Source organism: Pseudomonas putida, assembly GCF_028682635.1.
Taxonomy (GTDB): domain Bacteria; phylum Pseudomonadota; class Gammaproteobacteria; order Pseudomonadales; family Pseudomonadaceae; genus Aquipseudomonas; species Aquipseudomonas putida_AE.
The window spans coordinates 55,894-113,564 of sequence record NZ_JANHLK010000007.1 but is presented as its reverse complement, the minus strand read 5'-3'; the positions used below and the strand labels follow the sequence as shown (position 1 = coordinate 113,564).

The 57,671-nt window shown below is 63.6% G+C and carries 50 protein-coding genes and 1 pseudogene (1 of these 51 running past the window's edge); 15 read left to right on the top strand and 36 right to left on the bottom strand.

The annotated features are described in order from the left end of the window. The 17 genes and pseudogenes from NPS56_RS11380 to NPS56_RS11295 form a co-directional block, all read right to left on the bottom strand. On the bottom strand, positions 1-217 hold the start of the coding sequence (locus tag NPS56_RS11380; protein ID WP_274074698.1) for an acetyl-CoA C-acyltransferase. It extends 992 nt beyond the left edge of the window; the window shows 217 of its 1,209 coding nt (coding positions 1-217); the start codon lies at positions 215-217; the stop codon falls past the left edge of the window. A gap of 7 nt (positions 218-224) precedes the next feature. Continuing rightward, on the bottom strand, positions 225-695 hold the full coding sequence (locus tag NPS56_RS11375; RefSeq protein ID WP_274074697.1) for a MaoC family dehydratase: 471 nt from the start codon (positions 693-695) through the stop codon (positions 225-227). Between the two features lie 10 nt (positions 696-705). Beyond that, complete coding sequence (locus tag NPS56_RS11370) at positions 706-1,491, bottom strand: SDR family oxidoreductase (protein ID WP_274074799.1); 786 nt, start codon at positions 1,489-1,491, stop codon at positions 706-708. Between the two features lie 258 nt (positions 1,492-1,749). Continuing rightward, positions 1,750-1,827: pseudogene (locus NPS56_RS11360) on the bottom strand (outer membrane lipoprotein carrier protein LolA); the annotation flags it as partial. A gap of 117 nt (positions 1,828-1,944) precedes the next feature. Then, positions 1,945-2,823, bottom strand: a complete 879-nt coding sequence (locus tag NPS56_RS11355; RefSeq protein WP_274074696.1) for an SDR family oxidoreductase — start codon at positions 2,821-2,823, stop codon at positions 1,945-1,947. Positions 2,824-2,884: 61 nt separating this feature from the next. Then, the gene (locus NPS56_RS11350) at positions 2,885-4,036 is read right to left on the bottom strand and encodes an acetyl-CoA C-acetyltransferase (RefSeq protein WP_274074695.1); all 1,152 of its coding nucleotides are present in this window, start codon (positions 4,034-4,036) and stop codon (positions 2,885-2,887) included. Positions 4,037-4,039: 3 nt separating this feature from the next. Then, entirely contained in the window at positions 4,040-5,098 is a 1,059-nt protein-coding gene (locus tag NPS56_RS11345) for an acyl-CoA dehydrogenase family protein (RefSeq protein ID WP_274074694.1), read from the bottom strand. A 9-nt stretch (positions 5,099-5,107) separates the two neighbouring features. Further along, complete coding sequence (locus NPS56_RS11340; RefSeq protein WP_274074693.1) at positions 5,108-6,271, bottom strand: acyl-CoA dehydrogenase family protein; 1,164 nt, start codon at positions 6,269-6,271, stop codon at positions 5,108-5,110. Positions 6,272-6,280: 9 nt separating this feature from the next. Continuing rightward, positions 6,281-7,033 carry an enoyl-CoA hydratase family protein gene (locus NPS56_RS11335; RefSeq protein WP_274074692.1) on the bottom strand — a complete coding sequence of 251 codons (753 nt, stop codon included), beginning with the start codon at positions 7,031-7,033 and terminating at the stop codon, positions 6,281-6,283. Beyond that, a complete protein-coding gene (locus NPS56_RS11330) occupies positions 7,030-8,142 on the bottom strand; it encodes an NAD(P)H-dependent flavin oxidoreductase (protein WP_274074691.1) in 1,113 nt (370 codons plus the stop codon). The genes NPS56_RS11335 and NPS56_RS11330 overlap by 4 nt, the downstream gene beginning before the upstream one ends. After that, positions 8,139-9,047, bottom strand: coding sequence for an enoyl-CoA hydratase (locus NPS56_RS11325; protein ID WP_274074690.1), 909 nt, complete (start codon positions 9,045-9,047; stop codon positions 8,139-8,141). Before NPS56_RS11325 ends, NPS56_RS11330 begins: the two co-directional genes overlap by 4 nt. A gap of 16 nt (positions 9,048-9,063) precedes the next feature. Then, positions 9,064-9,861: a CoA-transferase subunit beta gene (locus NPS56_RS11320; protein ID WP_274074689.1), complete on the bottom strand. Its 798-nt coding sequence runs from the start codon at positions 9,859-9,861 to the stop codon at positions 9,064-9,066. Positions 9,862-9,873: 12 nt separating this feature from the next. Further along, positions 9,874-10,749, bottom strand: coding sequence for a CoA transferase subunit A (locus tag NPS56_RS11315; protein ID WP_274074798.1), 876 nt, complete (start codon positions 10,747-10,749; stop codon positions 9,874-9,876). Positions 10,750-10,761: 12 nt separating this feature from the next. Next, positions 10,762-11,652, bottom strand: coding sequence for a VOC family protein (locus tag NPS56_RS11310; protein WP_274074688.1), 891 nt, complete (start codon positions 11,650-11,652; stop codon positions 10,762-10,764). Positions 11,653-11,880: 228 nt separating this feature from the next. Continuing rightward, positions 11,881-12,516, bottom strand: a complete 636-nt coding sequence (locus NPS56_RS11305) for a nuclear transport factor 2 family protein (RefSeq protein WP_274074687.1) — start codon at positions 12,514-12,516, stop codon at positions 11,881-11,883. After that, the gene (locus tag NPS56_RS11300) at positions 12,516-13,289 is read right to left on the bottom strand and encodes an SDR family NAD(P)-dependent oxidoreductase (RefSeq protein ID WP_274074686.1); all 774 of its coding nucleotides are present in this window, start codon (positions 13,287-13,289) and stop codon (positions 12,516-12,518) included. The genes NPS56_RS11305 and NPS56_RS11300 overlap by 1 nt, the downstream gene beginning before the upstream one ends. A gap of 14 nt (positions 13,290-13,303) precedes the next feature. Then, positions 13,304-14,038: an SDR family NAD(P)-dependent oxidoreductase gene (locus tag NPS56_RS11295; protein ID WP_274074685.1), complete on the bottom strand. Its 735-nt coding sequence runs from the start codon at positions 14,036-14,038 to the stop codon at positions 13,304-13,306. 266 nt (positions 14,039-14,304) lie between these two features. Between NPS56_RS11295 and NPS56_RS11290 the strand changes: the two genes are divergently transcribed. Then, positions 14,305-15,138: an alpha/beta fold hydrolase gene (locus NPS56_RS11290; RefSeq protein WP_274074684.1), complete on the top strand. Its 834-nt coding sequence runs from the start codon at positions 14,305-14,307 to the stop codon at positions 15,136-15,138. Between the two features lie 668 nt (positions 15,139-15,806). On the opposite strand, the gene NPS56_RS11285 is transcribed toward NPS56_RS11290, so the two are convergent. The 5 genes from NPS56_RS11285 to NPS56_RS11265 all read right to left on the bottom strand — a co-directional run bounded on the left by NPS56_RS11285 (position 15,807) and on the right by NPS56_RS11265 (position 22,745). Beyond that, entirely contained in the window at positions 15,807-17,036 is a 1,230-nt protein-coding gene (locus NPS56_RS11285) for an NADH:flavin oxidoreductase (protein ID WP_274074683.1), read from the bottom strand. 74 nt (positions 17,037-17,110) lie between these two features. Then, positions 17,111-18,757 carry a DUF1302 domain-containing protein gene (locus NPS56_RS11280; RefSeq protein WP_274074682.1) on the bottom strand — a complete coding sequence of 549 codons (1,647 nt, stop codon included), beginning with the start codon at positions 18,755-18,757 and terminating at the stop codon, positions 17,111-17,113. A 51-nt stretch (positions 18,758-18,808) separates the two neighbouring features. After that, complete coding sequence (locus NPS56_RS11275; protein ID WP_274074681.1) at positions 18,809-20,425, bottom strand: FadD3 family acyl-CoA ligase; 1,617 nt, start codon at positions 20,423-20,425, stop codon at positions 18,809-18,811. 31 nt (positions 20,426-20,456) lie between these two features. Further along, positions 20,457-21,479 carry a ferredoxin--NADP reductase gene (locus NPS56_RS11270; protein WP_274074680.1) on the bottom strand — a complete coding sequence of 341 codons (1,023 nt, stop codon included), beginning with the start codon at positions 21,477-21,479 and terminating at the stop codon, positions 20,457-20,459. 78 nt (positions 21,480-21,557) lie between these two features. Then, complete coding sequence (locus tag NPS56_RS11265; RefSeq protein ID WP_274074679.1) at positions 21,558-22,745, bottom strand: acyl-CoA dehydrogenase family protein; 1,188 nt, start codon at positions 22,743-22,745, stop codon at positions 21,558-21,560. Between the two features lie 416 nt (positions 22,746-23,161). Between NPS56_RS11265 and NPS56_RS11260 the strand changes: the two genes are divergently transcribed. The 4 genes from NPS56_RS11260 to dmpG all read left to right on the top strand — a co-directional run bounded on the left by NPS56_RS11260 (position 23,162) and on the right by dmpG (position 26,799). After that, positions 23,162-23,935 (top strand): glucose 1-dehydrogenase, encoded by a 774-nt coding sequence (locus NPS56_RS11260; protein ID WP_274074678.1) that lies wholly within the window; start codon positions 23,162-23,164, stop codon positions 23,933-23,935. Between the two features lie 75 nt (positions 23,936-24,010). Next, on the top strand, positions 24,011-24,802 hold the full coding sequence (locus tag NPS56_RS11255) for a fumarylacetoacetate hydrolase family protein (RefSeq protein WP_274074677.1): 792 nt from the start codon (positions 24,011-24,013) through the stop codon (positions 24,800-24,802). 31 nt (positions 24,803-24,833) lie between these two features. Continuing rightward, positions 24,834-25,760 carry an acetaldehyde dehydrogenase (acetylating) gene (locus NPS56_RS11250; RefSeq protein ID WP_274074676.1) on the top strand — a complete coding sequence of 309 codons (927 nt, stop codon included), beginning with the start codon at positions 24,834-24,836 and terminating at the stop codon, positions 25,758-25,760. 10 nt (positions 25,761-25,770) lie between these two features. Next, positions 25,771-26,799 (top strand): 4-hydroxy-2-oxovalerate aldolase, encoded by a 1,029-nt coding sequence (gene dmpG, locus NPS56_RS11245; protein ID WP_274074675.1) that lies wholly within the window; start codon positions 25,771-25,773, stop codon positions 26,797-26,799. 148 nt (positions 26,800-26,947) lie between these two features. Here the strand turns inward: dmpG and NPS56_RS11240 are convergent, their stop codons facing one another. The 11 genes from NPS56_RS11240 to NPS56_RS11190 form a co-directional block, all read right to left on the bottom strand. Beyond that, complete coding sequence (locus NPS56_RS11240) at positions 26,948-27,781, bottom strand: SDR family NAD(P)-dependent oxidoreductase (protein WP_274074674.1); 834 nt, start codon at positions 27,779-27,781, stop codon at positions 26,948-26,950. Between the two features lie 12 nt (positions 27,782-27,793). Further along, positions 27,794-28,561, bottom strand: a complete 768-nt coding sequence (locus tag NPS56_RS11235) for an SDR family oxidoreductase (RefSeq protein ID WP_274074673.1) — start codon at positions 28,559-28,561, stop codon at positions 27,794-27,796. Between the two features lie 133 nt (positions 28,562-28,694). Further along, positions 28,695-29,930 (bottom strand): helix-turn-helix transcriptional regulator, encoded by a 1,236-nt coding sequence (locus NPS56_RS11230; RefSeq protein ID WP_274074672.1) that lies wholly within the window; start codon positions 29,928-29,930, stop codon positions 28,695-28,697. 148 nt (positions 29,931-30,078) lie between these two features. Further along, on the bottom strand, positions 30,079-32,511 hold the full coding sequence (locus tag NPS56_RS11225; RefSeq protein ID WP_274074671.1) for an efflux RND transporter permease subunit: 2,433 nt from the start codon (positions 32,509-32,511) through the stop codon (positions 30,079-30,081). Positions 32,512-32,526: 15 nt separating this feature from the next. Next, a complete protein-coding gene (locus NPS56_RS11220) occupies positions 32,527-33,513 on the bottom strand; it encodes a WD40/YVTN/BNR-like repeat-containing protein (protein WP_274074670.1) in 987 nt (328 codons plus the stop codon). A gap of 324 nt (positions 33,514-33,837) precedes the next feature. After that, positions 33,838-34,788: an OB-fold domain-containing protein gene (locus tag NPS56_RS11215; protein ID WP_274074669.1), complete on the bottom strand. Its 951-nt coding sequence runs from the start codon at positions 34,786-34,788 to the stop codon at positions 33,838-33,840. Positions 34,789-34,792: 4 nt separating this feature from the next. After that, on the bottom strand, positions 34,793-36,004 hold the full coding sequence (locus NPS56_RS11210; RefSeq protein ID WP_274074668.1) for a thiolase family protein: 1,212 nt from the start codon (positions 36,002-36,004) through the stop codon (positions 34,793-34,795). Between the two features lie 93 nt (positions 36,005-36,097). Continuing rightward, positions 36,098-37,765 carry a DUF1302 domain-containing protein gene (locus tag NPS56_RS11205; RefSeq protein ID WP_274074667.1) on the bottom strand — a complete coding sequence of 556 codons (1,668 nt, stop codon included), beginning with the start codon at positions 37,763-37,765 and terminating at the stop codon, positions 36,098-36,100. Between the two features lie 67 nt (positions 37,766-37,832). Beyond that, positions 37,833-38,918, bottom strand: coding sequence for an MBL fold metallo-hydrolase (locus tag NPS56_RS11200; RefSeq protein WP_274074666.1), 1,086 nt, complete (start codon positions 38,916-38,918; stop codon positions 37,833-37,835). Then, on the bottom strand, positions 38,911-40,764 hold the full coding sequence (locus tag NPS56_RS11195; RefSeq protein ID WP_274074665.1) for a long-chain-acyl-CoA synthetase: 1,854 nt from the start codon (positions 40,762-40,764) through the stop codon (positions 38,911-38,913). The genes NPS56_RS11200 and NPS56_RS11195 overlap by 8 nt, the downstream gene beginning before the upstream one ends. Next, entirely contained in the window at positions 40,761-41,846 is a 1,086-nt protein-coding gene (locus NPS56_RS11190; RefSeq protein ID WP_274074664.1) for an alkene reductase, read from the bottom strand. The genes NPS56_RS11195 and NPS56_RS11190 overlap by 4 nt, the downstream gene beginning before the upstream one ends. Before the next feature lie 254 nt (positions 41,847-42,100). Between NPS56_RS11190 and NPS56_RS11185 the strand changes: the two genes are divergently transcribed. Next, positions 42,101-43,429 carry a spinster family MFS transporter gene (locus NPS56_RS11185; RefSeq protein WP_274074663.1) on the top strand — a complete coding sequence of 443 codons (1,329 nt, stop codon included), beginning with the start codon at positions 42,101-42,103 and terminating at the stop codon, positions 43,427-43,429. Between the two features lie 489 nt (positions 43,430-43,918). Next, positions 43,919-44,353, top strand: coding sequence for a nuclear transport factor 2 family protein (locus NPS56_RS11175; RefSeq protein ID WP_274074662.1), 435 nt, complete (start codon positions 43,919-43,921; stop codon positions 44,351-44,353). Positions 44,354-44,424: 71 nt separating this feature from the next. Here NPS56_RS11175 and cysQ read toward each other — a convergent pair whose 3' ends face one another. Beyond that, complete coding sequence (gene cysQ, locus NPS56_RS11170) at positions 44,425-45,189, bottom strand: 3'(2'),5'-bisphosphate nucleotidase CysQ (RefSeq protein ID WP_274074661.1); 765 nt, start codon at positions 45,187-45,189, stop codon at positions 44,425-44,427. Between the two features lie 438 nt (positions 45,190-45,627). Here cysQ and cysD point away from each other — a divergent pair, with 438 nt between their 5' ends. The 8 genes from cysD (at position 45,628) to NPS56_RS11130 (ending at position 54,044) form a co-directional block, all read left to right on the top strand. Beyond that, on the top strand, positions 45,628-47,220 hold the full coding sequence (cysD, locus tag NPS56_RS31185) for a sulfate adenylyltransferase subunit CysD (protein WP_323627881.1): 1,593 nt from the start codon (positions 45,628-45,630) through the stop codon (positions 47,218-47,220). After that, entirely contained in the window at positions 47,220-49,133 is a 1,914-nt protein-coding gene (gene cysN, locus NPS56_RS11160; RefSeq protein WP_274074660.1) for a sulfate adenylyltransferase subunit CysN, read from the top strand. Before cysD ends, cysN begins: the two co-directional genes overlap by 1 nt. Before the next feature lie 69 nt (positions 49,134-49,202). Next, entirely contained in the window at positions 49,203-50,315 is a 1,113-nt protein-coding gene (locus NPS56_RS11155) for a DUF1214 domain-containing protein (RefSeq protein ID WP_274074659.1), read from the top strand. Then, positions 50,312-51,499 carry a sulfotransferase family protein gene (locus tag NPS56_RS11150; protein ID WP_274074658.1) on the top strand — a complete coding sequence of 396 codons (1,188 nt, stop codon included), beginning with the start codon at positions 50,312-50,314 and terminating at the stop codon, positions 51,497-51,499. The genes NPS56_RS11155 and NPS56_RS11150 overlap by 4 nt, the downstream gene beginning before the upstream one ends. Positions 51,500-51,530: 31 nt before the next feature. Next, complete coding sequence (locus tag NPS56_RS11145) at positions 51,531-52,247, top strand: hypothetical protein (RefSeq protein WP_274074657.1); 717 nt, start codon at positions 51,531-51,533, stop codon at positions 52,245-52,247. Positions 52,248-52,268: 21 nt separating this feature from the next. Beyond that, positions 52,269-52,724 carry a nuclear transport factor 2 family protein gene (locus NPS56_RS11140; protein WP_274074656.1) on the top strand — a complete coding sequence of 152 codons (456 nt, stop codon included), beginning with the start codon at positions 52,269-52,271 and terminating at the stop codon, positions 52,722-52,724. A 20-nt stretch (positions 52,725-52,744) separates the two neighbouring features. Then, positions 52,745-53,212 carry an SRPBCC domain-containing protein gene (locus tag NPS56_RS11135; RefSeq protein ID WP_274074655.1) on the top strand — a complete coding sequence of 156 codons (468 nt, stop codon included), beginning with the start codon at positions 52,745-52,747 and terminating at the stop codon, positions 53,210-53,212. A gap of 40 nt (positions 53,213-53,252) precedes the next feature. Beyond that, a complete protein-coding gene (locus NPS56_RS11130; protein ID WP_274074654.1) occupies positions 53,253-54,044 on the top strand; it encodes an SDR family oxidoreductase in 792 nt (263 codons plus the stop codon). A gap of 262 nt (positions 54,045-54,306) precedes the next feature. Here NPS56_RS11130 and NPS56_RS11125 read toward each other — a convergent pair whose 3' ends face one another. Beyond that, positions 54,307-55,665 carry a DUF1329 domain-containing protein gene (locus tag NPS56_RS11125; RefSeq protein ID WP_274074653.1) on the bottom strand — a complete coding sequence of 453 codons (1,359 nt, stop codon included), beginning with the start codon at positions 55,663-55,665 and terminating at the stop codon, positions 54,307-54,309. A gap of 116 nt (positions 55,666-55,781) precedes the next feature. Then, a complete protein-coding gene (locus tag NPS56_RS11120) occupies positions 55,782-57,464 on the bottom strand; it encodes a class I adenylate-forming enzyme family protein (protein ID WP_274074652.1) in 1,683 nt (560 codons plus the stop codon). Positions 57,465-57,671: the final 207 nt, after the last annotated feature.

Below are 57,671 nucleotides of genomic sequence, written 5' to 3'. Positions count from 1 at the left end.
AGAGCCGACCGATGTTGAAACCCTGGGTGCCCTGCTGCACCGACGCGCCCATGATCACATCCTCGACCTCGGCAGGCTCGATGCCGGCGCGCTCGACTACCGCGTGCACCACATGGCCGCCCAGCACCGGGGCCTCAGTATCGTTGAACGATCCGCGAAACGACTTGGCCAACGCGGTACGGGCGGTGGCGACGATGACGACTTCATTCTGGTCCATGGCTAACTCACTCGGAAATGGCATTGAAGGTGTAGCGGCTGATGGTGTCGATCACGCAGCCGGGGCGAGCCTGGCCTTCCACTTCCATGGTCATGCGCACCACCAGTTGCACGGCGTCGCCCAGTTGTTCGGCACGCAGGATCTGGCCGCTGCCGCGCACCCGCGAGTCGACCTTGACCGGCGCCGGGAAACGCACCCGGTCGCTGCCGTAATTCACGCCCATCGCCATGTTTTCAAGGATCAGCAACTGCGGCATGAACAGATTGGCCAGGGACTGGGTCAGGTAGCCGTGAGCGATACAGGAGCCGAACGGGCCGCTGGCGGCGCGCACCGGGTCGACATGAATCCACTGGTGATCGCTGGTGGCTTCGGCGAACAGGTCGATGCGTTGCTGGCTGATGGTCAGCCATTCGGTGTGGCCCAGGTCCAGGCCCTCGGCCGCAAGCAGCGCCTGGGCGCTGTTGAATACGTGACTCATGTGCCCATCCTCACGCTTGTTGTGAACTGACGGACAGCACTTCGCCGACCATGTAGGAGGCATAGTCGCTGGCCAGGAACATCATGACGTTGGCCACCTCCCAGACTTCGGCGGCGCGGCCAAACGCCTCGCGCCCGGCCAGGCTGGCGAGCAACTCTTCGCTGGAGGCTTTCTTGAGAAAATCGTGCAGGGCAATCGATGGCGACACCGCGTTGATGCGCACGCCGAACTCGGCGGCTTCCAGGGCGCTGCAGCGGGTCAGCGCCATCACCCCGGCCTTGGCGGCGGCGTAATGGGCCTGTTCCTTCTGCGCCCGCCAACCGAGCACCGAAGCGTTATTGACGATGGCCCCGACGCCACGGCGCTGCATGTGCGGCAACATCGCCCGGGTCATGCGGAAGGTGCCGGTCAGGGTCACATCGAGCACCCGCAACCACTCTTCGTCGCTCATTTCCATCACGCGTTTCTGGCCACCCAGGCCGGCGTTGTTGATCAGCACATCAACCCCGCCCAACGCCTCTTCGGCCGCGGCCACCAGGGCCTGGACTTCGTCTTCGACGGTGACATTGCACAGCTGGCCATAAATCGCCTGCAACCCGGTCTCGGCCTTGAGACGCTCCACAGCCTCCTCCAGCCGCCGTGCATGCACATCGGAAATCATCAGCGCCCGACATCCTTCCTCAGCACTGCGCCGTGCCGCCGAATAACCGATACCGGCACCTGCCGCCGCGGTAATCAACACCGACTTGCCGGCCAGCAATTGATGACCGGGAACATAAGGGGGGGCTTGTTTCACAGCGTCTACCTCCGAAGAAATCAATACGCTGCAGTTGTACGGAGGGAGCGATGCGGACGCATCGTCAAAATGGGGTATGAAGATCAAAAGATCGCAGCCTGCGGCAGCTCCAGGTGACCGGGTTCCCCCTGTAGGAGCGAGCTTACTGGCGAAAAACCTGAGAGCAGCGCGGGGTGTCAGGATCCTCGCGTCATCGTTGACCTCCATCGCCAGCAATCGAGCGTCGACCGGCTGCTCCTACAGGTGACCGGGTTCCCTTGTAGGAGCGAGCTTGCTCGCGAAAAACCTGAGAGCAGCGCGGGGTGTCAGGATCCTCGCGTCATCGTTGACCTCCATCGCGAGCAATCGAGCGTCGACCGGCTGCTCCTACAGTGGATCGGGTACGGCCGTGGGAGATGGGTCGGCTGTCAGGACGCCATCGCCGGCAGGCCGGCTCCCCCAGTGGTCGGGGTTTCAGCCTCCCCAGACTTTCTGTGGCTTCGGCGCTTCGGCAAGGATGGCGTCCACCGCCGCGCCGATCTCTTCGACTTTCCACAACGCGCCCTTGTCGCAGGTGACGCCCGTGCGCCAGCCCTCGCCCAGGGAGATACGTCCACCCTGGCTTTCGAAGACCTGCCCGCTGACGTGGGCCGAGGCCGAGCTGCCCAACCAGACCACCAACGGCGCGACGTTTTCCGCGGCCCAGGCGTCGAAGCTGCCGTCCTCGGGTTTTTTCACTACGTCGGGCATCGCACCCTCGGTCATCGAAGTGCGGGCGGCCGGTGCCAGCGCGTTGGCGGTGACGCCGTAGCGCGCCAGTTCCGCCGCTTGCACCAGGGTCAGCGAGGCAATGCCACCCTTGGCCGCCGAATAATTGGACTGCCCCACCGAGCCTTGCAACCCGGCGCCGGAGCTGGTGTTGATGATTCGCGCGTCCACCGGCGTGCCGGCCTTGGCCAGGTCGCGCCAGCGCCGACCAAGGATGTTGGCCAGGCAGTAATGACCCTTGAGGTGCACGCGCATGACCATGTCCCAGTCCTCTTCACTGAGGCTGATGAACATGCGGTCGCGCAACACGCCGGCGTTATTGATCAGCACATGCACTTCGCCGAACGCCGCCAGTGCCGCATCGACGATGCGCTGCGCCGTGGCCAGGGTGGTTATGTCGTCGTTGTTGGCGATGGCCTGGCCACCGTTGGCGCGAATCTCCCCCGCCACATCCTCCGCGGCCTCGGCGCGAATATCGTTGACCACGACATTGGCCCCTTGCGCGGCGAATGCCAGGGCGTAGGCGCGACCGAGTCCGCCGCCGGCCCCGGTGATGATCACGGTGCGGTCTGCACAGATAGCCATGTTTGACTCCTCAAAATAGTGGGTAGCTGCTCGCCCGAAGTGGCGGCCCCCGCATGGAAAATTACAAGCGTTCGATGATGGTCACGTTGGCCTGGCCGCCGCCCTCACACATGGTTTGCAAGCCGTAGCGACCACCACTGCATTCCAGTTCGTTGAGCAGCGTAGTCATCAATCGTGCGCCAGTGGCGCCCAACGGATGGCCCAGGGCAATCGCGCCGCCATTGACGTTGGTTTGCGCCGGGTCGTAGTCGAGCTCCTTGGCCCAGGCCATGACCACCGAGGCGAAAGCTTCGTTGATCTCGACCCGGTCGATGTCAGCCATGCTCAGGCCGCTCTTGGCCAGGGCCCGGCGGGTGGCGGCAATCGGTGCGGTGAGGTGCCAGATCGGATCGTCGCCGAGCACCGTCAGGTGATGAATCCGCGCCCGTGGCGTCAGGTCGTAGCGTGTGAGTGCCGCCTCGGACACCACCAGCAATGCTGCCGAAGCGTCGCAGGTCTGGCTGGACACGGCGGCGGTGATCGACGGGAACTGCGGGTCCACCGGTTGCAATTCGGCCATCTTCGCCAGGCTGCTGTGGCGCGGCGTTTCATCCACCGCCAACCCTTGGCAACTGACGATTTCCCGGGCGAACCGGCCGCTGGCGATGGCCGCCAAGGCACGTTCGTGGCTCTGCAGGGCAAAGGCTTCCATCTGCTCGCGGCTGATCTGCCAGTGATCGGCAATCCGCTGCGCGGCATAGAACTGGTTGACCGGCTGCAGGCCAAACCGCGCCCGCCAGCCGACGCTGCCCGAGAACGGGTCGGCAAAGCCCAGGGGCTGGCCGGCGAGCATCGCCGAGGAAATCGGGATCTGGGTCATGGTCTGCACCCCGCCCACCGCGACCACGTCCTGGGTGCCGCTCATCACCGCCTGCGCGGCGAAATGCAGCGCCTGTTGCGACGAACCGCACTGGCGATCCACGGTGGTTCCGGGCACCGTCAGCGGCAGGCCGGCGGCCAGCCAACTGGTACGGGCGATGTCGCCGGCCTGAGAACCGATGGTGTCGACGCAACCGAATATCACGTCGTCGTAGTCCTCCGCGGGGATCACGTTGCGCGCGACCAGGGCCTTGAGCACATGGGCGCCCAGGTCTATCGCGTGGATCTCGCTCAAAGAGCCCTTGCGCCTGCCGGTGGGGCTGCGCAGTGCATCAACAATGTAGGCCTGGGCCATGACTCATTCCTCGAAAGTATGCCCTGGCTCCAGGCCAGTGGCGTCGGCGAACAGGTAGTCGCTGACACGGGTTTTGTGAAAGCCGCGGTCGCCCCAGGACGCATCGAGGGCCCAGGCGCGCTTCATGAACATCTGCAGGTCCACTTCCCATGTGTACCCCATCGCCCCGTGCACCTGGATGCCCTTGCGCGCGGCGATCCAGCTCGCCTCGTTCGCCGCCAGGCGTGCTTGAGAAACCCGGACACCGGCGTTGACGTCGCCCCGGGCCAGGGCATGGGCGGCGCGATAAAGCACCGGCTTGGCCTGCTCGATATAACGGGCGACATCGGCCAGGTGATGCTTGACCGCCTGGAAACTGCCGATCGGCTTGCCGAACTGTTTGCGCTGGGCCACGTAGTCCACCGACAGGTCGAGCATGCGCTGCGCCAGCCCCAGCAATTGCCCGGCCACCGACAGCGCACCACGGTCCAGCATGCGCTCCAGCAAGGCACGGCCCTGCTCGCCACTGGCAATGCAGGTCTGCGCCGACGGAGTCCAGGTCACTTGGCCCAGGCGGCGTGAGGCATCGATACTTAGGTGGTTGTCCACGTTGACTTCGCAGCGCGGCACCACATGGATCTCGTCGCCGTGGGTGAGGATCAGCACTTCGGCCAGTTGTGCATCGCTGACCAAGGCATTGACCGGATGACTGATCGCCATCCGCAAGCTGCCGTCGGCAATCCGTGGCAGCAGGTCGGCACGCGCCGGATGCACCGCAGGCAGACCGGCGAGCAAGCCGGTGGCGACATAGGCGGTGTCGGCCAATGAGTCGGGAATGGCGTAGTAGCCCAGCTCCTGTGTCATCAATGCCCAGGTCACATCGTCCATGCCCAGGCCGCCTTCGGCCTCGGGCACCGACAAGGCGGTGAGGCCCTGGCCGGCAATCTTGTTGCGCAGGTCCCGGGAGCGCCCGGCATCGGTCTCCCAGATTTCCCGGAGCATCTCCGGCGCGGCTTCGGTCATCAGGAAACGACTGATGGCTTCGCGGAACGCCAACTGGTCATCGTTGAAAGTGAAGTCCATGGCGGTTCCTTATTTCGGCAAACCGAGCATGCGCTCGGCGATGATGTTGCGCTGGATTTCGTTGGTGCCGGCGTAGATCGGCCCGGACTGGGCAAACAGAAAACCTTCCAGCCAGCCCGCCGCATCGCCCGCTGACGCGCCCTTTGTGACCAGCTCGCCACGGGTGCCGAGAATGCGCATGGCGGTCTCGTGCATCTTCAGGTCGAGCTCCGACCAGATGATCTTGTTGATGCTCGACTCGGCGCCGATCTGCTCGCCCCGGCTCAGGCGTCCTACGGTGTAGTAAGCCGACATCGCATAGGCCTCGGCGCACATCCAGGTCTCCAGCACGGCATCGCGCAGACCAGGGTCGCGGTCGGCACTGACGCGATGGGCCTTGTACAGTTCGACCAGCTTGCGTGCCGTGGACTGGAAGCGCGCCGGTGAACGCAGCAGCAAACCACGCTCGAAGCCGGCAGTGGCCATCGCCACGTGCCAGCCCTGCCCCTGGGTACCGATGAGGTTGTTCACGGGGACCCGAACGTCATCGAAAAACACCTCGGCGAAGGCTTCCTTGCCGTTGAGTGCCTTGATCGGGCGAATGCTCACCCCCGGCGTATTGAGCGGCACCATGATGAACGACAGGCCGTGATGACGGGTTGATCCCGGCTCGCTGCGGAACAGGCCGAACAGCCAGTCGGCGAAGTTCGCCCGGCTCGACCAGGTCTTCTGCCCGTTGATCACGTAATGGTCGCCGTCGAGTACCGCCTTGCTGGTGATCGCCGCCATGTCGGAACCGGCGTTGGGCTCCGACCAGCCTTGCGCCCACATGTCCAGGCTTTCGGCCATGCGTGGCAAGAAACGCTGCTTTTGCTCCTGGGTGCCAAACTCCATCAGGGTCGGGCCGAGTAACAGCTGGCCGTTCTGGTTGATGCGCATCGGTGCGCCTGCACCGTAATACTCTTCCTCGAAGATCAGCCACTCGATCAAGTCGCTACCGCGACCGCCCAGTTCGGCCGGCCACATCACCATCGACCAACGGCTCTCGAACAGCTTGGCCTCCCAGGCGCGGTGCTGTTCAAAACCTTCGCGACTGTCGTAACTGGCGAAGGGCTCACTTGGCAGATTGTCCGCCAGCCAGGCCCGTACTTCGGCGCGGAAGGCGTTTTGCTTGGGGGTGTAAGTCAGGTCCATGGCGATCTCTCAGAACTTGGCGTCGCGTTTTTCGACGAAGGCCCGCCGCGTTTCCGCAGAATCCGGGCTGCTGTAGGCCTGCATGGTGAAGCCCTGCTCCCAGCGGTATTTGTCTTCCAGGTTGCCGTCTTCGATGCCGTTCAAGGCTTCCTTGGCGATGCGGATCATCGCCGGGCTCTTCTCGGCGATTTTCGCCGCGATGCCCAGGGCGGTTTCGCGCAACTGGTCCTTGCTGACGACGCGCTCGATAAAGCCGTATTGCAGCGCCTCTGGAGCGCCGATACTGTCGCCGGTGAAGAACAGGTAGCGGACTTTCTGCACCGGGAACAGGCGCTGCAGATGCGCACCGCCGCCCATGGCGCCGCGGTCGACTTCCGGCAGGGCGAAGGTCGCGCAGTCAGAGGCGACGACGATGTCCGCCGCACCGGTGATGCCGATGCCGCCGCCGAGGACGAAACCATGGACCGCGACAATCACCGGCACCGGGTTGCGGTGCACGGCCTTGAAGGTGGCGTAGTTACCGGCGTTGACCTCGACGATCCGCTCCGGGTACTGGTCCAGCTCCTTGATGTCGACACCGGCGCAAAAGCCCCGGCCTTCGGCGCGGATCACGATCACCCGCACTTCGGGGTTGGCCCCAAGGGCGTCGATCTCCCGCGCCAGGGCGTGCCATTGCTGGCTGTCGAGGGCATTGACCGGTGGCTTGGCGATCACGAGTTCAGCGATCCCCTGATTGAGTTGTGTGGTAAATGCCTGGTTCACAGGGGTTCTCCAATACTGGCGGGACGGTTCGATGGGAGGGTCTGGCTGCGGGCCAGGAGCGCGTCCAGGCACTGCTGGGCCTCGCTGGCGATGCCTTCGATGACTTCGCGGCAACTGAGTAACTCGCCGATGGCCGCCGCGACCTGGCCGCTGGGCAGGATGCCCTCGTCCGGGGCGCCGTCGATCATCGAGCGCTGCAACAGCACCGGCTGGTTGGCGGCCATCACCACTTGCGACAGCTGTGACGGGTCTTCACGCAACGCGCGGATGAAGACAGAAGCCATGTGCCCAAGGCTCATACCGGTCTGCTGCTTCCACTGCCAGGCGCTGCCCAGGGCAATGCGCAGGCGACCGAAGGGGCCCGCCTGCTCCAGGTGATTGATGAAGCGGTTTTCGATCATGCGGTGGCGCATGCCATCCACCGCCGTGGTCACGCGCACCCGTTGCGGATCGTTGACCTTCAGGTAGCGTTCCAAGGTCGCGGCCGGGGTCGGCGATTCGCGGGTCATGAGAAACCGCGTGCCCATGGCGATGCCGGCGCCACCGGCGGCCAGCACCGAGGCCAGGCCACGGCCGGTGGCGAATCCGCCGGCAGCGATCACCGGTACCTTCACGGCCGCCAACACCTGGGGCAGCAGGATCGAGCTGGGCACGCCGCCGGTATGGCCGCCGCCCTCGCCGCCCTGGATGGTGATCAGGTCGGCACCCAGCTCCACCGCCTTGAGCGCATGCTTCAAGGCACCGACGGTGGGAATGCACAGCACCTTGGCCGCCTTGAAGCGCGCGATGGTCTGCTTGTCCGGACCGCGCCCGTAACTCACGGCGCGCAGCCGATACTTGATCGCCAGGTCGACGCACTGCGTGGCGTTGTCCTGGAACATATGGAAGTTGAGACCGAAATTGCTGCCACCGGTGGCGTCGATCACCTTGCGGATTTCGCCTTCCAGTTCAGCAGCCGCAATGGTCGCCCCGGCCAGGAAACCGAAGCCCCCGGCCTCGGTCGAGGCGATCACCAGGTTGGCGTCGGCAACCCAGCCCATGGCGGTCTGCACGATCGGATAACGGCAACCGAGGGCCTCGGTCAGCGGCGTTTCGAGCCAGCGGTTCATTGGCTTTTATCCTCGGCCTGCTTGTTGGCCCGGGCCATGCCCTTGGCGTCGAAACCGCCCAGTTTGTCGCCGGACAACAGCTCGTTATGGGCATGGGCAAAGTGGTGCCAGGCGAACACCGCATCCATCGCCGTGCGCTTGCCTTGCAGGTCCTCGACGTGGTTGATCGCCTGCTTGGTCAGGGCCAGGCCCATGCGCGGCTGACGGGCAATGCCGGCAGCCAGGGCATAGGTGGCCTGCTCCAGTTCATCACGAGGCACCAGGCGGTTGACCATGCCCACCTGCCAGGCCCGGTTGGCGCTCATGCGATCACCGGTGAAGAGGAATTCCTTGGCAATGCGCGGGTTCATTTCATAGGGATGGGCGAAATACTCCACGCCCGGAATGCCCATGCGCACCACTGGGTCCTGGAAGAACGCGTCGTCACTGGCGACGATCAGGTCGCAGACCCAGGCCAGCATCAGGCCACCTGCGATACACGCGCCATGGACCATGGCGATGGTCGGCTTGGGCAGTTCGCGCCAGCGTCGGCACATGCCCAGGTACACCTCCTGCTCGCGGGCATACAGCTGCTCGCCACCGGGTTTGTTGGTGTGGTCCCACCACAGGTGTGCGCGCTCGAACGGCTTGTCGATATCGCGCCCCGGCGTGCCGATATCGTGGCCCGCCGAGAAGTGCTTGCCGTTGCCACGCAGGACGATGACCTTGACGCTGTCGTCGTTCACCGCCTGGCGAAAAAAGTCGTCCAGGGCGTAGGTCATCTGCGAGTTTTGCGCGTTGTTGAAGGTCGGCCGGTTCAGCGTCAGCGTGGCAATACCCTCGCCCACGCTGTACAGCACCGGGGTGTCCGTCTCGTAGACGGCGTTGTCCTGGCGGACGATGAATTCACTGTCGCTGCTGTGCATGGTCGCTGTCCTTGCCTCAGGCCGTACGGATGCCGGGCGGGTTGCCCTTGATCGCCGTGGCGCGGTAATCGTGGGGGTCGAGTCGGCGGATCAGCGCCAACTGCTCTTGAGTGGGGTGCGCGGTCTCGCGCAATTGCGCCGACTTGAGCAACGGGAAGCCGGTGTTGTCCTGGACCTGTTCGAAAGTCACGCCGGGGTGCAACGAGCGCACCTGCACCGCACGGTCCGGGCCATCGAAATCGAGGACGCAGAGGTCGCTGACCACGCAACGGATGTCCATCAGGTCGCGACGCGCGCCTTCGGGCCAGCGCTCGGCCTTGAAGCCGACACCGGAGATCATGTCCACTTCGCCGCTGACGAACACCCGGCTGTTATGGCTGGGCACGAAGAACGAGTTGAGGTGGTTGATGCTGTTGCCTGGCAGGCCGCGCACGCCGAGGATCGCCGTCTTGGGCTTTTGATAGTCGCCGACGCAGGACAGGTTGGTCTGGCCCCAGCGGTCGATCTGGGTCGGCCCGATCATTGCGTGACGGCGCCCGCCCCAAACGCATTCGAATACTCGTTCGAACGACATGTAACCCGAATAACGCGCAACGTAGTCGCCACGCGGGCCCAGCGGGATCGGTTCTTCGACCAGGAACGCCTCGCTGTCGGTCATCAACAGTTCCGGGCTGTGGGTCAGTTTGGCCAGGCTGGCGCCCAGGCGCGGGATCACGCCCAGGCCCGAGGCAATCACCTCGCCATTGCCACGCCAGGCCTCGGAGGCGGCGACGATCATCAGTTCAGCCAGGGTGAAATCACAGGTTGCAGACATGGTCGATAATCCTCAGAACACGGGAAGGGGCAAGGCGCCCATGGAGTCGGCACCGCCGTTCTGTGCCTGATAGGCCTGCTCGCCACCGGCGATCCAGGTCTGCACATAGTCCTGCCAGCCGTTTTCCGCCTGGCTGCTGGCGACATAGCCCTTCAGGTGCTTCATGTCCCAGCCGTAGTCAGGGGCGCAGAGCGTCGGATGCGCACCCAGAGGTGCATGCACCACGCCGCTGACCAGATAGCGCTCGAAGGTGTTGAAACGGGCCTGCTCGGCGTTCAGCGCAAGGCGGTCTTCCAGGCGTTCGCACGAGACAAAGCACTGCTGGGCGGCGCGGGCGAACAGATGATCGAAATACGGGTCCGGCCCGGTCACAAGGCAGTTGCCCAGGCGGTCGGCGACATTGACGTGCAGGAACGCCACATCGAGGTTGAGCGCCGGCATCGCCAGCAGCACCTCGCCATCGGCGTAGGGCGACTGGATGGTCTTGAGTGCCGGGTTCAGGCGCGTCACGTCGGTGGCCAGGCCGCAACGGGTGGGCAGGAACGGCAAACGCATGCCGGCGGCGCGCAGGCCCCACTGGAACATGCCTTCGTCGAGCTCCATCAACTCCAGCTCGCCGGCTTCGCGGGCCTTGCGGTAGTAGGGTTCCAGCGGAATGGCATCGAGGGTGGCGAAGCCGAACACCAGTTTTTTGACCTTGCCGGCGGCGCACAGCATGCCCACTTCCGGACCGCCGTAGGCGACCACGGTCAGGTCCTTCACCGGTGAGCGCAGGATCTCGCGCACGATCGCCATCGGCTTGCGCCGCGGGCCCCAGCCGCCGAAACCGATGGTCATGCCATCGCGCAATTGAGCAACCGCATCGGCCGCTGTCAGTTGTTTGTTCATCATGACAATTCCTTAGTGTTGGCCGACCGAAAAGTCGTGCCCCCAAATGCTCACGCGGGTGAACTCGAAAGCCGAATGCTCGGCCCAGTCGACTAGCAACCCGCCAAAGCCGTACTCCAGATCGAAGCCGGACGGTGTCTTCATGTAAAAACTGGTCATGCGGTCGTTGAGGTGCTGGCCGAGGGTGGCCGACAGGTTCACCGCATGGGCGTGCAGACGGTCGTGGGCGCGGCCGACTTCGGTCATCGAGTCGACCTCGACCATCACGTGCACGCAACCGGACGGCACCGGGTACTCGGCCAGTGCCAGGCTGTGGTGGCGAGCGTTCTGGCAATGCAGGAAGTGAATGCGGATCGGTGCTACCGAAGGGTCGGGACGGAAGTTGAAAATGTCCGACAACTCGAAGCCGAGCACATCCTTGGCGAACGCCAGGGTGGCGTCGAAGTTCGGCGCCGGCAGCACGGTGTGGCCCAGGCCCATGTCGCCGGTGATGAAACGCGGCACGCCCTGGGGCGACACGAACGGCAGGCAGTCGGAGCGATGGCCCCAGCTCAGCTCATGGCAGTTGCCCGACGGGTCGGTCACCTTGACCAGCGCCTGGACGCCGCGCTGCTCGATCTCGGTGGCGGAGCCTGGCTGCCATTCGATGCCGGCAGCGCTCAGGTGCTCGAGGGCGGCCGTGAAGGCTGTCTCGTTGGCCAACTCCCAGCCAGAGGCCAGGTAACGCGCCTCGCTGCCTTCGACGATCAGCATGCGAAACGGACGCTCGTCCATTTTCACGTACAAGCCACCGCCCGGCGCCGGGTTCACTTGCATGCCGAGCACGTCTTCGGCGTAACGCTGCCAATGACTGAGGTTTTCGATCTGCGAGACGAAATAGCTCAAACCGCGAATGTCGATCATGCCTGGGTCCTCGTTGGCTGAATGACTTTTGTGGGGAGCATTGTGCGAAGCACTGGCCGAGGCTTCATCGTCCGTTGAGACTAAGCAGGCGAAGGCGTGGGCAGATGCCACATTGGCGGGCAGGATGGACGCCCACTGTAGGAGCTGGCTTGTCGGGTCGCCGCATCGCAGCGAAAGCGCCGGGTCAGGCAACACATGAGTTGCCAGGACGGACGCCTTCGCTGCCGTTCAGCGCACGCGAATCTTCGGGTCATCCGCCCCGCGGCGCAGGGTCTTGAGGAAGCCCTCCAGCGGTGCGGGTTCGGCGATTTGCGGCAGGGCGTCCTTGTCCGGGCGTTGCGCCCAGAAGGCATCCCAGGACGGAAACAGCTCGTGGAAGCTGCCGGCGTACGGCTCGCGCCCTGGCCAGCGCATTTTCAGGCCGCCGATCGGTGGTTTGTTGAGGTCGGTCGCGTACCAGTAGCACGGTAAGCGGCGACGGAAACACCAGCGCCCGTCGATCCGTTCGTAGTCGTCCCAGTACAGCATCTGCATGATCACCCACTCGGGACCGGTCTCATGTTCGTTCTTCGAATAGACCACGCCGGTGGCGTGATCGGCATCGCTGAACTCGATGATGTGCTGCCCCAGGTGATGGGAGGTGCCATGGAACTGCTTGCGCATGGTTTCGTCCAGCCATGCCTTGAGGTGCACACGACCGCTCTTGTCGCGACCCACGCGCACATCCGGGGCGAAGCAGTTGGCCATGGCATCCATGTCGCGCATGTCCAGGGCCAGGGCGTACTTGCCGGCCAGTTGGCGGATCGCGTCCAGCGACTCCAGGCGATCGATGCGCTCAAGTAAAGCGTTGGCGTCCTGGCTCATCAGTCGAGCACCGTGTACAGGTCCGAACCGCGTCCGCCGTCCACCGCCAGGCTGGCACCGGTGACATACGAAGCCTCGTCGCTGGCCAGGAACACGATGGCGTTGGCCAGCTCCACCGGCAGGCCGACCCGTTTCATCGGGATGACTTTTTCGGTGTTGCTGCGGGTCTTGGCGTCGGCCAGCATGCCGGCCGTGGCCGGGGTGTCGACCACCCCGGGAATGATCACGTTGCAGCGGATGTTGTGCGGTGCGCCTTCGCTGGCCGCCGCCCGGCTGAAGTTGATCACCGCCGCCTTGGCCGCCGAGTAACCGGCCATCCAGGCCGTGCCGAACAGGCCGCAGATCGACGCGATGTTGACGATCGAACCGCCGCCCTGGGCTTTCATCAACTGCATCGCGGTGCGGGTGCCCCAGAAGGTGCCGTCGACGGTGGTGCCAAAGTTGGCGTGCCAGTCGGCGGTGGTCATGCTGTCGATACCGCCCCAGGTGTAGGCCATCGCGTTGTTGACCAGGATGTCCAGGCGACCGTGACGTTGCGCGGTGGCTTGCAGCGCACCGACGTAGGCCTGTTCATCGCTGACGTCGGCCACGGCAATCTCGGCCTGCCCGCCTTGGGCACGGATTTTCTCCTGCACGCCTTGCAGCGGCTCAATGCGCCGCCCGCACAGCACCACCGTGGCGCCCTCTTCGGCGAACCGCAGCGCAGTGGCTTCGCCGATGCCGGAACCGGCGCCGGTGACGAAGGCGATTTTTCCTTGTAGACGCTTGCTCATGAGTGACTCCCTGATCAGATAAAGGCCATGCCGCCGTTGACGGCGATGTTCTGCCCGGTCATGAAACTGGCGTCTTCGCTAGCCAGGAACACCGCGACCCTGGCGATCTCGTCGGTCTCGCACATACGGCCCAGGGGCACGTTTTTCAGCAGCGCCTGCATGTAGTCATCGGGAATGCCGGCCATCATCGGGGTGTTGGTCGGCCCTGGTACCAGGGTGTTGACGCGGATGCCGCAGGCGGCCAGTTCACGGGCGATCGAACGGGTCAGGCCCATGACCCCGGCTTTCGAGGCGCAGTAGTGGCTCGGGCCTTCGCCGGTCAGCGCGGCGGTGCTGGAGAGGTTGATGATCGCGCCCTTGCGGCCACCCTTGACCATCAATTTGGCGCCTTCACGGCAGCACAGGAAGGTGCCGCCCAGGTTCACACCGATCACCCGCGCCCAGCTCTCGTCCGTGGTTTCGAGAAAGCTGTCCAGCCCGCCCACGCCGGCGTTGTTGACCAGGATGTCGAGGCCACCGAAGTGCTCCTCGGCCTGCCCCATGGCATCGGCCACGGAGGCGCCGTCACCGACGTTGCAGGCCAGGGCGAGCACCTTGTCGCCCAAGTCTGCCAGGCTCTCGGCCAGGGCCGCCTGGTGCAGGTCAACAGCCACCACCTTCGCGCCTTCGGCGACAAAACCACGCACGATGGCCTGGCCCATGCCTTGGGCGGCACCGGTCACGAAGGCCACTTTATCGAGTAACTTCATAGCAATCTCCAAGTGTGCGAATACGCTGCGGCCCGCTGTAATGGAGCCGTCACTTGCATGATTAGCGGCCAGGGCCTCGGCCCACATCGTCCGATGGGACTAGCGCCGCGTGGTCTGAACGGACGATGTAAATGACGGCGTCAGCGCCCAGCATTCGCTAGCGCGCACCACGCCAGGCGCTGTATTCCCCTTCAATTCACTGCAGCAATCTGCCGCAGCGCCTGGTGCGGTTGTGCCTCATGAATCCGCAGACAATGGAGAACCCCATGAACCAACCCGTAGACCTGCCCCTGCCCGTCGGCCATTACGCGACCCTGCCCAACGGCCTGCGCCTGCACTATCTGGATGAGGGCGCCGGCCCCGTGGTGCTGTGGCTGCACGGCAGCGGGCCGGGCGCCAGTGGCTTCAGCAACTTCAAGGGCAACTACCCGCAATTGGTCGCTGCCGGCTATCGCAATATCGTGCTCGACCTGCCGGGTTTCGGCCGTTCGGACAAACCCGAGGACGTGCAGTACAACCTGGACTTCTTCGTCGACTGCGTGGCGGCGTTTTTGGAGTCCGTCGGTGTGCGGCGTTGCACGCTGCTGGGCAATTCGCTGGGCGGCGCGATCGCCTTGGGCCTGGCCCTGCGCCTTCCACAACTTGCCCAGAGCCTGATCCTGCTGGCACCGGGTGGTGTCGAGGAGCGCGAGACCTACTTCAAGATGGAGGGCATCGTGCGCATGGTCAGCCTGTTCAGCGCCGGCCCCATCGGCATGGAGGAGATGCGCAGCATGATGAGCTTGCAGTTGTTCGATGCGTCGATCCTGCCGGAAAGCCTGCTGCAGGAACGCGTGGCGGTGGCGGTGACACAGCCGAAGAACCTGTTCAGCACGATGATGGTGCCGAACATGGAAGCGCGCCTGGGCGAGATCCAGTGCCCGATCCTTGGCTTCTGGGGCAGCAACGACCACTTCAACCCAATCAGTGGCGCCCAGCGCATCATCGACGGCGCACCGAATGCGCGGTTCATCGTGCTCAACCGGTGTGGGCATTGGGTTCAGGTGGAGCATCGGGAATTGTTCAACCGTAGCTGCATTGAGTTTCTGCAGCACGGTTGAACCGGCGACGCGTTGTGCGAGGCTTGCCAGCGATGGTGGCATAAGCGTCACCACCGCCATCGCCGGCAAGCGGGCTCCTACAGATGTGTGTCACACCACAAACCCGACATACCCCCACAAAACCTGTAGGAGCTGGCTTGCCAGCGATGACGGCATAACGGCCCCCACCGCATCGCCAGCAAGCCGGCTCCTACAGATGTGTGTCACACCACGAACCCAACATACCCCCGCAAAACCTGTAGGAGCTGGCTTGCCAGCGATGACGGCGTAACGGCCACCACCGCATCGCCAGCAAGCCGGCTCCTACAGATTTTCGTACCGCCAACAATCCGCGTACACCCGCAATCCTGTAGGAGCTGGCTTGCCAGCGATGACGGTATAACGGCCACCACCGCATCGCCAGCAAGCCGGCTCCTACAGATTTTCGTACCGCCAACAATCCGCGTACACCCGCAATCCTGTAGGAGCTGGCTTGCCAGCGATGACGGCATAACGGCCACCACCGCATCGCCAGCAAGCCGGCTCCTACAGATGTGAGTCACACCACGAACCCAACATACCCCCGCAAAACCTGTGGGAGCTGGCTTGCCAGCGATGACGGCGTAACGGCCACCATCGCATCGCCAGCAAGCCGGCTCCCACAGGCAAACCAAACCCTGGTGTATCTGTTACCCTGCCGCCTTCTGGCTGTTCAACACTGCGTCGCCGGGCTTACCCAGTACGCAGGAGGTGCCGCCGGGGGTATACATCATGGCCACGCAGCGGTTGCAGGCGGTGCAGATCGAGTCGCGGCTGGCGCCAGTGGCGAGTTTGTTGACGTAGTCGTTTTCGGCCAGCAATACCCGACCCATGGCGACCAGGTCAAATCCCTCGGCCATGATTTTCTCGATGCTCGCCAGGCTCTTGGCACCGCCCAGATAGGCCAACGGCATTTTCACCGCCGCACGTACCTTGCGTGCATGTTCCAGCAGATACAGCTCGCGGAATTCCACGGTCGGCTCCTTGCGACGCTGGATAGCCATGGCCAGGGCGATGATCTTGTTCTTCTGCTGCACGCGGTTTTCCTTGGGGAAGGAGGAACCGAACATGGTGGTGATCGACTCGGCATTCATCCCCGCGCTGAGCACCAGCAGGTGCGCGCCCTCCTCTTCCAGCATGCGTGCGATCTGCGCGCCGTCTTCGGCGCTGTTACCGGCGCGCACGCCTTCGGTCACGCTGTATTTGCAGATGACCGCCATCTCCTTGCCGACTGCATCCAGCACCGCTCGCAACACCCGACGCGGAAAGCGCAGGCGGTTTTCCAGGTTGCCGCCGTATTGGTCGCGACGCTTGTTATACATCGGCGAAATGAACTGACTGAGCAGGTAGCCGTGGCCCATGTGGATCTCCACGGCATCGAAACCCGCCTGACGCGCCAGGCGTGCGCCTTGGGCGAAGTCGCGCACCACTTGTCGCATGTCGTCTTCGTTCATCGCCTGCTTGAGGAACATGCCGCTCATCAAGCCGATCTTGTTGAAGCCGCCGCTGGCTGACAGTGGGCGCTTGGTCGAGCGTTCGCGGATGAAGGTGAAGCAACCACCATGGGTGATCTGTGCGCTGGCCAGGCCACCGGCCTGATGCACCCCGTCGGTCAGGGCCTTGAAGTGCGGCAGGCTGGATTGGCTGAGGGTCAACTGGTTGGGCAAGGTGCGACCATCGCTGCTCACCGCGCAATAGGCCACAGTGGTCAGGGCGGTGCCGCCTGCGACCAGGGCCGAGTGCAGCTTGACCAGTTGTTTGGACGGCACGCCCTGGGCACTCATGCCCTCGTTGGTGGCGGCCTTGATGAAACGGTTTTTCAGGGTCAACGGACCAATTGCGATCGGGCTGAACGGTGATGGCGTCGGACGAGGATTCATGACAGGCCTCTCTTTATTGTTATCAGGCTAAAAGCGAACGACTGCGGCACCGGATCGCGACGCAGCCATGATCATCAGAAGGTGTACTTGGCGTTGAACGACAGGTAGTCGCGGTCGGCCAGCAAGCGGCCCTGGGCGACGTCCGGCGAGCTCAGGTAGGCGACATAGGTCATGCCGACCTGGAAGTTGCCCAGGTACTTGAAGTCGCCACCCACGGTCAGGCGCTTCTCGTCGCGCCCCAGGCCCTGGTAGGCGCTGCCGTCGACGTTCTGCGTCCATACTACCTTGGTGTTCAGGTCCAGGCCCGTGGCGATGGACGGGTAGTCCATGTAGGCGCCGACGCCCAGCAGGGTCGAGCCACGGGTCTGGGTCTTCGATTCGAACTGGTCGAAGGTGCCATCCACGCCGACTCCGCCGCCGGTGATCGTCAGGCTGTCCACTCCGTCGATGTGTTGATGCACCACTTCACCCATGAAGGTGGTCTGCTGGGCGAGCAGGCTGGGGCCGAGGATGTACGAGGCGTTGAGGTTGCCCTGCCAGATCTGCCCAGTGGTCGGCGCGCCATTGTTGAGGTAGACCGAGGCGCCATCGCGATAGCTCAGGTCACCGGCGTACTGCACCGAATCGCCGACCTTGGAGCTGAAGCTGACACCCGTCAGCTTGACGTCTTCGAAGTAGCCCAGGCGATAGGACGGCGCAGTGCCGTCATGCCCGATGCCCTTGAGCGAGGAGTATTGGGTGGTGCCGGTGAAGTCGAAGAACAGCGAGCCGACGCGCTCGTTATAGCGGTAATGAAACAGCCCGACTTCGGTGTTCTCGGTGATCCGGTAGCGCACACCCAGGCCCCATTGGCCGCTGTCCTTGGCGTCTTTCTCACCGGCGTAGCCGACTGCCAGGCCGTTGGGCAGACGGTCGACCTGGCCGGCACCCAGACGGAAAAACTCGGCGCCGGGACCGAAGGTGTCGCTGCCGAAATAATCGCCCACTGGATTGAGCTGGGTCTTTTCCCACTCGTACTGGTAGTAGCCCACCAGCGCCAGGTCTTCATTCAGCGACCATGATCCGGACACCTGCCCCACGGGCAGGTACGAGTCCTTGGCCTCGGTGCCCGGCACGTTGAACTTGGTCGCATCCACCGGGGCCTGGCCCTGGCTGATGTTGGCCCAGAACAGGCTCTCGCCCCAGGCCACCAGGTGCCGCCCGGCCTTGAGCGACAGGTACTGGGTCTCGCCGAGCTCGAAGTTGCCGTACACATACGCATCGAGCAGTCGCGCCGCGCTGCCGCTCATGCGCCGGGTCTCGTCGCTGAAGCCGTCGTTGTGGCCGGTCTTGTTCACCGTTTCCGGCGAGTCGTTGGCATTCTTCTGGTTGTAGACATCGTCGTAGAACTGACTGCCGCGCAGCACCGCCCCCAGGTTGTCGTGCCGAAGTTGCAACTCGCCGAACAGGCTCAGGCGGTTGTTGATCAGCGAGCCGCGCTTGAAGTTGCGTGTGCCGTCGTCGTTGTTCGGGTCGTTGAGGTATTGACTGGCCTGCTTGGCAGTGCGCATGGAGGCGGTGTAGTTGACCGTCAGCGACGAATCCAGGGTGGTGTTCTCCCCCAGTTCGATACTCGGTGCGGCGCTGGCCGTGGCGCTGGCGATGGTGATGGCCGTTGCCAACAGGCAGCGGCCACCGCTCAGGTTCCGCGAATGGCGCGCGACAGTATTTCCCGTGAACATGCTCCTCTCCTTTTGTTGTTGTTTTTTTCGTGTTGGCGAGATGGCTGCGCCTTACGCCGGAACGCTGTTGGCCAGCGCCGCGCGCAGTTCGTTCTTCGCCACCTTGCTCGACGGATTAAGTGGCAAGGCGTCGAAGAAACGCACCTGGCGCGGCACCTTGTAATTGGCCATTTGCTCCCGGCTCCAGGCGATCAGTTGCGCCTCGTCGAGTTGCCGCCCTTCACGCAGCACCACACAGGCACAGCCGACCTCGCCCATGCGCTCATCGGCGATGCCGATCACCGCCACCTGGGCAATGGCCGGGTGTCTGATCAGCGCGGCTTCGATTTCCGCCGGGTAGCAGTTGAAGCCGCCGACGATGTACATGTCCTTGAGGCGGTCGGTGATGATCAGATTGCCCGCCTCGTCCAGTCGCCCGACGTCGCCGGTATGCAGCCAGCCTTCGGCGTCGATGGCTTCGCGGGTCGCTTCGGGGTTCTGGAAATAACCCTGCATGATGTGGAACCCGCGCAGGCAGATCTCGCCGGTCTGCCCGGCCTCCAGCACCTGGTTGTGCGGGTCGCGGATGCTCACTTCGGTGCCGGCGATCGGCCGTCCGCTGGTGCCGGCAATAACCTTCGCCGAGTCTTGGGGATCGCATATCGTCGCCAGCCCGCCGCATTCGGTCAGGCCGTAGGCGGTGGTCACCACGGCGAACCCCAGCTCGTTGCGCATGCGCTCGATCAGGCTCGGCGGGATGCTCGCCGAACCGGTCACCGCGATGCGCAGGCTCGACAGGTCGGTCTGCTGCAGCTGCGGATGGGCCAGCAGCGAGAGATACAGGGTCGGAGCACCGGGCAGCACGCTGATGCGTTCTCGGGCGATGCGCTGGAACACCTGCTCGGCGTCGAACACCGCATGGGGCAGGATGGCCGCTCCGCCGATCAGGCAGGTCAGCCAGCCGGCCTTGTAGCCGAACGCATGGAAGAACGGGTTGACGATCAGGTAGCGATCTTCCGGCAGCAGGCCGATGACCTTGACGTATTCGGTGAAGGCCCGCAGGTTCTGGCCATGGCCGCTCATCACGCCCTTGGGTTTGCCGGTGGTGCCGGAGGTGAACAACAGGTCGCACATGGCCTCGGGCTTGATCTCCATGGCCCGGCGCCTGGCGCTGTCTGCATCGATGGTCGCCGCGCCGAGCAGGAACTGGGCAAGGCTCAGGTCCGAAGGCAACCCGGGGGTGTCGCCATCGAGCAGCACCAGGTGTTCGAGGCTGGCCGGCCGATGGGGCGCGAGCAACGCCGGGTAGTCCACGTCGAGAAAACGCTGCTGGACAAACAATACTCGGCAGCCGCTGCGCTCCAGCACATCGGCGGCCTCAAGGCCCTTCATGCGCGTGTTGATCGGTACCAGCACCGCCCCGGCGCACTGGATGCCCAGCGCCGCGAGGATCCAGTCGCCGCTGTTCGGCGCCCAGATGCCAATCCGGTCGCCGGCCTGGATGCCCAGGGCCAGCAAACCCCGGGCAAAGCCCATGACGCGCTCGGGCAGCTCGGCGTAGTCGATGCATTGGCCGTTGTCCTCGATGGCCGTGCGCCCGGCAAAACGTTCGGCACTGCTGAAGACCAATTGGGCAAGGGTGGCAGGGGCGGCGCTCAGGGGCGCGGCAAGGTTCAGGCTCTGATTCATCGTGGGCTCGCGCTGGGCATAATTGAAGGCATCAATCGGGAAAGCGGATACGCAGTTGCGCGCTGGTGGGCACCGCCTGGCAGGCCAGGATCCAGCCTTCGGCCAGGTCGCCCGCGTCCAGTGCATCGTTGTGCAGCAGCTCGACCTCGCCGCTTACCAGGGTGCACATGCACGAGGCGCAGCCACCGACTCGGCAGGCGCTGGGCGGGTTTAGGCCGGCACGCTCCATGGCGGCCAGCACGGTCTCGCCGCTGTCGCAGGCCAGTTGGTGGTCTTCTCCGTCCAGGCGCACCGCCAATTGCGCGGCCACGGCCGCTTCGCTGCTGGTCGCCAGCGGCAGCTCGCCTTCACCGGGCAGCGAGACAAAGCGCTCGACGTGCACCCGGCGATCCGGCATGCCCAGGCCCTTGAGCGCGCTGACCGCCGCGTCCATGAACGGGCCAGGGCCACAGATGAATGCCTGAGCATCGATGAACGGCCGCGCCAGCTCCGCCAGTTGCCCGACGCTCGGGATGCCCTGCACCGAATCGAGCCAATGGACGATCTGCAGGCGTTGCGGATGAGCGCTGGCCAGCTGGCGGAGTTCGTCCTTGAAAATCACCGAGGACTCATCGCGGTTGGCATAGATCAGCAGCACCCGACCAGTTCCCGCGAGCAACGCCGAACGCAGGATCGACAGCACCGGGGTCACGCCACTGCCGCCGCCAAACAGCAGCAAGTCGCCGTCGAGACTGCGCGGCACGAACACCCCGGCCGGTGGCAGCACCTCCAGGGTCTGGCCGGCCTGCAACTCGCCGCACAGCCAGTTCGAGGCGCGGCCCTCGTGCACGCGCTTGACCGTTACCCGCAACGGCTCATCCAGCAACGGCGTGCTGGACAATGAATAACAACGGGGCAGCCAGCCGTCCTCGAAAGGCACGCGCAAGGTCAGGAACTGGCCTGGTTGATAGCGAAAACGTTCGCCCAGGTGCTCCGGCACGTCGAACACCAGGGAACGCGCATCGGCGGTTTCCTCGATCACGCGGGCCACGCGCAGGGCAAGATAATTGTTCATAGGTCAGCTACTCATGACCACCTGGCCGTGCAGCACGGACAGGTGTAAACCAGGGGTGTCGAAACGCTCGCCATGGCCTCAGACGTAAGGGTCCGGGTTGGGTAGGCCGAGCAGCACCGCGCCGTAGCTGCGCCCGTAGGCCATGTAGTTGTTGGCGATGTGCCCGCGGGCCTGGTGCAGGTCGCGGAACAGCCGCGCCACCGGGTTTGTGTTGTACAGGCCGGAGGCGGCCATGCTGCGCAGCAGGTCGTTGGCCCGTTCGGCGCAGATGTTGGTCACATAGGCCGACTGGTAGCGATACAGCAGGCGGGTCTCGGTGTCCGGGTACTCGCCGGCACGTGCCAGACTCATCAGGTGGTCATAGTTTCGCTCGAGCACCAGGCGCAGGCTGTCGACGGTGATCATCGCTTCGGCCACGGCGGTTTGCGCCACCGGATCGTCAGCGGTCCGGGCGCCGTGCTTGCCGATGTGTTTGGCGGCGTTGTCTCGGAACTCGTTGATCGCGCCCTGCAGGGCACCGAGGGCCGAGGTCGAGACGGCGCGGGAGAACACCTGGGCGAACGGGATCGCGTAGATCGGATTGGTGTTGACCAGACGCCCGGGAGTCGCTTCGAGGGTGCAGTTGTTGGTGCGTTGCACGCGATGGGCCGGGACGAATACATCCTCGACCACGATGTCATGGCTGCCGGTGCCGCGCAGGCCCAGCACGTCCCAGTTGCGTTCGATCTGATAGTCGCTGAGCGGCAGCAGGAAGGTGCCGTGCTCGGCGGGCATGTCGCCATCGGGCGGCAGGATGCCCCCCAGGAACACCCATTGGCAGTGTTCGCTGCCGCTGGAGAAACCCCAGCGCCCGCTGATGCGGTAACCACCTTCAACCACCGTGACCTTGGCCGCCGGCATGTAGGTCGAGCAGATCAGCGCATTGTGGTCATCGGCCCAGACTTCGCGCTGCGCTTCGATCGGGTAACGCGCCAGTTGCCAGGGGTGAACCCCCATCACGCCGTAGATCCACGCCGTGGACATGCAACCCTCGGCGAGGATGGTCTGGATTTCGAAGAAGGTCCGCGGATCCACTTCATAACCGCCGAACGCCCTTGGCTGCAAGGCCCGCAACAAGCCGGCGGACTGCAACTCGAGGACGCTCTCCACCGGCACCTTCAAGTCCTTGTCGGCCTGCGCCGTGCGCGCCTTGAGTGCCGGCACCAGGCTGCGTGCACGTTCCAGCAGATCATGTTCGTCCTGGGTCTTTTCTCGCATGCTGTGCATCACTCAATTCTCCCGATCTCACTGCGCCACTGCGCGAGTTGAGACGGATCATCGGATCGAGCGGGTAATCCTTCATCGTCAAAGCGGACTAGGGGTGGGGTTGGGTATCGGGGTTTGGCGGGTATATCCGTTTCTTCGGTAACGACGGCTCATGGTTGCGCCCTGACGGCGGGTCACTTGTAGGAGCGAGCTTGCTCGCGAAAAACCTGAGAACACCGCGGGGTGTCAGGCTGCCCGCGTCATCGTTAACCTCCATCGCGAGCAAGCTCGCTCCTACAAAGGGCGAAACCCTGGGTGGCCGTTACCGCAGGAATGGATATGCACACACCGCCCGCTAGTCCATTGAGACGATGCTGGCCACGGCCGTTGCGGCGATATTCAATCCATCGACAATCGACCCCACGGAGCAAGGGCCCATGAGTATTTTGCAGCGTTTCCAGATGCACGGCAGCGTCGCCATCGTCACCGGCAGCGGCCGGGGTATCGGGCGGGCGATTGCCCTGGCGTATGCCGAAGCCGGCGCCGATGTGGTGTGCTCGGCGCGTTCGCTGGACGAGGTAGAGGCCGTGGCCGAGGAGGTTCGCGGCCTGGGCCGGCGCGCGCTGGCCATCGCCTGTGACGTCAACGATGCCGGGCAACGCCAGGCACTGGTGCGCCACAGCGTCGAGCAAATGGGCCGCATCACGCATCTGGTCAACAACGCAGGCGGCGGCGGTCCCAACGATCCGCTGGCAATGACCCCTGAGCAGTTCGCCCAGGTGCTGAATTTCAACGTGACCACCAGCTACGACTTCTGCCAGTTGTGCGTGCCGCTGATGCGCGAGGCCGGTGGCGGCAACATCATCAATATCAGCTCGGTGGCGGCGCGTTATGCCCAACGCCATTTCAGCGCCTACGGTACAGCCAAGGCGGCCCTCAGCCACTTGACCCGCTTGCTGGCCCAGGACTTCGCGCCGCAGATCCGCGTCAACGCCGTCGCCCCCGGCCCGACCCTCACCGAAGCACTGAACGGCGTGATGCCCACCGCCATGCGCGAGGCCATGGAAGCCAACACCCCGCTCAAATGCCTGGGCACCCCGCAGGACATCGCCGCCGCCGCGCTGTACCTGGCCAGCCCCGCTTCGGCCTGGGTGACCGGCAAGATCATCGATGTCGATGGCGGTGCCGACTCGTCGGCGTGGCCCGGCTGAACCACTCCTTTGGGCTCGCCCCTGATGATGTCGGGGCGGGCCTTTTTTTTCTCCCACCCCACTGGAGCCCTCGCCATGGACGCCCATTTGATCACCGCGCTCGGTGACGAACTGTTCAACGCCCTGCGCAGCCGGCAGACGCTGGCCCCCCTGACCCGCCGTTATCCGCAGATCACCCTGGAGCAGGCCTACCGGATTTCCCTGCACTTCCTGCAACGCCGCGAAGCCCTCGGCGAGCAAGTGATCGGCAAGAAAATCGGGGTCACCAGCCGCGCCGTGCAGGAAATGCTCGATGTCCACCAACCGGATTTCGGCTTCCTCACCAACGCCATGCAGGTCGAGGACGGCTGCGATGTCAGCCTGGCCCTCTACAACCTGATCCAGCCGCGGGCCGAAGGCGAAATCGCCTTCATCCTCGGTGAAGACCTGCAAGGCCCGGGCATCAGCGCCGAAGACGTGCTGGCCGCCAGCCAATGGGTCGTGCCGTGCTTCGAGATTGTCGATTCGCGGATCGACGACTGGCAGATCCGCATTCAGGACACCGTCGCCGACAACGCCTCCTGCGGCGTGTTCGCCCTCGGCAGCCAGCACATCGACCCGCGCTCGCTGGACCTCGCTGCCGTGCACATGCAAATGAGCAAGAACGGCCAACCGGCGGGTTCCGGCCTGGGCTCGGCGGTGCAGGGTCATCCCTGCGCGGCAGTGGCCTGGCTGGCCAATACCCTGGGCGAGCTGGGCATCCCGTTCCGCCGTGGCGAAATCATTCTGTCCGGTGCCCTGGCGCCGCTGGTGCCTGTGGTCGCCGGCGACCATATCAGCCTGTCCATGACCGGGCTCGGCGAAGCCAGCCTGCGCTTTGTCCCGTGATCGCCCTTCCCTTTCCAGGAGCCAGAAAAACATGAGCAAGAAGATCAAATGCGCGCTGATCGGGCCGGGCAACATCGGCACCGACCTGTTGTACAAACTGATGCGCAGCGAGGTGCTGGAGCCGGTGTGGATGGTCGGCATCGACGCCACCTCCGAAGGCCTGGCACGGGCCCGCGAGCTGGGCCTGAAAACCACCGCCGACGGGGTCGACGGCCTGCTGCCCCATGTCCTCGAAGACCAGATCCAGATCGCCTTCGATGCCACCTCGGCCTACGTGCACGCGCAGAACTCGCGCAAGCTCAATGCCCTGGGCGTGTTGATGATTGACCTGACCCCGGCAGCCATCGGCCCGTACTGCGTGCCACCGGTCAACCTCAAGGCGCAACTGGGCCTGGGCGTGATGAACGTCAACATGGTCACTTGCGGTGGCCAGGCCACCATTCCTTTGGTGGCCGCGGTGTCCAGCGTGCAGCCGGTGGAGTACGCCGAGATCATCGCCACCGCCGCGTCGAAATCGGTCGGCCCCGGCACCCGGAAAAACATCGACGAATTCACCCGCACCACCTCAAGCGCCGTGGAGAAAGTCGGCGGCGCGAAGAAAGGCAAGGCGATCATCATCATCAACCCCGCCGAGCCGCCGCTGATAATGCGCGACACCGTGCATTGCCTGACCGAGAGCGAACCCGACCAGCCGGCGATCACCGCCGCCATCGAGGCCATGATCGTGCAAGTGCAGCGCTACGTGCCCGGCTACAAGTTGGTCAACGGCCCGGTGTTTGAAGGCAACCGGGTGTCGATCTTCATGGAGGTCGAAGGCCTGGGTGACTACCTGCCCAAGTACGCCGGCAACCTCGACATCATGACCGCCGCCGCGGCGCGCACCGCCGAGATGTTCGCCGAGGAAATCCTCAAGGGCGAGCTGGTGTTGCAAGCAACCGTCCAACCCGCCCACGCATAAGGAGCCGACCATGGATCTTCGCGGCAAAAGCATCACCGTTCACGACATGTGCCTGCGCGACGGCATGCACCCCAAGCGCCACCAGATCAGCCTGCAACAGATGAAAGAGATCGCCTGCGGCCTCGACGATGCCGGCGTTCCGCTGATCGAAGTCACCCACGGCGACGGCCTGGGCGGCAGTTCGGTGAACTACGGTTTCCCGGCCCACACTGACGAGGAGTATCTGTCGGCGGTGATCCCGCTGATGAAAAAGGCCAAGGTCTCTGCCCTGCTGCTGCCGGGGATCGGCACCGTCGATCACCTGAAAATGGCCCATGAATTGGGGGTCAACACCATTCGCGTGGCCACCCATTGCACCGAGGCTGACGTCAGCGAGCAGCACATTTCCCACGCCCGCGGCCTGGGCATGGACACTGTCGGCTTCCTGATGATGGCCCACATGAACAACCCTGAAGGCCTGGTCAAGCAGGGCTTGCTGATGGAAAGCTACGGCGCCAACTGCATCTACCTGACCGACTCGGCGGGTTACCTGCTGCCCCACGACGTCAGCGCCCGTGTGGCGGCGATGCGCGCGGCCCTCAAGCCGGAAACCGAGATCGGTTTCCATGGCCACCACAATCTGTCGATGGGCGTGTCCAACTCCATCGCCGCGATCGCCGCCGGGGCCAACCGCATCGACGCCGCCTGCGCGGGCCTCGGTGCCGGTGCCGGCAACACGCCGATGGAAGTGCTGGTGGCGGTATGTGACCGCATGGGCATCGACACCGGCGTCAGTGTGTTCGGTATCCAGGACGTGGCCGAAGACCTGGTGGTGCCGATCATGGACTTCCCGATCCGCAGCGACCGCGATGCCCTGACCATGGGTTACGCCGGGGTCTACGGTTCGTTCCTGCTGTTCGCCAAGCGCGCCGAGAAGAAGTACGGCGTGTCGGCCCGGGAGATCCTCGTTGAAATGGGTCGCCGCGGCATGGTCGGCGGTCAGGAGGACATGATCGAGGACACCGCCATGACCCTGGCCCGGCAGCGGCGGCAGGCATAAGACCCTGCTGGCAGATCCACCGCTTTCGCGAGCAAGCCCGCTCCCACATTTGATTCGCGGCGCACGACACAAACCTCCTGTGGGAGCGGGCTTGCTCGCGAAGAGGCCATGCCAGTCACCCTCCAGGGCGACTGGCACACCGCTTTCGTCAACGCCAATCGGCGACGATGCCGTGCTCCAACGCAAACGGCTGCGCCGCAATGGTCCGCCGCTGAAACCCCGGTGCCTGTTCGTCTGTAGCCAGCCACAACATCACCGCCGCCGGTACATGGGGCGGCGCACTGCCGGCGCGTAAGGCAATCAGCCCCTTGTCGCCGATGGTGGCCTTGAGCGATTCGGTGGTCACCACGCCCGGATTGAGGGTATAGGCGCGCACGCCAGCCTCGCCCAGTTCCGTGCTCAATACCCCGGACAACCGCGACACCGCCGCCTTGCCCGCGCCATAGGCGTAACCCCAGCCACCCTTGCCCGCCGCCACCGGTGGGTCGCTTTCGCCGGCGCCGGAGGTGACGTTGATCACCACCCCGCCACCGCGGGTCACCATGTGTTCGGCCACCGCCCGGGTCAGCAGGAACGGGGTGAGGATGTAGCCCTTGAACATCCGCTCCAGGGTCTGGGCCTGCAGGTCCATGAACTCGGCGTTGAGGTCGCTGCCCTGGTAGATCGCATTGTTGATCAGCACGTCGATGCGCCCGTACTCGGCCAGCACCGCCTGGCAGGCATGCAGCGCCGAATCGCTGTCGAGCAGGTCCATCGGCACTACGAGCACCCGGCAACCGAGCTCGCGCAAGGTCTGGGCAGTGCCGTTGAGGCTACCGGCCAGCGGTGCTCCCGCGGCATCGCGCAGGGCATGCTCATGTTGTTCGCCCTCGTTGAGGGTACGGGCGCTGATCGCCAGGTCGAAACCGGCGCGGGCGAACGCCAGCGCCGCCTCGCGACCGATGCCACGGCTGGCGCCGGTGATGAATGCCACCTTGTTCATGCAAGTTCCTTTTTAGAAGCGTGGGGCGCGGACCATGGCGTCCATGCCGCCGTCGACGAACACGACGCTGCCATGGACAAAAGATGCCTGGGGCGATTGCAGGAAGGCTACCACTGCGGCAATTTCTTCAGGGTGCCCAGCGCGGCCCAGGGGCGCGACGAAATCGCGGGTCGCCTGGCCAAATCGGGCATCGTCCAGCGAGGCCTGGTGCAACGGGGTTTCTACCGCGCCCGGCGCCACCACGTTCAATCGCAGGCCCAGCTTTCCCCAGCTCACCGCCAGGCTGCGCACATGCTGGCTGATGGCATATTTGGAGGCGGCATAAGCGACGTGAGGCTGGCCGAGGGTGTTGGCCAAAACCAGCGCCTGGGCCTCATCGCCAGCGATCATCGCTTCGATCTGCGGTTGGCCGTCGGGGCCCGAATGGGTCGCCGCAACGGAACCGATCACCAGCGCCGCCGGTTGTTGGCCCTTGGCCAACGCCCCTTGCAGGCCGTCGAGCAACTGGCTGACGCCGAAGTAATTGACCGCCAGAATCAGGCCGCAGTTTGGCGCGGTGACACCGACGCCGGCGCAGCAGACCAACCCGTCGAGGACCCCGCCGCTGAGTTCAAGCACTTGCCCGATGGCGGCGTCGCGCCCTTGGGCGGTGGACAGGTCGGCGATGACTTCGGCGTTGCTGCGATCGATCCCGATGACCTGGTGGCCGGCGGCGCGCAGGGCGGCGGATACGGCGGCGCCGATTCCCGAGGCACTGCCGGTGATGGCTGTAATTGGCATGGTGGTTCTCCGTGATGGGTCCGCCCAGTATCGACAGGGCGATCACGGGACGGCATCGTCCGTGCGGACTAAAATCAAGCGGCGTCAACGACCGCGCCGCAGGGCAGGATGGCCCGGCGGCGGGTCTGCAGGCTCAGGCCTGGCGATAGATCGGCACGGCCAGTTGCAGCGGGGGCACCTTGATTTTCTCGGTCATTTTCAACGCCAGTTGCGGCTTGCCCAAGGCCACCACGCTGTTGAGCATGATGCGCACCAGTTCGGTCTGGCGCCGCACGCCGGTCTTGGAGAAGATCGAGCGCAAGTGCGCCCGCGCAGTGTTACGGCGGATATTCAGGACCTCGGCCGCTTCCTCAAGGGACAAACCGTTGGCCAGCTCCATGGCCAGGGCGGTTTCGGCCTTGGTCAGGTTGAACAGCTGCTTGGTCACCACTTCGCTGGCCAGGGATTTGCTCGAGGCATCGCGGATGTACACCAGCGCCGCCGGCTGGCCCTTCTCCTCGGCCCAGTCCAGGGACGGAATCGATTCGACCACCACGCCAAGGTTGACCAGCCCCGACGGCCGCGTTACCGACATGGCCTCGGCGCTTTTCGGCGCGTCCGGGCAGAATGCGCCGCGAATCAGGCGCTGCAATTCACGGTTGTCGCTGGGATACGTCGCTTCCAGGCGCCCGCCCACCAGTTTCAAGCCGTCGGAGCGGGCCAGGATTTCCTGGGCCACCGGGTTGATCTGCAACACGCTGCCGCTCTCGTCGAGCACCAGGGTCGCCACCGATAAGCGGCTGATGGCCTGGGAGTACAACTCACTCAGCGATTCGCTGCGATCCAGCAGGTTATGCAACTGCGAGGCACGCCTCAGGTGTGGCAGGAAACTGGCGCACACTGCCCGGTCATGGGCCGAGAAGTTGGGAGCCCGTTTCGGGCGGGTTATGCGAAAGCGCAGCTTGCCCCCGTCCGGGGTTGAAATGTCGGCCAGCATCAGGTGGTACACGTCATGGGGCTCGCAGAATGTCTTGAAGTAGCCGTTCTGCTCCCACTGTGAGGAACTCATGATGTCGTCCACGGTGAATACGTGGTCCAGCGGCTGATTGGAGAAAGGCGAATTGGTTTGCGGGTAGGTCATGTAGCAGACATCGCCGGCACCTTCGATGTCGCCGACGATGATCATCACACCGACATCGGGTTGATCCGGCACCCGCAGGATCAGGGTGACGAAGTTGGCATCGTAGAGTTTGAGAAAGCTCCTGAGGGCCGTGGCCATCAGTTTCGGATCGAGGGCGCCTTCGTAGATTTCGCCCACCAACTGGTTGTAGCGCACGAGGTCGAGGCCAAGACTGGCCAGGGCTTCATGGGTCAAGTCAGCGTTCTGCATAGTCTTATCTCGCTCGGGTAAGGACTGCGCCCTTCCCTTGTTATTTTTATAATTTCGGCCGGGGGAACCCTGGGTTCCCCCCTCTCGACTGCTACTTGCCTGCCAGTTTTCACTAGCGCCTGCGGACTCCACAATAGGTCCGGCAGGTTTATTTTTCGTGCGCGGTATCACGCGCCGCCGGGCTGTTTTTCAGGCGGAACTGCCCTTGTGCCGGCGCAGGCGCGTGTACCCGTTCAGTCACCAGTGGGCGCCCGCGATTGAACCAGGCGGCCAATGCCGGCAGGAGGAAAATCGCTCCCAGCACGTTGACCAGGAACATGAACGACAACAGCACACCCATGTCGGCCTGAAACTTCAGCGGTGCGAACGCCCAGGTGCAGACGCCGATCGACATGGTCACGGCCGTGAACACCGCCGCAGTACCGCGTTGGCACATGGCCTCGTAGAACGCCTCCCGCAGGTTGGCGCCGCGCAGCATCTCGTGCTGGATACGTTCGTACAGGTAAATGCCGTAGTCGACGCCCACGCCCACCCCCAACGCCATCACCGGCAAGGTTGCGACTTTCAGGCCGATCCCGAGCATTGTCATCAGCGCGTTGCACAGGATCGCGACAATCGCCAGCGGCACCAGAATGCACAGCACCGCGCGGATCGACAAGAAGGTCAGCCAGCAAAACAATGCCACCGATCCGAATAATGCGCCGAGCATGATCACTTCGGCGCGCTTGACCGCCTCGTTGGAGGCCGCCATCACCCCGACGTTGCCGCCGGCCAGGAGGAATTCGACTTGCGGCGAGCTGACTTCGGCAATGATCCGCTTGGCTTCGGCGATCGCATGGCTGACGGTGCTGCCTTCGTGATCGGCCAGGAACACCAGGATCTGCATCTGCTGGCAACCGTCGGTAACCAGTCCGTCATCCGGCATATAGGCCCGCGCGCCCTGGCTCAGGCCCCTGGGCGATCCCGGAATCGCCGCCCAGCGCGGGTTGCCTTCGTTATTGCCGGCGATCACCCGCTTGCCCATGTCCGCCACACTCTGGATCGACTGCACGCCGGTGACCGTGCGCATGCGGAAATCGAAAGCTTCCACCGCACGCATCACATCCGGCGACAGGCAACCTTCTTCGACGCCATTGACCTGGACGAACACCGACATCACATCAAGCCCGATGGAGTAGCTGCTGATGATCCTGGCGTTGTCCTGGTTGTAGCGCGAATCGGCCCGCAGCTCCGGCGCACCGGCGCCAATGTCGCCCACCGCCAGGTCGCGGGCCTTGTAGGCCCCGGCCGCCAGCAGCAACAGGCTGACCACAAACACCCCCAGGGCCGGCCCCGGTTCGGCCAGCGCCGACAGGCGCCACCACAGGCGGTGCCTGCCCGCCGGACGCGATTGCGCCCGACGCAACAGCGCAGGTTCCAGGCGCAAGTACGAAATGATCACCGGCAGCATCAGTTTGTTGGTGATGATCATCAACATCACGCCGATGCAGGCCGTCACCCCCAGTTCGTGAACGATGGGAATGTCGATCAACATGATCACCGCGAAGCCCAGGGCGTTCATCAGCAAGGCCAGGGAACCGGGGATGAAGATCTTGCAGAACGCCGATCGCGCCGCGTCCTTCGATGTACTGCCGGCCAGCACGTCCTGCTTCCAGGCGTTGGTCATCTGCACCGCATGGGACACGCCGATGGAGAAGATCAGGAACGGCACCAGGATCGACATCGGATCGATACCCAGGCCCAGCAGCGGCAACAGGCCGAGCAACCAGACCACCGGCAGCAACGCCACCACCAGCGCCACCACCGTCAGGCGCAGGGAGCGCGAATACAGCCACAGCAGCAACCCGGTAATGACGAAGGCCACCACAAAGAAGCCGATCACCGTGTTCAGCCCTTCGACCACATCCCCCACCAGCTTGGCGAAGCCGACGATGTTGATCTCGATATCCGCGCTGTTGTATTTGGCTCGGATGTCTTCCAGGCGCTTGGCGATCTCGACATAGGACACCGGCTGGCCGGTCTTGGGGTCGATGTCCTGCAGGTCGGCGCGGACCATGGCCGACTTGAGGTCGTTGGCCACCAGGCGACCGACCTGTCCGGAGGCAGCGGTGTTGCTGCGCACCTGCGCCAGGTCCTCCGGGGTGCCGGCGAAGCGCGGTGGCACCACCACGTCGCCGAAGAAACCTTCCTCGGTGATTTCGATGTAGCGCACGTTGGCGGTGAACAGCGACGTCACACTGGGGCGGCTGACCCCGGAGATGAAAAACACGTCGTCGGTGACTTTGCGCAGGGTCTCGAGGTACTCGGTGTTGTAAATGTCACCCTCGCCCTTCCAGCGTACGCTCACCAGGAAGCGGTTGGCGCCGGTGAAGTAATGGCTGAACTTGAGGAAGTTGATCATGAAGTCATGACGTACCGGGATCTGTTTGTTGAAGCCCGGATCCAGTTGCGTGTGGGTGGCGCTGTAGCCCAGGCCCAGCGTTACCAGAACGAATAGCAACAGCAGTCCCTTGCGCCAGGCCATCAGGTAGTCCGCGCACGTTTCGACGCAGCGCGTCACCCAGTGTTTACCTTGATTCATTGCCCCGCCTCTCATTTACTGGGTGGCCTGTGTGGCCACTAGGGCAGCGACGCTGCCACTTGAACCCTGCAATACGCCGCGCTCGCCACCGACCAGCAGCCGCGAGCCGACCATCGTCGCCGAGGTCAACGTACCGAGGCCGGCCAGGCGTCCGACGCCGACCAGCGCACCCTGTGCATCCAGGCGCACCACCGAGCTGCCGGCACCGACGATCACCAGGCCCGATTGGTCGGGCAGCAATGCATGGCCATACAACGGCAGTTGATTGCCGACCTTGACCTGGGTCCAGCTATCGCCGAAGTCGTGGCTGACGAACACGTGCCCGCGCATGCCATAGGTCACCCAGTCCTTCGCGCTCAAGCGCACGATGCCGAACAGCGAGCCGCTGTAGAACGCCGGCAAGCTCTGCCAGTGCTGGCCGGCGTCGGTAGTGCGCAGGACCAGGCCCTGCTCGCCCACCAGCATGCGCCGGCCATCGTCGCCACCGGCCATGCTGTTGAGGTGGGCGTTGTCGATGTCCAGGGATTGCGGCGTCCAGGTCTTCCCGGCGTCAGCCGATTGATAGAACTTGCCGAAGCTGCCGAACGCCATGACGCTGTCGCCACCGCCGGTCCAGATACCCAGCAGCGGTTCGCCCAGGTCGCTGTCGTAGCGCATTTCCTGCCAGTTGCTGCCGGCATCCTCGGAACGCAGGATCCAGCCGTCATGCCCGACGGCCAGCAAGCGCTTGTCGTCCAGTGCCACCACGGCGGTCAGGGTGGCGTTGCGCTGGGTGGCGACGCTCGCAGGCTGCCAGCTGACGCCTTGGTCATCGCTGAGCAGGACGCTGCCCCGCTCGCCCACGGCGACCACGCGCGCGCCAAGATTGAGCAGGCCGTTGATCTGCACACGGTCCGGGCGCGTGGCCAGCAGTTCCGCTTGCGGTGGGGATTTGGGGGAGAAGGTGTAGCCAATGGTCAAGGCGACCACCAGGCAAACCGCGTAGCCGATCACCGAGCGCATGGGCAGCGCTCCTGCTCGGGGTTGGCGTGGATAAGGCAAGTCATAGGGCCGATCCTCTTGTTTTTGTCACGCGCCAGGGCATGCGAGGCAATCGAGATGGGCGTTGCCTCTGGGGCAATAGTCGGCGCAAGGGAGGGGGGGCACATCGTCCAAATGGCTTATGCAATGGCGGGAATGGCGTGGGGTGGGATGTTGTGTTCGGCGCAGGACAACTGTGGGAGCGAGCTTGCTCGCGATGGGGCCATACCTGCCTGCATCATTGCCGACTGGTCTACGGATGCCATCGCCGGCAAGCCGGCTCCTACAGGGGATCTTCGGCGGGAATCAGGCCATGTACAGGATCACCAAATCGTTGATCACCGACGGCCGGTCCTGGCCCACCACATGGATGTTGAGCTCCAGGGTCAGTTGGGTACCACGGGCGAGGATTTCGACTTTTTTCACCCGCGCCCGCGAATGGATGCGCGAGCCGGCCGGTACCGGCGCCGGGAAGCGCAGGCGGTCGGAGCCGTAGTTGATCTGCGTGCTGAAACCGCTGATCTCGAAGCCCAGCGCCAGTTTCATCCGCGACTGCAGCACCTGTACCAGCGCGCCATGGGCGATGGTGCCGCCGAACGGGCTTTGCAGGCGCGCCCGCTCCGGATCGGTATGGATCCAGTAATCGTCGCCCGACAATTGGGCGAAGGCGTCGATCAGTGCCTGGTCGACCACCACCACGTTGCTCCAGTCACTGAACTGCTCGCTGACCAACTCTTGCAGGGCCGGGCCATCGTTGAGGTCAATCTGCCGGGCGACAGGCTGTTGCGAGGTCGCAGGTTCCGGTTCACTGTCCTGCGCAGGCAGCGGCTCAAATGCTGCTGCCTCCTTGTCCACGCCAGTAAAGCGCAGCAGGCGATTGCCCTTGGCGTCGACTTCGGCAAACACCGGCCGCAAGGGCATGCCGATGCGGATCTCGGTTTCGTCGAGGCCGACCAGGTTGGTGTTGATGCGCACCCCTTCGGCCAGTTCGACCACCGCCAGTTTCTGCGGCATCTCATCGATGAAGTCGGGCAAGGTGGCGATGCGCGTCACGGTGTAGCTGTACAGCGTTGCGGCGCCGTCGACTTCGCGCCAGGCCAGGTCATGCTCCAGGCATACCGGGCAATGCCGACGCGGGTAGAAGTTCCAGTGCGCACAGGCGTTGCATTGCTGGATCAGCAGGCGGCGAGCCTTCAGGCCCTCCCAGAAGGGCGCGGAAATCGGCGTCGCAACCGGCATCGGTTTGTTGTTGGACATGTGCTTATGCTCCCTGAAGTATCAATGCGCCCTGCTCGCTCATCACGCCACCGGTGCCGGAGACGTAGACGCTGTCGCAGCGGCCCAGTTGGCGTTCACCGGCGGTGCCGGCGATCTGCGTCACCGCCTCGATCACCTGGCTCATGCCACCGGCGGAGGCCGACTGGCCGAAACTGAGCTGCCCGCCATGGGTGTTCATCGGGAAATCGCCACGCCAGGTCAGGTCGTGTTCGCGCACGAACGCCATACCCTCGCCCTTGCCGCAGAAACCGGCATCTTCCAGGGTGAGCAACGTGGTGATGGTGTAGCAGTCGTAGATCTGCGCGGCATCGACGTCCTTGGGCTTGAGCCCGGCCATGGCAAAGGCCCGCTGCGAAGCCGGGCCGATGGGCGTGTGCAGCATGTCCTCGGCATAGGACGGCGACTTGAATGCCAGGTGTTCGCCAAACCCGGTAATGAACGCCGGACGCTTGCGCGCCCTCGCCGCCACTTCCTTGCTGGTGATAATCAGCGCGGCACCACCGGCCACCGGCATGACGATTTCCAGGACGTGCAACGGGTCGGCGACCATTTTGCTGGCCAGCACCTGCTCAATGGTCAACGGCTGGCCATAGAACATCGCTTGCGGGTTGGCCAGGGCGTTGGTGCGCTGGTCGACGGCGATCTTGGCCATCGCCCGCTGGTCATAGTCGTACTGCGCGGCATAACGCTGGGCGATCATGGCGTAGCCGGTGTTCTGGCCCATGTGCCCGTATGGCAGGTCGAATTCGGCTTCGGGCGCACCGAATGCCGTGCTGTGCCCACCAAAGCGCATGGAGCGGGCCATCCAGCCAGGATCCTCGTCGGGGCCAAATGGCGCCATGCGCGCGGGGATGACGCACAGCACGGCCTGGCACAACCCCAGTTCGATGGCGGCGGCGGCGCGCCAGACCATGCCCACCGAGGTACAGCCACCCAGGTCCACCACTTCGGCGAAGTTCAGGCGCAGGCCCAGGTACTCGGCAGCCATAGCCGGTACGAACACCGAGGCTTCATGAAAATGCGGGCCGTTGATCACCAGCCCGTCGAGGTCCGAGGCCTTGAGCCCGGCATCGCGCAGCGCCTGGGCCGCGAGGTCGGCGACTTGTTCAAGGTGAAACATCTTGGGTGCGGTGGAGTACTTCTCCGGTTTGTACTGTGCGCTGCCAACAATGGCCGCATGCCCCTTGAGCCCCATAGTGCCTCCATGCCGAAGCGTTACGCTGCGGCTTTTTCCAGGTTGTATTTGAGGTCCGGGCGCCATCGAGCGCCGCGGAGCTTGAGTGGTCGGTCAGAAGGTGTATTTCATCGAGAACGTGGCGTAGTCGCGGTCGGCGAACGGACGGTCGATCGCATCGGCTTCACCCAGGTAGGCGATGTATCTCAAGCCGAGTTCCAGGTTGCCCAGGTACTTGAAGGTCGTGCCCGCGCTCAGGCGTCGGTCGCCGGCGACGCCGGAGATGCTTCCGGCCATTGGCGTGGAGCCGCTGAAGACGTTGGAGAAGCTGAGGGGGACTTCCAGATCCCAGCCTTGGAAAACTCCCGGATAACTGAACGATGCGCCCACGGTGTAGGCACTTGAAGACTTGGTGCGGTAACCCGCGGCTGTGCTGTAGGTATAGTCATCGGAAGGAGCCACCAGGGGTGCCAGGGAAGGTAACAGGTTGACGCCTTGCAGGTTGGGCGCCGCCGAAGTGGACTCGACGCTGTCGACCTGCACGCGGATGATTTCGGCAGTCAGGCTGGTCTGGCTGGCCCACGGGCGATCGCCGAGGATTCGGATCGCCGACAACTGCATCTGCTGGCCCTTGCCCTTGGCCGGCACCGCGCCGAGGCCGGTATTGACCATCACCGGCGCCCCGTCGCGGTACGACCATTCGGCGCCGACCTGGGTGTCGCCAATCTTGGTCGAGGCGCTGATACCGGTCAGCTTGATGTCTTCGAAATACTTGATCTCGTAACCATTGCTGACGAAGGCGTTGCGGCCACCGCCCACTGGCAGCGGGTCGTAGCCGACCAGGGCGGTGGCCGGGTTCTTGTCGTGGTAGTTGACGTGAAACAGCGACAGCTCGAGGGCCGGTACCGGGCGGTAGCGCATCTGCACGCCCCACTGACCACCATCACTCGGCTTGTCGGTGCCACGGTAGGCGATCTTCTGGCCGTTGGCGTAGATAAACTCGCGACCTGGCCCAACCACGTCGCTTCCCGACAGGTAGCTGCCCACCGGCGGCAGTTCCGTGCCCTTCCATTCGTATTGCACGTAGGCACCGAAGGTCAGTTGGGGGTTCAGTCGGAACGAGCCGGAGAACTGGCCCACCGGCAACAGGACTTCCTTGACCTCGACACCCGGCTGCGACGCTTTTACCGCGTCGGAAGGGTTTTGTACGCCGTTCACACCCGGGTAGAACAGACTCTCGCCCCAGGATTCGATGTGCCGCCCGGCCTTGACGTCGAGCATGGTGTCGTTGTCAAAGCGCCAGCCGCTGAACACATAGACGTCCAGCAGTTTGCTGCGGCCGCCACTGTAGTAGCGGGTGTCACTGGTGAACTCGTCGTTGTCGCCGTTCTTGTTCACAGTGGCAGGCGAGTCGTTATCGTTCTTGCGGTGGTAGACGTCGTCGTAGAAGGTACTGCCGCGCACCACGGCGCCGTAGTTGTCCTTGCGCAGGATCATTTCCGCCAGCGCACCCACGCGGTTGGTGGTCAGGCTGCCACTGTCGAAGTTGCGGTTGGCATCGTCGGCGTTGACCGTCAGCAAGCGATCGCTCTGACTGCCAGTGCGCACACCGATGCCGTAGCTGGTGGTCACCGACCAGTCGATGGTCGCGCCATTGTCGAACTCGATCGTATCGCCCGCCCACACCGGTGTTGACACCAGCGCAATGGCCGCCGCCAGGCTGGTGAGCTCAAACGCACGCGAACCGATGACCGTGGAGTTATTGTTGTTCTTGTTGATCACACTGACTCTCCTCAATGACAACCGGCTGGCTGCCTGGAATGTTCAACACTGCTGCCGTGCTGCCCGCTCAAAAAACCTTGAGCGGGGTAACAGCGCACGCTCCCCTTACAGCACGCCGAAAGCGATATCGCCCCCGGTCCTCTTCCCGTTCCAGCGACCCTTCGGCCACCAGGTAGTTGGCATGGGCCAACGTTTCGCCCAGCGCCATCAGTTCGTCGAAACGACCCGACAGCTTGGGAAACAACACGGCCATCAGTTCGAGCACGGTGCGCGGCTCGTCACAGTTGGCCAGCACCTGCGCCAGATGCCCTTGGTGGTGGGCATGCAGTTGATCCAGGCGCTCATGCAAATTGAAAAACGGCCGCTCGTGCGCCGGCAGCACCAGCACGCTGTCGGGCAAACTGCGCAGGTGCTCGATGGAATCGAGCCAGTCACGCAGCGGGTTGGCCAACGGCTCCGTGGCATGCACGCCGACGGTGGAGGTAATGCGCGGCAGCACCTGGTCGCCGGAGATCAGCAAGCCGTCATCGGCGGCGTACAGGCAGGCATGTTCCGGCGAGTGGCCGCGACCGATGACCACCTGCCAGGTGCGGCCCCCGATAGCCAGGACGCTGCCCTCGCACAAACGGCGGTAATGGTTGAGTGGCGCCGGCAGGAAATGCGCATTGCTCATCACCGCGAACATCTCGCTGCTGTGCTCGTCGGTCACGCCGGCCTTGCGGTAGAAATCGAGGAAATCCCAGCCCGGTGGCTGTTCGGCGGGAAACTTGAGATGCAGTGAGTGGAACTCGCTGGCGGTCATGTACACCGGGCAATGAAAACGTTCGCTGAGCCAGGCGGCGACCCCGGCATGGTCGGAGTGAAAGTGGGTGCAGACCACCGCCAGCACGGGCAGCCCGCCGCACACTTCACTGAGCACCCGGTCCCAGACCTCCCGGGTTTGCGCGGTGTTCATGCCGGTGTCGACCACCACCCAGCCATCGGTATGGCGCAGCAGATAGAGGTTGATGTGGTCCAGGCGAAACGGCAGCGGCATGCGCAGCCACCACACGCCCGGCGCCACTTCACGCACCTGCCCGGAGTCCGGCGCCTGCGGCCAGGGGTACCGCAGGCCGCTGCGCAGTTCGTGACCGTTGGCGTCGAGATCAGCCATGGTCGGCCACCGCGAAGGGGGTCAGGCCGGCACGAGCCAGGGCTTCTGGCGAATAGGGCACATAGCTGCGGGCCTGTTCGTCGCGGATGAACAGCGGATCGCTGCATCGAGTCGGGCAGTAACCCTGGCGCTGCAGATCGACCTTGCGCAGCTTGTAGCTGGCCGTCAGGTCTGCCGCCTGGGTGACCCGTACGAACACCGGTGCCGCATAACGCGGCAGGCGCGCTTCACTGAGGGCGTACAGGGCGGCGGGATCGAAAACCTGGCCTGCCTGCATCAGCACGGCGGCCATGCCGGCGCGTCCTTCATGGCCCGGCACCTGGACGCCATAGATGTTGATCAGCTCCAGGCCCGCCAGATCGCCCAGGGCGTCGGCCACTTCCAGGGTCGAAACGTTTTCGCTTTTCCAGCGATAGGTATCGCCGATGCGGTCGACGAAGTAGCAGTAACCGTCGGCGTCCTCACGCACCAGGTCGCCGGAACTCCAGTAGGCATCGCCTTCGCGAAACACATTGCGGCGGATCTTGCTCTCGGTCGCCTCGGCCGAGGTGTAACCCTCGAAACGCCCGCCGCCGATCTCTGGGTGATCGACGATAAAGCCCATGGCCTCGCCAACCTCACCCACTTTGCAGACTTGATAGAAGCCGTTTTCATCCCGTGGATGGCAGTCGTTTTCAATGTCGTAACGCACCAGCCGCAGGTTGGTCTTGTTCCAGTCCGGCACCCGTCCGCAGGAACCAAAATAGTTGTCGACGTTGATCAGTGCCGAATTGGCTTCGGTGGCACCCCAACCCTCGTACACCTGGATCGGGCCGAAGCGTTCCAGCCAGCGCTGCCAGGAGTCCGGCGACAGCCCGGCGCCGAGCATGCAGCGCAGGCTGTGTTCGCGCTCGCCCGCCTGAACCGGCTGATTGAGCAGATAGCGGCAGATCTCGCCGATGTACTGGAAGATGCTGATCTGGTGTCGCGCCACATCCTTCCAGAACTCGCGCACGCTGAACTTGCGGCGCACCACGATGGCGGCACCTGCGCGCAGCGCGGTAGAGGTCACCGAGGTGGCCGCGGCGCCGTGGTACAGCGGCAGGCAGCAATAGAACACGTCCTTGCAGGTGGCTTGCAGGGTGACTTCCATCACATCGCCCGAGGACATCCAGCGCATGTGGCTGTAGCGCGCAGCCTTGGGCAAGCCGGTAGTGCCCGAGGTAAAGATCAGCAGCATCGCGGCCTGGGCTTCGATGCGCGCGCGGATATCCCGGGGAAACGGCGTGCGCGGGGCTTTCTCCAGGCGTGCAGCGAAATGCCCGTCGATGCCCTTGGGCAGCGGGCCGCTCCAGGGATTTTCCGCGTCGCGAATCAGCCAGCACGGCAGGTCCGGAAAACCTTCGGTGGCCTGCACATTCGCCAGGCATTCCTCGCCGATCACCAACGCCCTGGCGTCGGTGGTTTGCAACGCATGCAACAGCGCACGGCCGTTGACCTGGGTATTGATGAAGGCCACCACCACCCCGAGCTTGACCAGGCCGAACCAGGTGCAGAAGAACGCCGGGCGGTTTTCCATGGCCAGGGCGCAGACATCGCCGGCGCGCAGGCCATTGGCATAAAAGGTGTGGGCCATCTGGTTGGCCCGGGCATCGACCTCGGCGTAGCTCAGGGTCTGCTCGCCGTAGATCAGAAACGTGCGCTCACCCTGCTCGCTCGCCCGTTGTTCCAGGCGGTCGGCCACGGTGTAGTGATCACCCGGCTTGATCAGCCCGGCGGCGGCCGAGCGCTGGTCGAGCAGTGCCTGGGTCTGTTCCCGTGGGACCGCGCGTGTCGGCAGGCCGTGGCTCAAGTCATTCAGGTTCATTGCGCCACCTCCTGGGCATTGGCTTGATAGGTGCTGTAATCCGAGTAGCCCGCCGGGCCCGGCGTGTACAGGGTCTTGCGGTTGAAACCCGACAGCGGCAGGCCACGCCGCAAGCGCTCCACCAGATCGGGGTTGGCAATAAAGTGACGACCAAACGACACGGCAGCCCCCTCGCCCGACGCGAGAGCGGCACTGGCCGAAGGGCCGTCGAAACCATCGTTGAGGATCAAGGCATGGGGACTGTGCTGGCGCGCCAGGGCGAAGGCATCGAGCTCGGCCAGGGGCGAGCGCATGATGTGCAGGTACGCCAGGCCCAACGGTGCCACGGCTTCGCACAGGGCGGCCGCCGTCTCGGCCGGATCGCGGTCGTCGATGTCGTTGTAGGGGTTGCCGGGGCACAGGCGAAAACCGACACGGCCGGCGCCGATGGCGCTGGCCATGGCCTCGATCACGTCCTTGGCGAAACGCACCCGCCCCGTCACATCGCCGCCGTAGACATCGCTGCGCTGGTTGCTGCCGGAGGACATGAACTGCATCGGCAGGTAACCGCTGGTGCAGTGCAGTTCAACGCCGTCGAAGCCGGCCAGGCGCGCATTCAATGCAGCCTGGCGGTAATCTTCGATGACCTCACCGATGCCTTGCAGGGTCAGCGCCTGTGGCTCGTCAGTGTCCACCAGCCCGGCAGCGTCGCTGAACACCTGGGTGCGTGCACGCAATGCCGAAGGTGCTACCGTGGCCGCCCCGGCCGGCTTGTTGTGGCGGCTGGCGGCGCGGCCGACGTGCATCAGCTGCAAAACGATGCGCCCACCCTCGGCATGCACCGCCTCGGTGACCCGTCGCCAGCCGACGATCTGCTCGTCGCTGTAGATGGCCGGGGTGCGACAATAGCCCAGGCCGCTGGCGGACGGCGCAGTGCCTTCAGCCACGATCAAGCCGGCACCGGCCCGCTGGCGGTAGTATTCGACCATATCGCCGCCGGGTATCGCATCGGCAAGGGCACGGCTGCGGGTCATGGGGGCCATGACGATGCGGTTGGCCAATTGCAGTTCGCCCAGGGCGATCGGCTCGAACAAGACGCTCATTTCAATTCCTCAGCTTCTTATTGTTTTCAGGCTGTCCCAGGGCTTGCCACAACGTGGGCAAACGCTGGCAAGGCAGCGGATACGGGCTGAATGATTGACGTTGGGCGCGAGCGAAACATCGTCCGACAAGACTAGGTTTGCCAACGTGCGCGGCGGCTTGCCTGCAAAGCCGAAAATGGTCTGAATGGACGATGAAAAAAACCCGGTGCACGTAGAGCATCGCGCCAACTAGAACAAAACCGGGAGCACCCGCAGTGAACCAGTCCACCCCCGTCACATGGCGAACGCACTACGCGCTGTTCGTGCTCGCCAGCATCTATGTGTTCAACTACATCGACCGTCAGTTGATGGCGATCCTGATCGAGCCGGTCAAACTCGAGTTCGGCATTTCCGATACCGGCATCGGCTTGCTGTCGGGGGTGACTTTCGCGGTGTTCTACACCGTGTTCGGCTTCCCGCTGGGACGCCTGTCGGACCGCATCGGGCGCAAGCCGGTGATCGCCTTCAGTTGCATCGCCTGGAGCCTGATGACCATGCTTTGCGGCATGGCCGGCAACTTTCTGACCCTGGTGCTGGCGCGGATCGGCGTGGCTGTGGGTGAGGCCGGCGGCACGGCGCCATCGGTGGCGATGGTCTCGGATTTGTATCCGGCCAATCGCCGCTCCACAGCCCTGGCATTCCTGATGCTCGGTTCCAGCCTGGGGGCGGTTGTCGGCCTGGGGCTGGGCGGCTGGATCGCCCAACACCATGGCTGGCGCTACGCCTTCCTGTTGATCGGCGCTCCCGGCATTTTCCTCGGCCTGCTACTGCTGTTGACTGTGCGTACGCCCAAGCGAGTCGTACCGCTGAGCAGCGCCACATTGCCACATGACGGCTGGCTCAAGACCCTCACTGAGCTGTTTCGCATGCCCTCGTTCCTGTGGCTGGTGCTCACCGGCGGCGCGGCGGCGATTGCCGGCTACGCCATCGGTACCTGGAGCCCGAGCTTCCTGATCCGTTCCCACGGTCTGAACATGCAACAGGCCGGATTCCTGGTCGGCGTGGTAGGCGGCGGTGGAGCGGCCATCGGTACGCTGGTCTGCGGCATGCTCACCGACCGCATGGCACGGCGCGATGTCGGCTGGCAAATCGGCGTGCCGCTGCTGGGCACGTTGATCAGCATCCCGTTCGCCCTGGCGTACTTCCTCTGGCCGCAAGGCACGGCGTTCCATATCGGCAGCATCGCCGTGCCGCAGGCGTTCCTGTTCTACAGCGCGTTCGCCTTCTTTGGCGTGTGGTGGGCAACACCCTGCCTGAGCGCCATTACCCATCTTTTCCCGGCGACACGCCTGGCCCAGGCCACGGCGATTTTCGTCATGTCCATGACCCTCCTGGGCGTGGGTATCGGGCCGCTTTTCGTTGGCATGCTCAGCGATTTCTTCGTGCCCACCCTGGGCAGTGAATCGTTGCGCTACGCCCTGGCCTCATCGGTGTCGATGCTGGCGCTGGCCAGCGTATTCCTGGCCCTGGCGTTGCCGCGTTATCGTCAACAGATGAAGAGCCCCGCTGCGTCCCTCGCGGTGATCCGGCCCGTGACTGCCTGACCGCCTTCGCGCATCACCACGCCGCTGCAACCCTTGCCCGGTTGCAGCGGCTTTTTAATGGTTCCTCACGTATTGGCGGGAAACTTGGATGACGCCATTTCTGTAGGAGCGAGCCTGCTCGCGAAAAACCTGAGAGCACCGCGGGGTGCCAGGCTCCCCGCGTCATCGTTGACCTCCATCGCGAGCAAGCTTGCTCCTACACGGTCTTCGTTCCTGTTCAGCACAGTGGGTTTCTGTAGGAGCGAGCTTGCTCGCGAAAAACCTGAGAGCACCGTGGGGTGTCAGGTTCCCCGCGTCATCGTTGACGACCATCGCTGGCAAGCCAGCTCCTACAGTGGATCGAGTGAGGCCGTGGGAGATGGGTTGGCTGTCAGGCCGCCATCGCCGGCAGGCCAGCTCCCACAATGGATTGGGTATAGCCGCGAGAGATTGGTTGGCTGCCAGGCCGCCTTCGCTGGCAAGCCGGCTCCTACAAAAAAGAGGATCACCATGAGCACCAGCGCCATACAGATCAGCAACCTGCTCTACCGTTACGCTGAATACCTGGACAGCGGCCAACTGGTCGAGGCGGCCGAGCTGTTTCGTCATGCCCGGATCAAGCTGCAAAGCCAGGACGCCTTCCTCGATCACAGCGCTTTGCTGGGCGTCTGGCAACAACGAATCAAGCGCTACCCCTGCGGCACACCCCGCACCCGACACATCATCAGCAACCCGATCATCGACCTCGACGAAGTCGCAGGCACCGCGAAGGTGCGCTCCTGCTACACCGTGCTGCAAGCCACCGACACCCTTCCCCTGCAACCCATCGCCAGCGGGCGCTACTTTGATGAGTTTGAACGCATGGACGGCGTCTGGCGCTTCAGCTTTCGTGATTATTCGCATCTGGACATGATGGGGGACTTGAGCGCGCATCTGTCGATGTAGATCGCGCAATCGCCAACACAAAGGGCCTGCTTCCATCCCCGGAAACAGGCCCATGCACAAGCAAATTGCGGCTATAACCCGTGAGCATAGAAATGCGGGTTGTCCAGGCCGGGCTTGCCATAACTCAACGCATCGCCGCCAAGGGTGCGGATCTGTCCACCGGCAGCCACCAGCACCGCATGCCCCGCGGCGATATCCCATTCCATGGTGCGCCCCAGGCGTGGATAAAGGTCGGCCTCACCGCAAGCGACCAGGCAAACTTTAAGCGACGAGCCTGCGCTTTTCAGTGATCGCACCTGGCGCCCGTCGAGGAATTTATCCAGCGCCTGGGCATCGCCATGGGAGCGGCTGGCGACCACGTCCAGGCCCTCTTGCGTCACTGCACGGCAGTTGATTGGCTGGCGCTGCCCGGCCTGTTCGATGAAGGCTCCACAACCACGGGCACCGGCGAACAGTCGCGCAAGCGCAGGTGCGAGAACCACCCCAAGCACCGGCTCACCGTTGTCGATCAGGGCGATATTGACGGTGAACTCACCGTTGCGCTTGATGAACTCCCGGGTGCCGTCCAGCGGGTCCACCAGCCAGAAACGCCTGCCGACCTCGGGCACCTTGCCTGCGGCGGCAGCCTCTTCCGAAATCACCGGAATCTGCGGCGTGAGCGCCGCCAAGGCCTGCAGAATCAAAGCCTCGGCACGCTCATCAGCCTCGGTCACTGGCGACGCATCGTCCTTGCCGCGCACCTCGAAATCCGAACGGTACACCTCCAACACCAGTTCGCCCGCCTGGCGGGCAATCCCGATGACGTCTTCAAGCAGAACAGTCATTGACTCGTTCATGGCAATTCTCCTGTTTTTTGTTCTTCCCATGGTCCATTCGGCCTATGCGCGATTTTCCGGATCCGGGAACAGTACAGACATCCACTCCAACGCCACTGCGCAAATGGATGTTTAACAGGAGCTCCCGTGTCCCACGGCAATCAGCTGTCCGTTCCACAGATCAACAAGCTTCGCCTGCGTGCCGTGCAATTGCGCATCGCCGGTAGCACGCTCAAAGCGATCAGCCAGGACACCGGACTCTCCTCGCCGACCATCATCGCTGCCTACAAGGCGTGGCAAGCCGGTGGATGGAAGGCGGTACCCGTGCGCGAGCGCGGGCGCAAGCAAGGTGAAGGCCGCAGCCTGTCTGCCGAGCAGGAACAGAACATCTACCAGCTGTTGGTGAGCACGCCGCCGGAACGGCACCAGTTACCGTTCCTGCTCTGGCACCTGGAAGCGATGCAGGCACTGGTCAAGCGCCTGCACGACATCGACTTGCCCGAACGCACCGCCGCCCATTATCTGCAACGCTGGCAGCTCAATGCCGAGCGCCCGGCCAAGCGTGTCGCCAATGCTTCGCTGGCGGTACAGCGCTGGTACCGCAGCACCTACCGGGACATCCTCGAACAGGCTCGTACGCAGAATGGCGAGATCCACTGGATCGATGACTACGGTGCCCGCAACGATCAGGGCAAGCTCAGTCACGGGGTGCTGCGCGCGGTGAGCAATCGCGGCAAGGTGCTCTGGCTGCCTTATGAAGACGGCTTGCGCGCGCCCCACCTGCAAGCGTTCTTCGACCGCCTGCATCGCTCGGCAGACCGCAAAGTGTTTGCCCTGCTCTCGGGCATGCACTGGCAACGCGCCGCGACCTTCATCACCTGGGCCGGCGAACGCGCTGAGAGGCTGCAGCTGTTTCATCTGCCCGAAGCCAGCGCAATGCTCAGCGGTGCCCGCGAACTGGCGACCCAGATCGGTCAGCAAGCCGCCCACGTCAACCCTGACGACACACCTGCCGCGGTTGCCAGCACCCCGCCCCGTAACCCCATGCTGCAGATGCTGCGCCTGATGTTAAAACATCAAGTCGCGCATAAGTCCGAATCGCAGCGGTTGTACGTTGATAAACGACAACAACAAAAAGCGAGAGGCAAATCCATGACGCTTACCCATCTGCAACGACTGGAAGCGGAAAGCATCCAGGCAATGCGCGAGGTTGTCGCCGAATCCGACAACCCGGTCATGCTCTACTCCATCGGCAAGGACAGTGCGGTCATGCTGCACCTGGCCATGAAGGCCTTCTACCCGGCCAAGCCGCCCTTCCCTCTGCTGCATGTCGACACCACCTGGAAGTTCCAGGAGATGTATCGCTTCCGCGATCAGATGGTGGCCAAGCTCAACGTCGACCTGCTGACCCACACCAACCCCGAAGGCATTGAAATGGGCATCAGCCCGTTCAAGCACGGGTCGCAGATCCACACCGACATCATGAAGACCGAGGGGCTGAAACAAGCGCTCGATCACTACGGTTTCGACGCGGCCTTCGGCGGCGCACGTCGCGACGAGGAAAAATCCCGGGCCAAGGAGCGGATTTTCTCCTTCCGCTCCGACCAGCACCGCTGGGACCCGAAGAACCAGCGCCCGGAGCTCTGGCACCTGTACAACACGCGCAAACACAAGGGCGAGTCGATCCGCGTGTTCCCTTTGTCCAACTGGACCGAGCTGGACATCTGGCAATACATCTACCTGGAAAACATCCCGATCGTACCGCTGTATTTCGCCGCGCCGCGCCCGGTGGTCGAGCGTGACGGGATGCTGATCATGGTCGATGACGCACGCATGCCGCTGAACCCGGGTGAAGTGCCGATGATGCGCAACGTGCGCTTTCGCACGCTGGGTTGCTACCCGCTCACCGGTGCCGTGGAGTCCGATGCCGACACCCTGCCCAAGATCATTCAGGAAATGCTCCTGACCCGCACGTCCGAGCGCCAGGGGCGAATGATCGACCACGACGCGTCCGCATCGATGGAGAAGAAAAAACAAGAGGGGTATTTCTAATGGCACACGTATCCGACCTGATTGCCGAGGATATCGGGCAATACCTCAAGTCCCACGAGCACAAGAGCCTGCTGCGCTTCATCACCTGTGGCAGCGTGGACGATGGCAAGAGCACGCTGATCGGACGCCTGCTCTACGATTCGAAAATGCTCTTCGAAGACCAGATGGAAGCGCTGGAAGCCGACTCGAAAAAAGACGGCACCCAGGGTGGCGAACTGGACTTCGCGCTGTTGGTGGACGGCCTGGCCGCCGAGCGCGAACAAGGCATCACCATCGACGTGGCCTACCGTTTTTTCTCCACGGAACTGCGCAAGTTCATCGTGGCCGACACCCCGGGCCACGAGCAGTACACCCGCAATATGGTGACCGGTGCCTCCACCGCCGACGTGGCCGTGGTGATGATCGACGCCCGCCGCGGCGTGCTGACCCAGTCCAGGCGTCACAGCTACCTGGCTTCGTTGATCGGCATTCGCAAGGTGGTGCTGGCCGTCAACAAGATGGACTTGATGGACTACTCGGAAAAAGTCTTCAACGCCATCGTCGATGACTACCGCGCGTTCGCCAAGCAGATCAATCTTCAGGATGTCACCGCGATCCCGATGTCCGCGCTGCGCGGTGAGAACATCACCGAGCAGAGCGAGCACATGCCCTGGTATCGCGGCACCACGCTGATGGGCTACCTGGAAACCGTCGAGATCGACGAGGCGCACCAGCAGAAACTGGCGTTCCGCATGCCGGTGCAGTGGGTCAACCGCCCCAACCTGGATTTCCGTGGTTTCACCGGCACCATCGCCAGCGGCATGATTCGTCCCGGCGACCGTGTGCGTGTGTTGCCGGCCGGGCAAGAGAGCCGGATTTCGCGCATCGTGACCCTCGATGGCGACCTGCAACAAGCCGTGGCCGGCCAGTCCATTACCCTCACCCTGACCGACGAAGTCGATTGCAGCCGTGGCGATGTCCTGTCCACCGCAGAAGATCCGGCCAGCGTCGCCGACCAGTTCCAGGTCAGCCTGATCTGGATGCACGAGCAGGCCATGCTCGCCGGCCGCCCCTACCTGATGAAGATCGGCGGCAAGACGTTGCCGGTCACCCTGGCAGTGCCCAAGTACAAGATCAACGTCAACACCATGGAGCACCTGGCAGCCAAGGAACTGGCGCTGAACGAGATTGGCGTGTGCAACCTCTTCACCAGCCAGCCGATCGCTTTCGATCCCTACAAGGACAACCGCGAAACCGGCAGCTTCATTCTCATCGACCGCCTGAGCAACGCCACCGTCGGCGCCGGCCTGATCGAGTTCTCCCTGCGCCGTTCGCAGAACATCCACATGCAGCACGTGGATGTGAACAAGAAGGCACGCGCCGAACAGATGGGCCAGCAGCCGGTGCTGCTGTGGTTCACCGGTTTGTCGGGCGCCGGCAAGTCGGCCATCGCCAACCTGCTGGAAACCCGCCTGTACGCCCGCGGCCGCCATACCTACCTGCTCGATGGCGACAACGTGCGTCACGGCTTGAACCGCGACCTGGGCTTCACCGATGCCGACCGGGTGGAGAACATCCGCCGGGTGGCCGAGGTGTCCAAGTTATTCGTGGATGCCGGGATGATCGTGTTGACCGCCTTCATCTCGCCGTTCCGCTCCGAGCGCGAGATGGCGCGTGGGCTACTGCAGGATGGCGAGTTCATCGAGATCTTCGTCGACACGCCGCTGGCGGTGGCCGAGGAACGCGACCCCAAGGGCCTGTACAAGAAAGTCCGCCGCGGCGAGCTGAAAAACTTCACCGGCATCGACTCACCTTACGAGGTGCCGAGCAAGCCGGACATCCATATCCAGACCAGCAAGCTGACGCCGGAGGGTGCAGTGGACCGGATCATCGAGGTGCTGACCGAGCGCGGTTTCATCGGTCAGGAACGCTAGCCCCGACGCCCGGTTCACGCCTCTGCACAGGCGCTCGAGCTGGGCTCACCCCATCAAGAGAGTCCAACAATGACAATCAGCTCTATTGACGAACAACAGCTGTCGAGTGGCCAGACCTGGGCCACGTTCTGCGATCACCTCAAGCGCTGCGGCGAGCAGATCCTGCGTCCCGAAGCACCTGCCGATGCGGCCACCCGCGCCGAAGGCTTCCGCTACCTCACACGCCTGCTGCGCATCGGCCTGGAGATGCACATCGAGTTTGCCGACCCGGCGTTTCCCAGTTTCTTCAAGACCTCCCACGAGACCGCGAAGATCGGTGCCGACAACCCGGACAATCTCTACGAGTACTCGCGCCTGGACGGCTCGCTGGACTATCGCATCACAGGCCAGCGCGGCAGTGTCGCCTACCTGAGCTTTGGCACCCAGAAAGGCGGTTATGAAACCGACGGCACCCTGATCCAGACCGGCTTCATCGATGCCAGCCAGTTACAACTCGATGACCAGGGCAACTTCGAAATCATCCTCAGCCGCGAACCGCAAGCGGGCAACTGGTTGAAAATGGAAGGCGCCACCAACGCCTTGATCGTCCGCCAGACGTTTCTGGACCGTCGCAGCGAAGTGCCGGCCAAGTTGAGCATTGAACGCATCGGCACCGATGCCAAGCCACTGGCCCTTGACCCGGCGACGTTCCAACAAGGCCTGGCGCGGGTATCGAGCTTCGTCGAGAACACCGCCCGGCTGTTCGCCGACTGGAGCCAAAGCTACCTGCCGCACAGCAATCAGTTGCCCCCGGCCAACCAGGCGCTCTGCCAATCGGTGGGCGGCGATCCAAATATTTTCTATTACCACTCGCACTGGGCGCTGGCCGAGGACGAGGCGTTGGTCATCCACATCGATAAGGTGCCGGACTGCGACTTCTGGAACCTGCAGATCAACAATTACTGGATGGAGTCGCTGGACTACCGCTACCACCGCATCTGCTTCAACAAGCACCAGGCCCGGTACGACGACAACGGCGGGGTGACGCTGGTGCTCAGTGAGCGGGACCCCGGAGTGAGCAACTGGCTGCAAACCGCCGGCGTCCGCCAGGGCACGTTCTGCCTGCGTTGGGTCGGCGCCCGGGAGCAATGCCACCCCACCACTCGCGTGGTAAACGTCGCTGCCGTCGCGGAGGTCGTATGAACGCGCCCAGCCGAATTGAAGATTTGACCGTCGACAAGCTGTTGGCCAGCGCAATCGCTCGCACCGACGGCCTGAGCCATTTTGGCGATGATAACTACCGGGCGTCCCTGCAGGCGCTGCTCGATGCCCTGGCCAGCGAGGCCGGGCTGTCGCAAACCGGCTTGCATCTGCTGGAAGAACGGTTGGTCGGGCAACTGGTCAACCGCCTGGTGATGGAAGACTACCTGAGCCGTTATCCGGAAATAACCCGGATAGAAATCGACGACCCGCTGGTCATCGTCGGCCTGCCGCGCACCGGCACCACCATGTTGCAGCGCACGCTGGCGGTCGACCCACGCTTCTACTGCGCCGCCTGGTGGGAAACCCGTTTTCCGGCACCGCTGGCTGGCGAAACCCTGGCCGCACCGGCCAAGCGCATCGCCCAGGCCAAGGCAGAGGTCGATCTGATGGCCGAGGTGATCCCGCAGATCCTCGCGATCCACCCGCTCGATGCCCTGCTCTGCGATGAAGAGTTCATGCTCATGGAGCATTCCTTCATGTGCGCCATGGACGCCTACGTGAATGTACCCAGCTACACCCGCTGGCTGGATCAGCAGGACCAGCGGCCGGTCTACACGCAACTGAAGAAGATGCTGCAGTTCCTGCAGTGGCAGAAACAGCAACGGGGTGAGACGGCGGCTCAACGCTGGCTGCTCAAGGCGCCACAACACCTGCACACCCTGGATCTGCTACTGGATGTCTTCCCCGGGGCGCAGGTGATCCTGACCCACCGTGAACCGGCCCAGACCATCCCGTCGATGGCCAGCATGGCCCACACCCTGTGGCAGATGTACAGCGACAACCCGGACCCGAAAGCCGCCGGTGAGCAGTGGAACCACCGCATGGCGCGCGGTATCCGCCACACCATGCAGGTGCGCGAGCAGCATGCGCCCGAGCGCTTTCTCGACATCCACTTCGCCGACACCGTGAAGCAGCCGCTGGTGGTACTGGAAAAGGTCTACGCCTTCGCCAACCTGCCGTTCACCGATAAAGCCCGCACCGACGCGCAGGGCTGGCTGGCGCAAAACAGCCGGGAAAAACGTGCCAGCCACGACTACAGCCTGGAACGCTTTGGCCTGAACGAGGCGCAGATGACCCAGGACTACAGCGAATATCGCGCCCGTCACCTGGGCGTCAATCACTGAGCGTCAATCCTGAACAAGGGCTGGAGAAATCATGGAAAAAATCATGTTGACCTTGTGGAAGCCGGCGCGACTCGACGCCGGGCAATGGCGTGCGGTTTTGCTCGGGCTGCGCGACGCATTAGCCGCAGCCGGTGGAGAAAACATCCGCGTCATGCTGGTCGATGAGGCGGTTGCCAGTGCATCCGCGCAACGCATCACCAACAGCGCAGCGCCCCTGGACGGGATGCTGTCGTTGTGGCTGGACAGTGCCTCGCAATGGCCCGCGATCAAGACCATCGTGGCGCCGTTGAGCAGCCGCCTGGAGGCGTATCTGGTGGTGGAATCCGAGCCCTACCCCGAGGAACGCCAGACCCGTGCCGCTCGGTACCGGGTGCCGCTCGGCGAGCGCACACCCGGCATGAACCAGGTGGCGCTGCTGCACAAGCCAGATCGGATGAGCTACGAGCATTGGTACGATACCTGGCGCAACGGGCACGGCCCTAATGCCTATCCACTGCAATCGATCTTCGGCTACCGACAGAACACCGTGGTACGGGCGCTTTCCTTCGGTGCGCCGGTGCTGCACGCCATCGTCGAAGAAAACTTCCCGCCCGAGGCCCTCGGCAATCCGCAAGGTTTTTTCGCCGCCCTGGGCGACCCGGAAAAATGCGTGCAGCGCCAGCAGACCATGTACGAATCGACCAGCACATTCATCGACTTCGAGAAGATCGACTGCATCCTCACCAGCGAGTACCAGCTCAGTGCCTGAATGGCCCCAAGGAGGTTTCACATGTTGGACCTGCAAGCTATCGAGCTGATCAAACAGCTCAAGGCGCGTTATTTTCGCGCCATCGACACCGGCAATATCGAGATGCTCCAGGGCATGCTCACCGAGGACGTCGCCCTGTCGTTCAAGAGCCCTGCCTACGAGTTCCACGTCAACGGTCTGGGCGATGCGCTGGACTTCTACCGCACCTCATTCACCAAGACCCGCCTGGCCACCCACAACGGTCACACCCCGGAAATCGAAGTCGCTGGCGATCAGGCCACAGCCCTCTGGTACCTGAGCTACGTGTTCATCAACCTCGAGGACAACACCCACATGCACGGCAGCGCGATCTACCAGGATCGCTACATCAAGCACGGCGAGCGCTGGATGATCGCCGAGACGGGCTACGAAACCCTGCTCGAGACTCTCCAGCCCTTGAGCGAACAGCTGCAGATCACTTCCAGACCCATCAACTGAATGCACGACAGGAGACCTTCATGGCCAGAGCAGAAAACATAGTGACCTCCCACACGGTGGAAATTAATGCCCCCGCCCGGGTGGTCTGGGAAGTGCTCATCGATCTGGACAACTACCACCAGTGGAACAGCTTCTGTCCGCACATACGCTGCGGCCTGCAGATCGGCGACGAGGTGCATATGCAGGTGCTTTCCCCCGAGACCGGCGAAACCGTTCCGGTGTTCGAATACCTCGTGGCCTGCGACCCGGAGCAACTGTTGTCCTGGGAGCAGCGCCCCGTCCCGGAAAACATGGACGCCGCCCGCCGCGACCAGTACATCAAGGCCATCGATGCCAACCGCTGCAGCTATTTCACCACCGATATTTTCCTGGGCCTGAACCAGGACACGATCATGCGCGAGCACGGTGCCTGGGTAAAAACCGGCTTCGACCAGATGGCCCTGGACCTGAAACGACGTGCTGAAGCACTGCACGCCAGTCGCACCTGAACGACCCACTCCTTACCAGAACAATAAGAAGGTAATCACCATGTTGCTCAAAGATAAAGTCGTCATCATTTCCGGTATCGGTCCAGGCCTTGGCATCAAGCTGGCCGTGCGCGCCGCGGAGTATCAGGCCAAGGCCGTGGTGTTGGCTGCACGTACCCCGGCCAAGCTGGATCAGGCCGAGCAAGCGGTCCGCGACGCGGGCTACAGCACCCCTATCCTGAAAGTCCCCACCGACATTTCCCGGGTCGATCAGTGCCAGACGCTCGCGGACCTGACGATCGAGCACTTCGGCCGGATCGACGTACTGATCAATTCCGCCTACGCCCACGGCGCCTGGGGCAGTTCCTCCGAGTCGTCAATGGCCGACTGGCGCAATGCGATGGACGTCAACCTGTTCGGCACCATGCACATGACCCAGGCGGTGCTGCCGCAGATGAAGAAACAGAAGTCAGGCAGCATCGTCATGATCAACACCATGGCCACCCGCACCCCCAACCAGCTGGAGTCCGGTTATGCCGTCTCCAAAGGCGCGCTGAAAACCGCCGTGCAATACCTGGCCCAGGATCTCGGCCCGTTCGGCATCCGCGTCAACTCCACCTTCATGGGCTGGATGTGGGGCGCGCCCGTCATCGGTTACTTCGAGAGCGAAGCCAAGCGCCTGGGCGTCCCGATAGAGTCGCTGGTGGACCAGGTCGCGCAACAGATTCCACTGCGCAAGATTCCGCAAGACAGCGACTGCGCCATGGCCGCCCTGTACCTGGCCAGCGACTTCGCCAAGGTCATTACCGGCGCGCAACTGGACGTCAACGGCGGCCACTACCTGCCCTGCTAAGCCCTTGAAGGCGACAAGCCTGCGTATCAGCTACAAACGGCTGCTGGAGATGATCGCATTACCCTGTAGGAGCGAGCTTGCTCGCGAAGAGCCTGAGAGCACCGCGGGGTGTCAGGCTGCCCGCGTCACCGTTGACCTCAATCGCGAGCAAGCTCGCTCCTACAGGTAACGCGTTACCTATTGCTCCCGGGATTCCGTGAAGAACCAAAAAAAAGCCCCACCGAATACCGATGGGGCTTTTGTCATTGCAACGACCCGAAGCTTAACGCCCGATCGCCCGCGCCGCATCCGCGGTGTATTGGTCCGGGGTGAACTTGCCTTCGTTGAGGATCGGCCCCTTTTTCGCTTCGTTGGTCATGCCATAGCCGGTGTACTGGCCGGAGTTCAGGTCCATGAAGAACTGCGAACCGGCCTGCCAGCCGCTCATGTCGGGGTGGTAGTAGTAGTTGATCATGGCGTGCTTCCACAGTTGCCCACGGGCGTCGTAGTTGTCGGCCAGGACCGCGTTCCAGGTGTCTTCGTCGATGAACAGCACACGCTTGCCATAGACATGGCGATAACCTTCCTTCAAGTCGGCCTCCAGCACCCACACCCGGCGCAATTCATAACGCATGAGATCGGGGTTGGGATGGTTGGGGGTCAGCATGTCGGCGTGCTTGACGGTGCCGGCGTTGGGCTTGAAGGCGTTGGCCGGGGTGTAGATCTCGCGCTTGCCGATCAGCTTCCAGGTGAAACGCTCTGGAGAGCCGTTGAACAAGCGGTCTTCGTCGATGGTCATGGTGCCGTTGGTGCCGATCATCGGCTGATCGAAACCGTAGCCCGGCAGTTGCCGTACGCGCCGGGTCGATGGGCTGTAGGTCCAGGCCTGGCGGGCATCGGTGCCGAAGTTGTAGGGTTCATGGGAAATGCTGATGGTGCCGTTGTCGCGGGCCGGCTTGAGGGTCATGTTGTTGCTCATGGCCGCAATCTTGTCTTCGGTCCTGGAGTCGGCGCCCGGTGAGTTACCCAGTGCCAGGTTACGTGCGTAAGCTCGCCCCCAGCCAATGCTGCCGTTGGGCAGGACCGACGCCAGGTCGGAGGTTTTTTCCTCGGTGTAGGCACGTGCCGGCAACTGGTGGTTCCACAGCAATTCCATGCCGTTCCTGGGGATCGGGAACGGCACCTGGCCGATCCCGGTGAAACCGGCACCGTCGTTGACCAGTTGGGCGTGCAGCGCATTGTCCATCACCCGGCGACAGACATAATCGGGGTAGCGAAAATCCCGATGGCCGGGGTAGATGTTCATCTTGTAGGTGGTGGGGTATTTCTTCAGCAGGGCTTTCTGCCCTTCGGTCAGGTGCGACTCGTACTGGCTCATGTTCTGCGCGGTGATCACCAGGATCGGCTTCTCCGCGGCATAGGGATCCACCGGCTGGTCGCCGGAGAATTTCACATGATTCCAGCCTGGCACTTCACCCAGGTATTTGCCGGTGTACGGCGGAATGGTGCCCTCGGCATTGCCGGCCTGCTCGGCGCCGACACAGGTCAGCTCCTTGCCCAGTTTGGCTGCTTCCTGGGGTGACACCGCGGCGTGCGCATAACCCATCAGCCCGCTATTGGCTGTGACTGCGACCGCGAGCATGAGACCTGTTCTTGTTATTTTCATGTGATGCCTCCTACGCTGATAAGGCTTTATGGAATGGACCCATTGTTCGTGTTCTGCCGGCCCGAACATCGTCCGGAAAGACTAAGGCGCCGCTAAGCGCCCAACTTTTCTTGCAGCTGTGCCTTGAGCACCTTGCCGGTGGCATTGCGAGGCAAGGGTTCGCGAACCCGAAAGACCTGCGCCGGCACTTTGTAGGCGGCCAGGCGCTCGGCAATGAATGCGCAGATTTGCGCCTCCTGGGGCAGTGTCGAGGCCTGGCCATGCACGGCCAGCCCTACCGTCTCGCCCAGCAGCGGGTCGGCAATGGCGAACGCCGCCGCCTCCAGGACTCCGGGCATATCGAGGACGCAGGTTTCGATTTCCGCGGCGGAAATCTTCTCGCCACCGCGGTTGATCAACTCCTTGACCCGGCCGGTGATGTGGAGGAATTGCTCTTGGTCGAGGTAACCGATATCGCCAGTGTCCAGCCAACCGTCGCGCAGGCTTTGCGCAGTGGCTTCGGGCAGGTTCCAGTAGGCGCTCATCAAGGTTGGGGAACGCAACCAGATCACCCCGCGAGTACCCGCCACCTGTGGCTGGTCAGGGCTGTCACCGATACGAATATCGACGATCGGCAGCGCCCAACCTGCCGTCTGCGGCTTGTACACGAACGGGTCGCCGCCGATAGCCGCGCCGATGCCATTGCTTTCGGTCAGGCCGTAGCCGGCACCGCCGATGACGTCGGGCTTGAGCTTGAGCATGTTGTCCAGCACCCCGGCGGACGACGCTGCACCGCCCAGACCAAGACCGAACAGGCTGGCGGTGTGCTCGCTGCCAAAGCGTGGCGACGCAAGCAGTTGCTGCATCATCACCGGCGCCCCGTTGAACTGGGTACAGCGCTCATCGCGAATGAGGTCGATGGCACGTTCGACATCCCACTTGTACATCAGCATCAAGCGCCGACCGCCGCGCAGTGCCGACAGGAATTGCGCATGCAAGCCGCTGACATGGAACAGCGGCACAGCCGCCAGCGTGGTGGGTGGATAGCCGCTGTTGATCACCACGCCGATACGCTCGGGCGAGCTCATGGCGCAAAACGCGCCCTGGAAATCCAGGGCAAACAGCGCCTGGCAAATGGCCCGGTGACTGGACACGGCGCCCTTGGCGCGGCTGGTGGTGCCCGAGGTGTAGAGGATCAGTGCCGGCGCCTCAGGATCGATTTCCAGCGTGGGCACAGGTTGTGCCGGGGCGCTGATCAAGTCCTCGAAACGCAGGCAATTTTCGGGCAAGCTTGCTTCCCCGGCCCCGACGACGATCGTGGCGCGCTGCTCGCGGGCCAGGTCTTCGCGCAGGGTATCGAGGCGCGCTTGGTCGCATAGCAGCAGGCGCGAACCGCTGTCCTGCAACGCGTATTGCAACTCGTCGCGCAGGCCCCAACTGTTGAGCGGCACACACACCGCGCCACAGCGCACGATCGCGGCGAAGGCCACCAGCCAAGCCGGCTGGTTGCGCATGGCAATCGCCACCCGCTCGCCCGGTTGCAGGGCAAAACGGGCGACCATCTGCCCGGCCAGGCGGTCGACCTGATCGAAGAACTGGTTGAAGGTCAGGCGCTGCGATTGCCAGACCAGGAACTCCCGGTCACCGTGAACCCGACCGGCGTCGAACACCTGCAGCAAGTCGTGCGCGGCGTGACGAAAGTAACGTGGAGCGCCGTCATCGGGCGTCACCACTTCGAACGGCGCACCGGGGGCGATCAGTTCGCGCCATGCGGTTTGCCAGCGTTCAATGCTCATGTTTGTTTTCTCCAGAACGGGCGAAAGACCTGTGGGGGCGACCAGCACATTCAATATCTTCATGGCCTGACACTCCGCCTTCGCGGGCAAGCCCGCTCCCACAGGGGTGTTGCGTCGTACTCAAGTGCCGGGTACCCCTGCGATTCCATGTGGGAGCGGCACATTCAACATCCTCGTTGCTTGACACTCCGCCTTCGCGGGCAAGCC

Bases quoted from the DNA above. Each gene is read 5' to 3' on its own strand.
- NPS56_RS11135 (WP_274074655.1), top strand. From the start codon at position 52,745: ATGGCCAGAGCAGAAAACATAGTGACCTCCCACACGGTGGAAATTAAT.
- NPS56_RS11355 (WP_274074696.1), bottom strand. From the start codon at position 2,823: ATGGCTATCTGTGCAGACCGCACCGTGATCATCACCGGGGCCGGCGGC.
- NPS56_RS11150 (WP_274074658.1), top strand. From the start codon at position 50,312: ATGAACGCGCCCAGCCGAATTGAAGATTTGACCGTCGACAAGCTGTTG.
- cysN (WP_274074660.1), top strand. From the start codon at position 47,220: ATGGCACACGTATCCGACCTGATTGCCGAGGATATCGGGCAATACCTC.
- NPS56_RS11175 (WP_274074662.1), top strand. From the start codon at position 43,919: ATGAGCACCAGCGCCATACAGATCAGCAACCTGCTCTACCGTTACGCT.
- cysQ (WP_274074661.1), bottom strand. From the start codon at position 45,189: ATGAACGAGTCAATGACTGTTCTGCTTGAAGACGTCATCGGGATTGCC.
- NPS56_RS11220 (WP_274074670.1), bottom strand. From the start codon at position 33,513: ATGCGCTCGGTGATCGGCTACGCGGTTTGCCTGGTGGTCGCCTTGACC.
- NPS56_RS11315 (WP_274074798.1), bottom strand. From the start codon at position 10,749: ATGAACAAACAACTGACAGCGGCCGATGCGGTTGCTCAATTGCGCGAT.
- NPS56_RS11345 (WP_274074694.1), bottom strand. From the start codon at position 5,098: ATGGACTTCACTTTCAACGATGACCAGTTGGCGTTCCGCGAAGCCATC.
- NPS56_RS11255 (WP_274074677.1), top strand. From the start codon at position 24,011: ATGGACGCCCATTTGATCACCGCGCTCGGTGACGAACTGTTCAACGCC.
- NPS56_RS11290 (WP_274074684.1), top strand. From the start codon at position 14,305: ATGAACCAACCCGTAGACCTGCCCCTGCCCGTCGGCCATTACGCGACC.
- NPS56_RS11140 (WP_274074656.1), top strand. From the start codon at position 52,269: ATGTTGGACCTGCAAGCTATCGAGCTGATCAAACAGCTCAAGGCGCGT.
- NPS56_RS11305 (WP_274074687.1), bottom strand. From the start codon at position 12,516: ATGAGCCAGGACGCCAACGCTTTACTTGAGCGCATCGATCGCCTGGAG.
- NPS56_RS11325 (WP_274074690.1), bottom strand. From the start codon at position 9,047: ATGCACAGCAGCGACAGTGAATTCATCGTCCGCCAGGACAACGCCGTC.
- NPS56_RS11280 (WP_274074682.1), bottom strand. From the start codon at position 18,757: ATGTTCACGGGAAATACTGTCGCGCGCCATTCGCGGAACCTGAGCGGT.
- NPS56_RS11330 (WP_274074691.1), bottom strand. From the start codon at position 8,142: ATGAACCGCTGGCTCGAAACGCCGCTGACCGAGGCCCTCGGTTGCCGT.
- NPS56_RS11350 (WP_274074695.1), bottom strand. From the start codon at position 4,036: ATGGCCCAGGCCTACATTGTTGATGCACTGCGCAGCCCCACCGGCAGG.
- NPS56_RS11250 (WP_274074676.1), top strand. From the start codon at position 24,834: ATGAGCAAGAAGATCAAATGCGCGCTGATCGGGCCGGGCAACATCGGC.
- NPS56_RS11195 (WP_274074665.1), bottom strand. From the start codon at position 40,764: ATGAACCTGAATGACTTGAGCCACGGCCTGCCGACACGCGCGGTCCCA.
- NPS56_RS11270 (WP_274074680.1), bottom strand. From the start codon at position 21,479: ATGAACAATTATCTTGCCCTGCGCGTGGCCCGCGTGATCGAGGAAACC.
- NPS56_RS11155 (WP_274074659.1), top strand. From the start codon at position 49,203: ATGACAATCAGCTCTATTGACGAACAACAGCTGTCGAGTGGCCAGACC.
- NPS56_RS11295 (WP_274074685.1), bottom strand. From the start codon at position 14,038: ATGAAGTTACTCGATAAAGTGGCCTTCGTGACCGGTGCCGCCCAAGGC.
- NPS56_RS11125 (WP_274074653.1), bottom strand. From the start codon at position 55,665: ATGCTCGCGGTCGCAGTCACAGCCAATAGCGGGCTGATGGGTTATGCG.
- NPS56_RS11200 (WP_274074666.1), bottom strand. From the start codon at position 38,918: ATGGCTGATCTCGACGCCAACGGTCACGAACTGCGCAGCGGCCTGCGG.
- NPS56_RS11285 (WP_274074683.1), bottom strand. From the start codon at position 17,036: ATGAATCCTCGTCCGACGCCATCACCGTTCAGCCCGATCGCAATTGGT.
- NPS56_RS11320 (WP_274074689.1), bottom strand. From the start codon at position 9,861: ATGTCTGCAACCTGTGATTTCACCCTGGCTGAACTGATGATCGTCGCC.
- NPS56_RS11190 (WP_274074664.1), bottom strand. From the start codon at position 41,846: ATGAGCGTCTTGTTCGAGCCGATCGCCCTGGGCGAACTGCAATTGGCC.
- NPS56_RS11120 (WP_274074652.1), bottom strand. From the start codon at position 57,464: ATGAGCATTGAACGCTGGCAAACCGCATGGCGCGAACTGATCGCCCCC.
- NPS56_RS11375 (WP_274074697.1), bottom strand. From the start codon at position 695: ATGAGTCACGTATTCAACAGCGCCCAGGCGCTGCTTGCGGCCGAGGGC.
- NPS56_RS11130 (WP_274074654.1), top strand. From the start codon at position 53,253: ATGTTGCTCAAAGATAAAGTCGTCATCATTTCCGGTATCGGTCCAGGC.
- NPS56_RS11210 (WP_274074668.1), bottom strand. From the start codon at position 36,004: ATGGGGCTCAAGGGGCATGCGGCCATTGTTGGCAGCGCACAGTACAAA.
- NPS56_RS11275 (WP_274074681.1), bottom strand. From the start codon at position 20,425: ATGAATCAGAGCCTGAACCTTGCCGCGCCCCTGAGCGCCGCCCCTGCC.
- NPS56_RS11235 (WP_274074673.1), bottom strand. From the start codon at position 28,561: ATGCCAATTACAGCCATCACCGGCAGTGCCTCGGGAATCGGCGCCGCC.
- NPS56_RS11265 (WP_274074679.1), bottom strand. From the start codon at position 22,745: ATGCACAGCATGCGAGAAAAGACCCAGGACGAACATGATCTGCTGGAA.
- NPS56_RS11215 (WP_274074669.1), bottom strand. From the start codon at position 34,788: ATGTCCAACAACAAACCGATGCCGGTTGCGACGCCGATTTCCGCGCCC.
- NPS56_RS11340 (WP_274074693.1), bottom strand. From the start codon at position 6,271: ATGGACCTGACTTACACCCCCAAGCAAAACGCCTTCCGCGCCGAAGTA.
- NPS56_RS11225 (WP_274074671.1), bottom strand. From the start codon at position 32,511: ATGAATCAAGGTAAACACTGGGTGACGCGCTGCGTCGAAACGTGCGCG.
- NPS56_RS11145 (WP_274074657.1), top strand. From the start codon at position 51,531: ATGGAAAAAATCATGTTGACCTTGTGGAAGCCGGCGCGACTCGACGCC.
- NPS56_RS11310 (WP_274074688.1), bottom strand. From the start codon at position 11,652: ATGATCGACATTCGCGGTTTGAGCTATTTCGTCTCGCAGATCGAAAAC.
- NPS56_RS11260 (WP_274074678.1), top strand. From the start codon at position 23,162: ATGAGTATTTTGCAGCGTTTCCAGATGCACGGCAGCGTCGCCATCGTC.
- NPS56_RS11240 (WP_274074674.1), bottom strand. From the start codon at position 27,781: ATGAACAAGGTGGCATTCATCACCGGCGCCAGCCGTGGCATCGGTCGC.
- NPS56_RS11300 (WP_274074686.1), bottom strand. From the start codon at position 13,289: ATGAGCAAGCGTCTACAAGGAAAAATCGCCTTCGTCACCGGCGCCGGT.
- cysD (WP_323627881.1), top strand. From the start codon at position 45,628: ATGCAGGCACTGGTCAAGCGCCTGCACGACATCGACTTGCCCGAACGC.
- dmpG (WP_274074675.1), top strand. From the start codon at position 25,771: ATGGATCTTCGCGGCAAAAGCATCACCGTTCACGACATGTGCCTGCGC.
- NPS56_RS11230 (WP_274074672.1), bottom strand. From the start codon at position 29,930: ATGCAGAACGCTGACTTGACCCATGAAGCCCTGGCCAGTCTTGGCCTC.